General features: G+C 47.7%; 31 protein-coding genes and 16 pseudogenes. 27 read left to right on the forward strand and 20 right to left on the reverse strand.

Annotated features, from left to right (window positions below; all coding sequences use genetic code 11):
* Window positions 1–97: 97 nt before the first annotated feature.
* A pseudogene (locus tag DFO52_RS22040) lies at window positions 98–920 on the reverse strand (IS3 family transposase); the annotation flags it as partial.
* A gap of 841 nt (window positions 921–1,761) precedes the next feature.
* Between DFO52_RS22040 and DFO52_RS22045 the strand changes: the two are divergent.
* From DFO52_RS22045 to DFO52_RS22075, 7 genes are all read left to right on the forward strand, one after another.
* Window positions 1,762–2,292, forward strand: a complete 531-nt coding sequence (locus DFO52_RS22045) for a fimbrial protein (protein ID WP_133551190.1) — start codon at window positions 1,762–1,764, stop codon at window positions 2,290–2,292.
* A gap of 65 nt (window positions 2,293–2,357) precedes the next feature.
* Entirely contained in the window at window positions 2,358–2,909 is a 552-nt protein-coding gene (locus DFO52_RS22050) for a fimbrial protein (protein ID WP_133551191.1), read from the forward strand.
* A 60-nt stretch (window positions 2,910–2,969) separates the two neighbouring features.
* Window positions 2,970–5,444, forward strand: coding sequence for an outer membrane usher protein (locus DFO52_RS22055; RefSeq protein ID WP_133551192.1), 2,475 nt, complete (start codon window positions 2,970–2,972; stop codon window positions 5,442–5,444).
* A 79-nt stretch (window positions 5,445–5,523) separates the two neighbouring features.
* Window positions 5,524–6,267 (forward strand): fimbria/pilus periplasmic chaperone, encoded by a 744-nt coding sequence (locus tag DFO52_RS22060; RefSeq protein ID WP_243737955.1) that lies wholly within the window; start codon window positions 5,524–5,526, stop codon window positions 6,265–6,267.
* A gap of 42 nt (window positions 6,268–6,309) precedes the next feature.
* Window positions 6,310–6,930, forward strand: a complete 621-nt coding sequence (locus DFO52_RS22065; RefSeq protein ID WP_133551193.1) for a fimbrial protein — start codon at window positions 6,310–6,312, stop codon at window positions 6,928–6,930.
* On the forward strand, window positions 6,923–7,507 hold the full coding sequence (locus DFO52_RS22070; protein WP_243737951.1) for a fimbrial protein: 585 nt from the start codon (window positions 6,923–6,925) through the stop codon (window positions 7,505–7,507). Before DFO52_RS22065 ends, DFO52_RS22070 begins: the two co-directional genes overlap by 8 nt.
* 42 nt (window positions 7,508–7,549) lie before the next feature.
* Complete coding sequence (locus DFO52_RS22075) at window positions 7,550–8,533, forward strand: fimbrial protein (RefSeq protein WP_133551194.1); 984 nt, start codon at window positions 7,550–7,552, stop codon at window positions 8,531–8,533.
* Between the two features lie 411 nt (window positions 8,534–8,944).
* Here DFO52_RS22075 and DFO52_RS22080 read toward each other — a convergent pair.
* The 5 genes and pseudogenes from DFO52_RS22080 to DFO52_RS22100 form a co-directional block, all read right to left on the reverse strand.
* Window positions 8,945–9,571: pseudogene (locus tag DFO52_RS22080) on the reverse strand (transposase); the annotation flags it as partial.
* An 88-nt stretch (window positions 9,572–9,659) separates the two neighbouring features.
* Window positions 9,660–9,794: pseudogene (locus DFO52_RS22085) on the reverse strand (transposase); the annotation flags it as partial.
* Window positions 9,795–9,887: 93 nt separating this feature from the next.
* Window positions 9,888–10,050, reverse strand: a pseudogene (locus DFO52_RS23365) (hypothetical protein); the annotation flags it as partial.
* A gap of 432 nt (window positions 10,051–10,482) precedes the next feature.
* Window positions 10,483–10,974 (reverse strand): sigma-70 family RNA polymerase sigma factor, encoded by a 492-nt coding sequence (locus DFO52_RS22095; RefSeq protein WP_133551195.1) that lies wholly within the window; start codon window positions 10,972–10,974, stop codon window positions 10,483–10,485.
* 3 nt (window positions 10,975–10,977) lie between these two features.
* Window positions 10,978–11,220, reverse strand: coding sequence for a hypothetical protein (locus DFO52_RS22100; protein WP_133551196.1), 243 nt, complete (start codon window positions 11,218–11,220; stop codon window positions 10,978–10,980).
* 842 nt (window positions 11,221–12,062) lie between these two features.
* Between DFO52_RS22100 and DFO52_RS23370 the strand changes: the two are divergent.
* The 4 genes and pseudogenes from DFO52_RS23370 to DFO52_RS22120 form a co-directional block, all read left to right on the forward strand.
* Window positions 12,063–12,577: pseudogene (locus tag DFO52_RS23370) on the forward strand (DDE-type integrase/transposase/recombinase); the annotation flags it as partial.
* 1,336 nt (window positions 12,578–13,913) lie between these two features.
* Entirely contained in the window at window positions 13,914–14,705 is a 792-nt protein-coding gene (locus tag DFO52_RS22105; RefSeq protein WP_133551197.1) for a winged helix-turn-helix domain-containing protein, read from the forward strand.
* Window positions 14,672–15,175: a hypothetical protein gene (locus DFO52_RS22110; protein WP_133551198.1), complete on the forward strand. Its 504-nt coding sequence runs from the start codon at window positions 14,672–14,674 to the stop codon at window positions 15,173–15,175. Before DFO52_RS22105 ends, DFO52_RS22110 begins: the two co-directional genes overlap by 34 nt.
* 591 nt (window positions 15,176–15,766) lie before the next feature.
* Window positions 15,767–16,355, forward strand: a pseudogene (locus DFO52_RS22120) (recombinase family protein).
* A gap of 361 nt (window positions 16,356–16,716) precedes the next feature.
* Here DFO52_RS22120 and DFO52_RS22125 read toward each other — a convergent pair.
* Together DFO52_RS22125 and DFO52_RS22130 are read right to left on the reverse strand one after the other, a co-directional pair.
* The gene (locus tag DFO52_RS22125; protein WP_166642376.1) at window positions 16,717–17,364 is read right to left on the reverse strand and encodes an EAL domain-containing protein; all 648 of its coding nucleotides are present in this window, start codon (window positions 17,362–17,364) and stop codon (window positions 16,717–16,719) included.
* Between the two features lie 490 nt (window positions 17,365–17,854).
* Window positions 17,855–18,016: pseudogene (locus tag DFO52_RS22130) on the reverse strand (transposase); the annotation flags it as partial.
* Window positions 18,017–18,304: 288 nt separating this feature from the next.
* Between DFO52_RS22130 and DFO52_RS22135 the strand changes: the two are divergent.
* Both DFO52_RS22135 and DFO52_RS22140 read left to right on the forward strand, forming a co-directional pair.
* Window positions 18,305–19,651, forward strand: a complete 1,347-nt coding sequence (locus DFO52_RS22135; RefSeq protein WP_133551201.1) for an ISNCY family transposase — start codon at window positions 18,305–18,307, stop codon at window positions 19,649–19,651.
* Between the two features lie 30 nt (window positions 19,652–19,681).
* Window positions 19,682–20,107: a helix-turn-helix domain-containing protein gene (locus tag DFO52_RS22140; RefSeq protein ID WP_133551202.1), complete on the forward strand. Its 426-nt coding sequence runs from the start codon at window positions 19,682–19,684 to the stop codon at window positions 20,105–20,107.
* Between the two features lie 137 nt (window positions 20,108–20,244).
* Here the strand turns inward: DFO52_RS22140 and DFO52_RS22145 are convergent.
* Window positions 20,245–21,024, reverse strand: a pseudogene (locus tag DFO52_RS22145) (IS3 family transposase); the annotation flags it as partial.
* 19 nt (window positions 21,025–21,043) lie between these two features.
* On the opposite strand from DFO52_RS22145, the gene DFO52_RS22150 reads away from it, so the two are divergent.
* The 3 genes and pseudogenes from DFO52_RS22150 to DFO52_RS22160 all read left to right on the forward strand — a co-directional run.
* Window positions 21,044–21,505 (forward strand): transposase, encoded by a 462-nt coding sequence (locus DFO52_RS22150; RefSeq protein ID WP_208110483.1) that lies wholly within the window; start codon window positions 21,044–21,046, stop codon window positions 21,503–21,505.
* 510 nt (window positions 21,506–22,015) lie between these two features.
* Complete coding sequence (gene nhaC / locus DFO52_RS22155; protein ID WP_133551203.1) at window positions 22,016–23,455, forward strand: Na+/H+ antiporter NhaC; 1,440 nt, start codon at window positions 22,016–22,018, stop codon at window positions 23,453–23,455.
* Window positions 23,456–23,719: 264 nt separating this feature from the next.
* Window positions 23,720–24,701, forward strand: a pseudogene (locus tag DFO52_RS22160) (IS3 family transposase); the annotation flags it as partial.
* Window positions 24,702–25,029: 328 nt separating this feature from the next.
* Here the strand turns inward: DFO52_RS22160 and DFO52_RS22165 are convergent.
* Window positions 25,030–25,275, reverse strand: a complete 246-nt coding sequence (locus tag DFO52_RS22165; RefSeq protein ID WP_133551204.1) for a hypothetical protein — start codon at window positions 25,273–25,275, stop codon at window positions 25,030–25,032.
* A 6-nt stretch (window positions 25,276–25,281) separates the two neighbouring features.
* Between DFO52_RS22165 and DFO52_RS22170 the strand changes: the two are divergent.
* Window positions 25,282–25,865, forward strand: a pseudogene (locus tag DFO52_RS22170) (IS21 family transposase); the annotation flags it as partial.
* Window positions 25,862–26,381: pseudogene (locus DFO52_RS23195) on the forward strand (ATP-binding protein). The pseudogenes DFO52_RS22170 and DFO52_RS23195, both read left to right, overlap by 4 nt.
* A 338-nt stretch (window positions 26,382–26,719) precedes the next feature.
* Here DFO52_RS23195 and DFO52_RS22180 read toward each other — a convergent pair.
* From DFO52_RS22180 to DFO52_RS22195, 4 genes are all read right to left on the reverse strand, one after another.
* On the reverse strand, window positions 26,720–27,970 hold the full coding sequence (locus DFO52_RS22180; protein ID WP_243737953.1) for a hypothetical protein: 1,251 nt from the start codon (window positions 27,968–27,970) through the stop codon (window positions 26,720–26,722).
* Window positions 27,967–30,390, reverse strand: a complete 2,424-nt coding sequence (locus DFO52_RS22185; RefSeq protein WP_208110484.1) for a TcfC E-set like domain-containing protein — start codon at window positions 30,388–30,390, stop codon at window positions 27,967–27,969. Before DFO52_RS22185 ends, DFO52_RS22180 begins: the two co-directional genes overlap by 4 nt.
* 61 nt (window positions 30,391–30,451) lie before the next feature.
* A complete protein-coding gene (locus DFO52_RS22190; RefSeq protein ID WP_133551205.1) occupies window positions 30,452–30,979 on the reverse strand; it encodes a CS1 type fimbrial major subunit in 528 nt (175 codons plus the stop codon).
* Window positions 30,980–31,059: 80 nt separating this feature from the next.
* Complete coding sequence (locus DFO52_RS22195; protein WP_133551206.1) at window positions 31,060–31,818, reverse strand: hypothetical protein; 759 nt, start codon at window positions 31,816–31,818, stop codon at window positions 31,060–31,062.
* A 589-nt stretch (window positions 31,819–32,407) separates the two neighbouring features.
* Here DFO52_RS22195 and DFO52_RS22200 point away from each other — a divergent pair.
* From DFO52_RS22200 to DFO52_RS22210, 3 genes and pseudogenes are all read left to right on the forward strand, one after another.
* A pseudogene (locus DFO52_RS22200) lies at window positions 32,408–33,190 on the forward strand (carbonic anhydrase).
* 149 nt (window positions 33,191–33,339) lie between these two features.
* Window positions 33,340–33,885 carry a recombinase family protein gene (locus DFO52_RS22205; protein ID WP_133551220.1) on the forward strand — a complete coding sequence of 182 codons (546 nt, stop codon included), beginning with the start codon at window positions 33,340–33,342 and terminating at the stop codon, window positions 33,883–33,885.
* Window positions 33,869–35,071 (forward strand): annotated as a pseudogene (locus tag DFO52_RS22210) (IS481 family transposase); the annotation flags it as partial. The gene DFO52_RS22205 and the pseudogene DFO52_RS22210, both read left to right, overlap by 17 nt.
* Before the next feature lie 51 nt (window positions 35,072–35,122).
* Here DFO52_RS22210 and DFO52_RS22215 read toward each other — a convergent pair.
* Entirely contained in the window at window positions 35,123–36,739 is a 1,617-nt protein-coding gene (locus tag DFO52_RS22215; protein ID WP_133551207.1) for an ISL3 family transposase, read from the reverse strand.
* Window positions 36,740–36,865: 126 nt separating this feature from the next.
* Here DFO52_RS22215 and DFO52_RS22220 point away from each other — a divergent pair, with 126 nt between their 5' ends.
* The 3 genes from DFO52_RS22220 (at window position 36,866) to DFO52_RS22230 (ending at window position 38,504) form a co-directional block, all read left to right on the forward strand.
* Window positions 36,866–37,291 carry a hypothetical protein gene (locus DFO52_RS22220; protein WP_243737954.1) on the forward strand — a complete coding sequence of 142 codons (426 nt, stop codon included), beginning with the start codon at window positions 36,866–36,868 and terminating at the stop codon, window positions 37,289–37,291.
* An 83-nt stretch (window positions 37,292–37,374) separates the two neighbouring features.
* Complete coding sequence (locus tag DFO52_RS22225; RefSeq protein ID WP_133551208.1) at window positions 37,375–37,722, forward strand: hypothetical protein; 348 nt, start codon at window positions 37,375–37,377, stop codon at window positions 37,720–37,722.
* Window positions 37,719–38,504: a site-specific integrase gene (locus tag DFO52_RS22230; protein ID WP_133551209.1), complete on the forward strand. Its 786-nt coding sequence runs from the start codon at window positions 37,719–37,721 to the stop codon at window positions 38,502–38,504. Before DFO52_RS22225 ends, DFO52_RS22230 begins: the two co-directional genes overlap by 4 nt.
* A gap of 19 nt (window positions 38,505–38,523) precedes the next feature.
* On the opposite strand, the gene DFO52_RS22235 is transcribed toward DFO52_RS22230, so the two are convergent.
* A complete protein-coding gene (locus DFO52_RS22235; RefSeq protein ID WP_133551210.1) occupies window positions 38,524–39,219 on the reverse strand; it encodes a replication initiation protein in 696 nt (231 codons plus the stop codon).
* A 519-nt stretch (window positions 39,220–39,738) separates the two neighbouring features.
* Here DFO52_RS22235 and DFO52_RS23375 point away from each other — a divergent pair.
* A pseudogene (locus DFO52_RS23375) lies at window positions 39,739–39,984 on the forward strand (hypothetical protein); the annotation flags it as partial.
* Window positions 39,985–39,995: 11 nt separating this feature from the next.
* Here DFO52_RS23375 and DFO52_RS22245 read toward each other — a convergent pair.
* Complete coding sequence (locus tag DFO52_RS22245) at window positions 39,996–40,925, reverse strand: Rpn family recombination-promoting nuclease/putative transposase (protein ID WP_133551211.1); 930 nt, start codon at window positions 40,923–40,925, stop codon at window positions 39,996–39,998.
* Window positions 40,926–41,464: 539 nt separating this feature from the next.
* Here DFO52_RS22245 and DFO52_RS22250 point away from each other — a divergent pair.
* Window positions 41,465–42,670 (forward strand): AAA family ATPase, encoded by a 1,206-nt coding sequence (locus tag DFO52_RS22250; RefSeq protein WP_133551212.1) that lies wholly within the window; start codon window positions 41,465–41,467, stop codon window positions 42,668–42,670.
* Window positions 42,670–43,644: a ParB family protein gene (locus tag DFO52_RS22255; RefSeq protein WP_166642378.1), complete on the forward strand. Its 975-nt coding sequence runs from the start codon at window positions 42,670–42,672 to the stop codon at window positions 43,642–43,644. The genes DFO52_RS22250 and DFO52_RS22255 overlap by 1 nt, the downstream gene beginning before the upstream one ends.
* A gap of 81 nt (window positions 43,645–43,725) precedes the next feature.
* On the opposite strand, the pseudogene DFO52_RS22260 reads toward DFO52_RS22255, so the two are convergent.
* The 3 genes and pseudogenes from DFO52_RS22260 to DFO52_RS22270 form a co-directional block, all read right to left on the reverse strand.
* A pseudogene (locus DFO52_RS22260) lies at window positions 43,726–44,999 on the reverse strand (Y-family DNA polymerase).
* Window positions 44,999–45,421 carry a translesion error-prone DNA polymerase V autoproteolytic subunit gene (umuD, locus tag DFO52_RS22265; protein WP_133551214.1) on the reverse strand — a complete coding sequence of 141 codons (423 nt, stop codon included), beginning with the start codon at window positions 45,419–45,421 and terminating at the stop codon, window positions 44,999–45,001. Before umuD ends, DFO52_RS22260 begins: the two are co-directional and overlap by 1 nt.
* A 179-nt stretch (window positions 45,422–45,600) precedes the next feature.
* Window positions 45,601–45,954 (reverse strand): annotated as a pseudogene (locus DFO52_RS22270) (SOS response-associated peptidase family protein); the annotation flags it as partial.
* Window positions 45,955–46,320: the final 366 nt, after the last annotated feature.

Below are 46,320 nucleotides of genomic sequence, written 5' to 3' on the forward strand. Positions count from 1 at the left end.
TCAGGATGCGGGAAGGTCTTCACTGCATCAGTAATCACACCAATCTGGTTAAACGGCAAACTGAGTGATGATAAAAAATGACACCGGCATTATTATTATCGCTGTGTACGATAACCTCACCGTCCGGTTTTAGACGCCAGACGGCCATCATCAGCGCGTCGAGATCCAGTTCGTGAGAGAAAGTGGGCTTCATCGACCAGCCAACCACGTTACGGGCGAAGAGGTCGGATAACCACCGCCAGATACAGCCAGCCCTGTCAGGTGGGGATATAAGTGATGTCTGTAACCCAGACCTGATTGGCCAGGACAAAAGTAAACTGCCGCTGTACGCGATTAGGGGCAACCACTGAAGGTCGGCCGCCGATACGACGCGGCGCTTTATAGCCGCGTACGGCTTTGATCCGGTTCTGTTGCATAATACGACCCACCCGGTTTTTGCCGCAGGTTTCCCAGATTTCGTTGAGGTCGCCATGAACCCGCCGGTAACCGTATAAGCCTCCGCTCAGTGAATATGAGTCGCGGATAAGCATCAGCAGACGCTGGTTATTTTTATCAAGCGCCGAGACCGGGTTGCCGGGCGACATTCAGTAGCCGACACATCGTCATCACACCCCATACAGTGAGGTGTTCATTGATAAAGCGGTACTTCAGTCGGGCTCCTTTGCAAAGTACCGCGCGGCCTTTTTCAGGATATCCCGTTCTTCTTCGGTGTGTTTTAGCTGTGCCCGGAGTTTCAGGATCTCGCTTTTGGCTTCCAGTAAATCTCGGGCATGTTGTTCGCTGTTATCAGGTTTGACAGCCCGTAGCCACTTGTAGAGGCTATGTGCAGAAACGCCCAGATTGTCGGATACTTCGGCAACGGAATAACCGCGTTCTGTTATCTGACGTAAGGCTTCTTCCTTAAATTCAGGTGTGCCCATACGCTCCTCCTGTGCTCAAACTATAGGGCAGGATCGTCTACCGGGGCGGGGTCAGTCCACTGGAATAAGGTGAGAATAATATTTATAATTTTAATGTTCTGAATGTCGCAAGTTTTTATGACGAAAAATCACTGAATGATGGTATCAAAAAATTGTGAGCACTCTCGACCAAAAAGATGCCTGATAACTTCCCGATAACTGATTTTAATATCATTTTTCGCGCGCTATACCTCTCTAGCTATCATTTTAAAGCAATGTGAACTTTTTCCAATGAGGTTCGTTCAAATCAATCCTCAGACTTGAACACGCTACCTTAAATGCCTGAGTTTCACTCCAATTTATATCAATCAACTACGCATATATTTTATTTAAGATTAAAAGTATTAATAATTATTATCTTATTTTAGTGTTGGGGAATAATACTGTTTGATTACTATTGATCTACTTACTCAATAGGAGTTATATTTGTAATAGAAGGTTAAGGTTGTGTGAAAACAAGCACTCTTGTACTTTTGTTCTTCTTTGCTTAGTTAGTTAAAAGTAGCTTAGTTGGACAGTACTTTGACTTTAGGAGTTTTAATGTAATTGCTTTTTCTCTTATGTTTAATCGTGCTTCTGCATGTGTAATTTTAGTCAAAGCAAAGACACCAAAACGTAACCACCTAAAGAACCTGACCTTTTGAATCCTTATAACGTAAAGATAAGGAGGAGTATTGTATAAACCAAAACGACCTGCTTTTGTAAGTCATTACAGTCGGAAATGCGTTTAAAGCTGCTCAAAGAAAAATTCTTGTCAGATATTTTTTGATAAGTTGTTTAATTACAAGGAATAAAAAAACGTATGAATAAAATTATGATGGCGGTTGTGCTGTCCCTCTCAGGTGTACATGCAGTACATGCGAACTCGGGTAACATCACTTTCGAAGGATCTGTTATCGATGCACCGTGTTCAATCTCTGCAGACTCTGTGGATCAGACAATACAGATGGGTTTGATTTCAAATGCCGCGCTTGCAAAAAATAACAACAGCGGGGAATCAGTTCCGAGAGAAGTTACTATCCAGCTTGAGGAATGCACTGTTTCTAGTGCAGGAATAAAAGACAAAGTGACGGTAACATTCGATGGAGATGCTAGTACATATGACCGAGAAAGTTTTGGTGTTAATGGTGATGCATCAGGGGTTTATCTCGTTCTCAGCGGAGCTGATGGTGCGAAAGTAAAAATCAATACACCAACAGCTGCAAACGCCTTTACCGACGGTTCATCGCCGAGTCTTGTTTTCACTGCTCGGATCAAAGGCGGCGGTTCAGGAGCAACGATCGTTCCGGGTGCATTTTCTGCGCCGCTTACCTTCAAGCTAGCTTACCAATAAGATACAGCTTTTTGACCAAAGCCGTGGCAAAAGGTGCACGGCTTTCTGAGTTTTGGGAGTAGCTGATGAACTGGCATCTGAACATGAAAAATCATGTTTTCCCTTTCGTTTTGACAAGTTTAACCATCTTTCAGTCAAGTCAGGTACCAGCGAGTGAGGCAGGGAATGGCGTTGTCAACATGGAAGGGGTAATCGTCGAACGCCCCTGTGCAATTGATGTAGGTGATAGTGAACAGGTGCTTACTATGGATGCAGTACCAGTTAGCCAGATAGTACGCGACGGACGCGGCCCTCAAAAGAGCTTCACTATTCAACTGGTCGACTGTGTTTTGCAACGACTCGATCCTGACAAACCAGACTGGCAAACCTTTAGTGTGACTTTTAACGGCGAAAATGACCAAGGTTACTTTGGATTGTCCGGCGATGCTCGCGGAATTGCCCTCGCAATAACCGATGAAGCAGGAAATCTGGCTCGGCCAGGATATGTAATGTCTCCTGCAGCGATTATCCCTGACGAGATGCGACTTCGTTATAACGTAAATCTTGTGGGTAACCTGAAAACATTACAGGCCGGCGATTATCAGGCTGCAATACGTTTCACAATGGCTTACAACTAAGAGCTTGCTATGGTGCACTTTTTTCCCCGTTCCCTCACTGCTGTGATTTGCAAGATTGCTATGGGTTCAGCACTTTTTATTGTCGGGACTGTCTGTGTTCAAGCCGATGACATTGAGTTCAATAGCGACATCCTGGACGTGAAGGATCGCAGCAATATTGATCTGAGCCAGTTCTCACAAAAGGGATTCATTCTTCCCGGCACTTATAGTCTTGCAGTAAACCTTAATGCTCAGCTATTGCCAGAGGAGCCTGTTAGCTTCATTGTGCCACATAACAATCCTAAGGGTAGTCAAGTCTGCCTTACTCCTGAGCTGATTGACAAATTGAGCCTCACAGATAAAGCGCGAAATGAACTCACCTGGTGGCACAATGATCAGTGTCTTAACATTGAAAGCCTTTCCGGTATGCAGGTGAACACCGATCTGGGCACTTCAACGTTGTATCTGAACATACCACATGTCTATCTGGAATACAGTAACCCAGACTGGGATCCACCGGGTCGCTGGGAAAGTGGCATACCGGGAATACTTTTTGACTACAACCTTAATGTGCAGAATCAGCATCAGATGCGCGCAGATAGTGGTAGTGGTACATATGCAAGTGGTAATGGCACAACAGGGGCTAATCTCGGTTCTTGGCGTTTACGTGCAGACTGGCAGGCTCGTTATGATCGTCGCTCCGGAACGACTGAAGGGAAGGACATCAACTGGGAATGGAGTCGTTATTATGCCTATCGCGCATTACCGGAGTGGAACGCAAAACTCACTTTGGGTGAGGATTATCTTAACTCATCCATTTTTGACAGCTTCCGCTTCACCGGCGCAAGCCTTGTTTCAGATGACAACATGCTCCCACCCAATCTGCGGGGATATGCGCCGGAAGTTAGCGGTGTTGCACGTAGCAATGCTCGAGTCATTATAAGCCAGCAAGGTCGATTGATTAAGGAGATACAGGTTGCTGCAGGGCCGTTCCGTATTCAGGACCTGGACAGTTCAGTATCAGGTCAACTAGATGTTCGGGTAGAAGAACAGGACGGTGGTGTTCAGACTTTCCAAGTCGATACCGCCACAATACCTTATCTGACCAGACCCGGGCAGGTACGATTCAGAGCAGCCTCTGGGCGTGCTTCTGATAGTCAACACCATGTTAACGGCCCAGCCTTTAGCAGCGCTGAGTTTTCATGGGGTATCAGTAATGGTTGGTCATTGTACGGGGGAGGGCTTGCAGGAGGAAATTATGCAGCAGCTTCACTTGGGCTTGGTCGCGATCTTTTGTTTCTGGGAGCGCTATCTGCTGATGTCACACAGTCAAGGGCGCGTCCGCCGGGCGGGGAATATCTAACCGGAGAGTCATATCGCCTCAGTTACTCAAAACGTTTTGATGAGACCAATAGCAAGATGACGTTTGCCGGTTATCGTTTCTCTGACAGTACCTTTATGTCAATGAGTGATTACCTCGATGCGCGTCAAACGGGTATCAGGTATGGCCAAAATAAGGAGATGTATACCGTTTCCTTCAATCAGTATCTGGAATCATTAGATTTGAGTGCCTACCTCAATTACAGTCATCAATCCTATTGGGACAAATCGACGACGGAGCGGTATGACCTTACAACCTCAAAAAGTTTTGAGGTTGCCGGATTCAGAGGAGTCAATCTTTCTCTCACAGCGTACCGTAATCGCTTCAATAAAACCGATGACGATGGCATGTATCTGTCCCTTTCGCTCCCGTTTGGTCAGACGGGCCGTATTAGTTACAACGGTTTCTACACCTCTGCAGATACACGTAATTCTGTCAGTTATTACGACCGGTTGAAGAACGGTGATACTTATCAAGTGAGAGGTGGCACAGCGAGAGATGGGTCAGATGTAAGTGGCTATTATTCGCATCGTGGCTCAGCTGCTGATGTTCATGCATCAGCGAGCTATCGTGAAGGGCAATATAGTGCAGTAAGTGTCTCTGTAACCGGCGGTGCGACTTTAACACCTGAGGGGGGAGCATTACATCGTAGCAGTCTGACAGGAGGAACACGCATGTTGATTGATACCAGCGGAGTTGCGGATGTTCCGGTTGGAGGATACGGCAACGCAGTGAACAGCAACCGTTTTGGTAAAGCCGTGGTCACAGATATAACGAGTTATTACCGTAACAGTCTGAAAATTGACATTGATCGGCTTGCGGACAATGCAGAAGTCACGCGCTCCGTAGTTCAGGGCACGTTCACGGAAGGCGCGATTGGCTATCGCAAGTTTGATGTGATTTATGGTGAGAAGGCTATGGCCATCATTGTGATGGATGACGGTTCTGTTCCGCCATTCGGGGCATCGGTACTCAATCAGAAGAAACAAGAGTCAGGTATCGTGAACGACGACGGCCACGTTTATCTGAGCGGTATTCAACCGGAAGAGAAAATGTCTGTTAACTGGAGCGGGCGCGACCAGTGCTTCGTAACGATACCTCAGTCAATAGTCGCAAATAGCACTAACAGCCTGATACTACCATGCGTAAAAGCAGAGTCTTTAAACGATGAATAACCTTCTCCCCCTGTGAGGAAAAAAATCCAGTATGGCTATGATGAGCGGAAAAAAAATGAAAAAAATCTTACTTAATTGCATGATGTTAGTGGCAGTAACCCTTTTTCTGATACCCGCTGCAGCGCACTCAGCAATTTCTCTGGACAGGACCCGTGTTGTATTTCCGGGAAATGAAAAATCGGTGAGTCTGAATGTAAATAACCAGAACAGATCTTTGCCTTATCTGGCACAGGGATGGATTGAAGATGTGAACGGAAATAAGCTTGAGGCCGGTGGCCCATTGATCCTGCTGCCACCGGTACAGCGGATTGAACCCGGCGCTAAAAGTCAGGTAAAAATACAGGCAACGCCTGGGTTAAGTCTGTTGCCACAGGATAAAGAGACGCTCTTTTATCTGAACCTGCGCGAAATCCCCCCCAAGAGTAATAAGCAAAACATATTACAGATTGCACTGCAGACACGCATAAAACTGTTTTATCGTCCCGAAGCACTTGCACTTTTGGCAGCTGAACAGCAGTCAGCTCCTTTTCAGGAAAAATTAACGCTTACCAGAAACGGAGAAAGCTATACGGTCAATAACCCTACTCCATACTACATTACCCTTATTGGTGCAAGTTCAAAAGTTAAGGGGGATCCGGTAAAGGGCTTTGAAGCCATGATGGTTCCCCCAAAAAGTTCAGCAAAGATTGGTGGAAAGGCTTCAGAACTGGGGAGGGAGCCTGTACTGGTGTATGTGAATGATTATGGCGCAATGCCTTCCCTGACTTTTCGTTGCGACGGCACTGAGTGCAGGGTGGATCTAAAAAAAAGGGACAATAAATAACAGTCTGATGTTCTGACGCATTACAGAATAAGGAGAAAGAAAATGAACAGAATTATGAGTCTGGCGTTATTGTGCCTGAACCGAAGGAAAATATATATTATGCCGGGAATTGCACTGATTACCTTGTTAGCTCCGCAGGTGAATGCAGGCAAGACTTATGGACTGGTCGAGGGAGACAACGGAGTACTTCATGTGTCAGGAGTACTGACGGAAAGTGCATGTCGTCTCGAAATGTCATCCGAGGATCAGACAGTAGAGATGGGAAATATTTCAACGGGAGAGTTATCGGTAGTCGGCAGTCGTGGCTCTCCCGTTGCATTTCAGCTGCGCCTGCGAGACTGCATTCGTAGCGCATCGAACAATCCCGATATGCTGGGCAATGTTAGCTGGAGTAGCAACATGCCAGCCATGTCTCTGACCTTTTTCAGCGAGAATGACCAAACTAACCCGAAGCTGATTCGTGCCAGTGGAATCAACGGCGTAGGACTTCGATTCACGGACAGCGCAGACAGCGAGCTTGTACCAGGAGAGCAGGCTAAGCCGCAATTTCTGGCGCCCGGCAGTGATGTGCTAACGTATTACATCACGCCAGAACGTACAGCAGCACCTCTGAAACCGGGAGCCTATTTTGCCAGCGTCAATTTCAGGCTAAGTTATGAGTAAAGTAATGAATCGACAGAACTATAGACCATGGCAATTCGAAGTGCTGCAGCAGTGCTGGCTCATTATAGCTACGTTCGTTACTATTCCCTCTGCCATAGCTGCCCCACTTGAGGTGACGATGCAAGGAACGGTACTCGGTACCCCTTGCAAAATCCGAGCAGGTGACGAAGCTCTCACAGTTGATCTAGGTACGGTAGTTGACAAGTATCTGTATATCAATACACGTACCCCCGGTAAGCCATTCTACCTGCACCTTGACGACTGTGATACTACTCGGGCGAGCGCGGTCAGGCTGACCTTTAATGGTAAGGAAAACAGCTCTCTCCCTGGCTTGCTGGCGGTTAATGCAGGAAGTGGTGCGAGCGGAATTGCTGTGGGCATAGAAACGGGGGGAGCAAGCTCAACCCCGCTGCCTCTGAATGTCCGGGGGCCTGAAAACCTTTTGTCAACAACAAGCCGGACAACGATACTTAGCTTTAAAGCTTATGTTCAGGCTGAACCACAGGCTCTGGCGAGTAAGACTATTGGTCTGGGTGCTTTTAGCGCGAGTGCGACTTTTTTGCTAGACTATCAGTAGGTTATTAAATTATAGAAACCATATTTAAAAAGGAAAAATAATATGAAAACGCAAAAAAAAATAATGGTGCTTCTGCCTGCAATACTATGTATGTGTTCTTTTTCCGCTTATTCGGCCGAGTGTAAAGTTACTTCTGGTGGGACCCCATTTAATATTCAGAATGGAACGTCGAATAATGTTTATGTCGACCTTAAGCCTACATCAGATAGTTATTATACATATGGGGATTTAGATATATACTGTAGATATGGTGCTAATAGCTACTCTAATCCTGGTGAAAAAGACTTTTGGGCAACATTTTCTGCGGACTCTTTCACCTTACCGTTTAGCGGCTATACTGGTGGATTGTTTATTAACAATGTTCCATATAACATCCCTGTGCCGGGAAGCATTCGTATTGCAGAGATGCCATCATCATCTATTCAATTCGATCCATACGGCCCCTGGGTAAAATTAAACATTTCTCCATTTATCACCAAAAGCAATACGCCGAATTCCATACAAGTAGCGGCTAATCAATCATTAGGTAGAATCATTGTAAGGCAAACAGCTAACTTTAACCCCTCTAATAATATGGTCGTTCTTAATTTATTAGCCGCCAAGAATATTACATTATGGCCAAATACGTGCGCAATTAATGGGGGAGGAGTTCTTGATATAGATTTCGGCAGCGTGATTGACTCTAAAATCTCCACAGACCCCATATCTCCGGGTGAGTATACAAAACCAGTATCCTTAACCTATAGCTGCTCGGATACAAGAGTAACACAAGCGATTAGCATCACGTTGCAGGCAACTAAAACTGCACCGTTCAATAATCGTTTAATTGGTACCAGTAATAGTAATCTTGGAGTAGCTATGGTAAAGACCAGCAGCCTGGTTGGGGTAAACAGCAGTTACAATAGCCAAATGGTAAATGGTCAGGGAACTGACTCTATTAGCTTCAACCTTGTAAGAAACTCAGCACAGTTACCCGAGACGGGTGCTTTTAATGCTACAGCGGTCATCCAAATTGGATTGCCCTAATATTAAGCATAATTCGAGAACCAGAGACGTCGTAGGTGCTAAATCGGTAAGCACTTCTTTTAACCAATTATCTGATGAGTGTAAAATCGCACAACGTGCATTTTAAAAAAAGAATCAAGAGAAAAGGGCGGTCAGTAAGTATCTCCTCCTGTGATTTTGCTACAGGTAGAAGCAACGACCGCATAGTTTGAACACGGTAATGCTGCTCGTTTAAAGGCGCTTACGCCATAATTTTCTACAATATCGGAACCTGCTGGGAAGAAACATCATGCTATAATTTAGCCAGTGGTAAGCATGTGTTTGCTTTATATATTAAAGCTTTTTTGTCGCTAAAAATCAAAACCGCTTATAATGTACTCTCTTACACAAACGTAAGCGTACAGCGAGGGCCGTGTTGACGGTGATGTGTTATTAAGTTGGCAGTGCTATGCGCGAGGGGAGCAGTTCGCTGACCCTGTTGACCTGCCAGTCAACTCTGACGCCAAGCACATGGCAAAGTTAACTTTCTGGAGCAACGCCGTTCAGTTTGCACGTACCAACTCAGGCTGTACAGCAGTACTACCCGCTCCCCACCATGTTCAGAGCAGAAGAACAAGCCTAGACTGACCGTCCGCAAGGCAGTTTTCAGCGATATTATTCTCTGCTTTGGCCCACCCATCGTCCTCTTAGTACGTCAGTGCCGACCACTGGTTAAGTGCGTACGCGAACGCTTTCGCGAGCTCTGAGTGTCGCGACAGAGTTTCATGTTTAACGCAACCAGCTTTCCAGGCATTTCAACAGCGGTATCGTTTTTTGCCGACGTTAAGCAAGCCTATGCTACGCCGGCATTCCCCTTATATCCGCATCTATGGCGTACAACTGACCAAGCTTCAGGGCTTTTTCGGGCAGAGCTGACTGAATACGGACGTGCACATTGTGCATCTTTCGGCGGGCATGAGCCCAGCATGCGGCTTCCTTTATCGTAACATAGTGGTACAGCTCGTTGAACCTGGCGTACGGATCCGCCTGCAGCACACCGCTGAAGCCGGCAAGATGTGTAAGCACACCCGTTTTAGTTCCACGCAATTTTTGAGGTTTCCGGTTTTTCGGCCATCAGCCGGTACTCCTCCGGTGTCAGGTTATTCAGGATGACGTCTTTAAGTGCCCGGCAATCAAGGCTGAGATCAGCAAACATCTGTTTGAGGCGACGGTTTTCATCCTCTAAGTCTTTCATTTTTTTGATATCATAGGCTTCCATACCGCCAAACTTCGCTTTCCAGTTGTTGCTTTACGCATGGTGATCTCCTGACTGGACATAATCAGTATGTCGGAAGATCTCTAAAAGTGAATGGTTCGGTTTACGGGGATACTTACAATGAGCCTGCGGATGGATACCTTTTTTTCCGGGCTTCTGTTCGGGCTGTTGGCGAACCAGAGAACCGGTGCCAGCGTTGCACCGACTTTTCGGTCATCACGAACATAAGTCCTCAACCTACGGTCTTCGAATTCTTATTCCCCGGCAACAGCACCTGGACCGGGTCTCGAGCAGGCCAGAGGGCTCCTCCCACTCTGGGCGCTCAAATAACCGTACGTGAAGCTCTCAGCTCATACGACTCCTGTTATTCAACTTTATCTGATCATGAACTCATAAATGGTTATATGTATAACGCAAATAAACTTGACAACCATTAGGAAGAAACTTTTTAAAATTAAAAAAATATAATCCAAAGCTATGCATAATTCTTGAAATGTATACATTCTAAAACCATATGAACTTGCAAAAAAGGATTCTATGCACCTTATAATGGGTATATAAAAAAAAGGTTTCTGTGCGATATATGTATCTTAAGGTGTCCAACACCATAAATACATGAATATAAACCTTTAGTTTTTTATTAAAATAGTATTATCGCACTTAGACGACGTTTTTATCTTAGGTGTCTTTTATTTCATCAGAAATAAATCCACTTCTACATGGGGTTGAGATGAATAATAAAATAATTCTTGTTTTTAAAGTTCATGCCTTTGACGTAGTTATTGATAATGTAACTAACTCGGGTCTCAGTGATCTGCATTTTTTTTGCAATTTCTCTGTAAGTCATTTTATAAAATGCATAGTAATAAATTGCTTTTTTCTCCATCACAGTACTCTTAAAGTGAGATGGATAAGATTTTAATGGTTTTTCTTCATCCAATAACAAACAATCATTCAGTCGATCTTGTTTTAAATGAGTTGTATTAATTAAAGAGAAACACTTATCGTGAAAAATAACCGGAGTTATTTTACTAAACTGGTCGTCATAGAAAACAATTACTTCATCGTCCTCTGCTGCTGAACAGAGATTCAAAAACTTATTAATATCACTTTCATGAAAAAGTAAAATATTTGATTGACGAAGGTAATGCTCAAGACCGAGATACAGAAAGTTATTATGACTCAACAATATTGCGTATTTTTTCATTTATTACCGCACATCCCATAACTCTTTAATATAGAGGCCGATCTTTGATAATTGCGCTGGGTAAATTCTATTACCGTATTCATCAGCCTTACTGTTCTCCACATCGACATCCCATTCACCATACCCTTCATAAGGATAAAGAATGTTGAAGGTATAGTTTATCAATAAAAGCAATGTGTAGTGATTAACATCACCTTCCTTTTTTTCTCTCGTAAAACAGTTAATGATGATTTCCGAACGTCTCATGACACTTTTCCTAATATCGAAAATTAAAAATTATTAAATAATGATATGAAAACTATTATCCAGATGCTCTAACTAAAGGCAATATAATAAATAGTAATTTTTAAAAAATTCTTATAAATCATGGTTTTGAATTCGTGACGGCTATCTCTAAATTATTCATAATAAGCCTAAATATCAAAAACCTGACCACCCAGCCGTTTGATTGATAGGGCGTTTCAGGAAATATTAAGAAATACCAGCTAATATTAATAACTTAATTTTTTATATAACTCAGGAGCAGGTCGAGTCGCATATGCATTACCGACTTATGCATTCATAGAATTAAAACAGGTACGTGCCGAGCTATTCCAGTAAAAAAGAGTTGCCAGATGATTTTGCTGTTATTGGTCGACTCCAGAAAGAATTGAAATGAGTTACTGACGAATGGGGAATATTAGAAAGAAACATCAGCGCACTTCTCAAAGCTGTCCTACTTAGGTATACCCAACGATAGCGTGCTCCCGGCTGGCGCACTAGGCCGGAAGTGCCACGCTGAGCTTCCGCTACGACGACAACAAACACGGTCGAGCAGGCCACAGAGACTCTGACACAGCGGCCCTTTCCTAGCGCTTTCGTGTAAAATAATGCGTCAAACTTATCCCCTTTAGAGCCGCGAGAATCGACACTACTGCCTCAATTATTCGTGTTGCAAGGCCAGCACCTTCCTTACCAACCTTCATGCTTTCAGTCGCAATAAACAAGTCATCCATATTTGTTCCCTTATTGAAAAATCCCGCCGGTCATACTGACGCAGCGCTTTCACGGGACAGCTCAAAGGCCAGCAGGTCAGCCGACCCCGAAGTTACCGGTTTAACCTGAAAACCGTGGCATTAAGCCTGCGTCGTGAGGCGCTTCGAGCGAAAACTTCACGTAAGTTCAGCCATGTCAGTTACCGCGACTATGACCTGCCGGTATCGTTAAACAGGATTTTACGCCAGCTGCCTGAACCAGAAGTGGTCAGGAGCATTACCTACTTAGGTACGGATGAAAGCAGGTTGTACATAGCCATGATAATTGAACTATGGTCTCGGGCAGTTATTGGCTGGTCGATGTACTCCGGATGACAGAGCAACTGGCTTGCGATGGGATGCAGATGGCGTTGTGGCGGCCTAAACTGCTACAGGATGTCATCATCAACACAGGTAGTGGAGGGCAGTACTGCCCGGCAGATTATCAGACACTGGGCAGCATGAGTGCAAAAATGTGCTGTCATGATAACGCTTGTGCGTAAAGCTTATTCCACTTACCGAAAGTCGGATACATTCACAGTGGACGCTTTATCAGTATGGAAATAATGCGTACGATGGTATTTAATTATCGCAGGTGCGCTTAAACTCCCTGAGTTCGTCACAGTGTCTGTGGCGAACTCAGCCCGTAACACTCTGAAAAAAAGGATTTTTCTTAGATTCGTGTCCACATTACGTGTGGTAGTTTCAGTGAAACTACGCACACGGAATATGCTAAGTGCTCATTTACAGTTGTGAGGAGTTGGTCACGGTGTAGGGGATAAACACAACATACTGGAGAAATCACAGCTGACTGAGTAGCGAATCTTGTGTTTCTTCGCAGATAATCGTCCGATTTTTTAAAGCAGATCTGGTGCTGTACTACCTATACAAATCCATCTTAAATGCATATACTATGATGAATACTCCCGCGAAGTATCATAATGTGAGAAAAAATAATGAATAACTTTTCAATACTTGGCACTTATGCAAAAAGAGGGGAGTGTTTCGTAACTGATAATTTCTGAAGGTGGAAAGATGACATGCAGCGTATGGCGTATCTTCAATGAACTATCGAAAAAAGCAAAACTTATGCCAAGGTACAAACCTGCCATCAACTAGGCAGGAACCGGAAACGTATTAGTAACGGTGCTGCATCGAAACCATATTCTTGATTATCAGTATAGTTGACAGTGGAAATCCCTGAACGAGGCAAGTTTTTCATACCGCAAGTTAAAAGAATGGCGCCATACGAGAGACTTCGAGCGCTTCAAGCATAACAAGCGCGTATTTTCACAGGATTGACTGGTTCTCTGTGTGGATATTAGGAGACAATGTGGCATTTTGCATGTGGTTCTATTGTTTACACTAAAATTCTTCTGCGATAGAGTTTTAGTCTGAAATTCGATTCTGCGCCACAATACAAAATGTCCCCTACGTTATCAGTTGCTGGTTAACACAATCTACACTCGCTTCATTACCGAACTGTTTATTAACGACTTAGGGCTCTATGACATGAAAGATGATTAAAGCGTCGGGGTGACTAGTGTGAGGAGTCCTAGTGTGCTGATTACATGCTAATTCACTTCATGCTATTTTCCAACTTTCGGTGCTTGTGACGAGGATTATTGTATGTTTTCTGAAAAAAATATTGCTATTCCACGTTTTTTTGTCAATCAACTCTGGATTATATAAATTATTGATCTTATGAAACTTTTGATAGTTACGTTGGTGCGCAATCCTCAAAAAATGTTGTCCAATTATGTTCAGGTTAGTCAGAAAAAATGCCCTTACTGTGGATTGCTTCTTTAATCACATTTACTGAAATATAAAGTGAATTATTTTGCAATAACCATAGAATAAAAACCTTGCCCTCCTTTAAGCAAGGGTGATTTTTTATTAAAAATAGATATTTTATAGTGGGGTAAAATGAAATATTTAATTAATTTTGAAATATTATTTGATAGCGAAAAAAAGGAACTATCAGCCATTAAAAACCATAAAATAGCTGTTCCTTTAACAACAACAGCATCGCGACTGCTGGAGGAAATTATACAGCATCCCCAAAAAGTTTTGCCAAGAGCGCTGCTGCTGAAGAGAGTTTGGGAAGATAATGGTTACTCAGCTTCGGATGCAAGTTTAAATAACAACATAAGTTTATTAAGGAAGTATTTTTCAAGTTTAAGCAATGCTGAAATAGATTTAATGACAATACCTAAAATTGGATTCCAATTGAATGCTACTGTCGAGCTGCAAGACGAAGTGACAAAAAATGAGGATCAAGTTGACAAAAAAGAAAATATACGGCAAAAAGGTTGGAAAAAGTATTTTTTATTTTTGCGTTCACAACTGGAGAGCAAAGAATACATATCATACAGTTTGATAATATTATTTTTAATAACAATATCTTTTATCATTTTATACTTTATTTTTACGGACACAGAAGATATTGCCATTACAAAAAGGAAAACTCATAAAACAGGTGAAATTGAAAAGTGCGCTGTTTTTAATCTCTCAACCGACTCTACAACTGTTAAAAGTGTTCTAGAAGCCTATCCTATAATAACTGAACTGTGCAAAAATACTACGGGAAATGTTTATTATGATTTTTCATCACTGAGTAAGGAACGTTATCGATTGCTTTTTGTGTCTGTTTGTTTAAACAATGAGAAGGCCGGCTATATAAAATGCGAAAACTTAAAATCGTACTCAAAACTTTAATATTTTTATTAACTCTAGTGATGGCTGTTGTACTTTTTAAAGAATACAATCTTTTTAATAAAGATGTGGTTATACGCAAATGCGAAGCAGATGTTTTGTACGACGTATATGAAGGAAATGTAAAGTTAACTTTAGATGTACTATATGTGCTTGCTTTTGAACAAAAAAACAAAGGTTTTTTACATGTAAGTGGGGTTTTAAATAAAGATGGAGAAAAAATTGATCTCGACAGAACATATTATTTTAGCTTTGAAAATAATAAAAAAATAGGGTTTTACAGTATAAAAATTGATAGAGAGAAAATAAGTGCTTTTGACTTTGTTGATAGCAAGCTTTTATATGAAAAATTTCTTCCAAAACCAGGTGAAGATTATTATATAAAAGCAACCTCACCTAATAAAGAATTGTTATTTTTTGAGGGTTTAGTATTTCCTTTCTTTATATGCGCATCGAATTTATCGACTACCTAGGCGGCAGTCGTGGTGCTTATATTTGATTTTCAAAGTTTTGCATCAGAAGCTATACAATATTTTTTATAGTCATTAGCTGCCTACTCATATCTAATTTTAGACTGTTATCTTGAGTAGGCTCGGCTCATACAAAATATTTAGCCGCTAGATTGGGGGGCAAAAATCACTAACTTTATATATCTATTTTTCATTTCCCTGAGAAATATTTAAATGTCGCGTAATAATTTCCGTTAGAGAGGCATGTCCAGGTGGTTTAGACTATCGCTAGATTTTTCAAAAAATAGATTCCGGTAGCCATGAATGGTGAATAGCAGCTTGGCGGGGACTTATTATTACCTTTCTGGTTTTATCTCCGAGCGCTGCTGTAGTGAATTTGGCTGCTGAAGCCATGCGAGAAAACCACTTGAGGAAACAAAATTTAAATCGAAAAAGTAGATGAACAGATCTGAAACAAGTGTTGTCACGGGTAAAGGTATACCTGATTAATACCATGATAAAAAGGTCTCAATAGGGTTTGATTTAACTCTATTGAAAGCGAAACAACGTCATGTATCATATGGGTGTTTTTTAATATTTAAAAGAGAATTCATAATGAATGTCCGTATCTACTGCCGTGCATGTACTGAAGGCCAACATGCTGATCGTGCACTGATTAGCCTGTGCGAATTTGCGCGAAGCAAAAAATGGTCAGTTGTCGGAGAATACATTGAGAATGCAAGTGGTGCGAAGCTGGAGCGTGTTGAACTCATGCATCTACTTGCGGAATGAAAACCCGGCGATCTACTTCTTATTGAAGCGATTGACCGACTCAGTCGTCTTCAACATGAAGAATGGGCTGAACTCAAAGCCACAACTAAACAGTAAAAAACTGGTTATTGTATCAATGGATTTACCAACAAGCTGGCAGATGGTTGAAATGTCCGGTAATGATCTAACCAGCTGCATTCTTCGGGCAGTCAATGCTATGCTGATCGATATCCTTGCGACAATGGCACGACAAGATTATGAAACTCGACGTAAACGTCAGGCACAGGGGATCGAGAGAGCAAAAAAGGCAGGTTTGTATATGGGGAAAGAAAAAGATATGGAAGCCCGTGAGACTGTTCGAGAAATGCTGGCACAGAACGTTAAGCCAGCCCACATAATGAAAGCAGCAGATATCAGCCGTGCCACCTTTTAGCGAATCAAGAAAGAGTTAGTAAGCTAATTGTTTTTACATGCTACCGGAAAACTTCCAAACACAAGTTTTGTCTATTTTTTTTAAAGTCAAAATATGTGATTTCGACGACAGTAGAATCAATTCTGACAATCCGTTCAAGAATTCCGAAAAAATGGTCATATTTATCCAGAATATATCATAATTTGCGTTCGGATTGAATCGAAAAGAACGCTCAGATTAAACCGTAATAAATTATCAGTTTGGGTTTAAATATGTAAATACATATGATTAATAAAACCCTTTTTTTTACATTCTCAGAGATACCAAATAGTCAGTAAATATTAAACTGCTGGGGTTGATTATTCTATAGCCTGTGGTTTATTCATCTATACTCAATAGCTGGCCAGTAATATCCCTGTCCTAAACATACGCCTTTTTCTTTGAGATAATGAATATGTTCAGCGGTTTCAACCCCCTCAACAATAAGCTTTTTATCGACGTAGTGAGTGAATACAGAAAGATTTTCCTGCGACTGATACATTGACCAGAATGTGTATTTATCAATCTTTAAACCTGGGCCAGTAGGGTCATTAAGGATTGTCCCTCCAGTGGCATCCACATCATCGATCCAGATCCTTAACCGATCTGAGAGAAGGGTCTTAAGGAAATCCAACACCTCCGACGTAAGGGTGACAGGATCATACTGTATCTCCAGATTTAGATCTGTAACTGGCAGGTATTCCTGTAGCGTCAGTAGAAACTGTTCCCGTAAAAGCAGATGGAGTGGCAAATTTATAAAAAGATTTTTTACACGTTCCGGGTCGAGCTTACATTGTGTAGTAAAAAAAGATAACTGCTCGTAAAAAATAGTTTCGAGTATTTCAGATGATTGTGATAAAAAAAAGGCTTCAGTATTGAAAGTCTTATCGTACGGTTTAGATAAGATTTCATAACCCATTACTTCCTGTGAAAAAATATTAATTATTGGTTCGAGTTTGAATGTGAATTTTACCCCATTTAAATTTATCAATTTACATCTCCTGTGTAATGTAATACTAACAGTGTTCTAAATCACGAGGAAAATATTTATCATACCTGTGCATTAATACTCCCCTAGGTTGTAATACAAAATTCAGTTACAAAAGCGCTTGCTAAGTAACATATTCTCCAGCTAAGCCTTTATCGCTGTGAGTATGAGACATCATCCACATGCCATCTTTTAAGAATAAAATTCAGACTACCTCTGAAGCTGGTATGACCAAAAAAGTCGACAATGATCACAGCCAGCTTTTTGCATGCTACGGACTAAATGCCATCAGGAGCAGTCCAAATTTCCAAGTCACCTCTAGACTAAACGCTATATGAGATAAGAGTGTAACTAAAATATAGATTGTAACATAAATAGCCGCTACACTATTTATACAAAATAACAAGATTATCCGGCGAATGCGCAAAAAACCGCACATTAAGTGCGCATAATGCCTTGAGGGCAACGGCAATAAAGTGAGGCTGCCTTCCTAGTATTGTTTCTTCCACTTGAACAGCAGGCTGGGCTGGATACCATGCAGACGAGAGACGTGGGAGACATTCATTCCTGGCTCTATCGTCTGCTGGATAATAGCGATTTTCTCCTGAGGAGTCTTACGTTTGCGGGCTTCTTGCCCTAACAGGATCCCGGTCATCTCAAAATTGGCGTTAGTGTTAGACATATATTCAAGCCTATCTCTTATCTGGAGATACAGCTACTGTCTGGTGTTTCAGGGGGCTACATCAGATAACAGAAGAATAACTGCATGTATATCAATCCGTAGCAATGCTCATCACATCTCTTTAATTTAACATAAGATAGATTACACGAACTAAATGTGTCAGCACAAAGCGTTATTGTCGTCTCAGCACAATTCACTCGCGTCGTGTACGCTAAGCCTTCATTTTGCTCAGCACAGGACCGCGATCTTATGTTGGTGACTATGACAGACAGAGAACTTTACCGGCTTGGCATCATTCAGCGAGTATTCGACCGGGCTTTGCTTCAGCGTGACGCTGCGGACATTCTTGAACTCAGTGTTCGCCAGGTACAGCGTCTGGTACGCCTGTACCGGACAGATGGCGCAACCGCGTTTGCATCCTCCCGCCGTGGCCGTCCTGCAAATAACCGTATCGATGAAGAGATCCGCTGCAAAGCCCTGGATTTGATCCGGTGTCACTATGCGGACTTTGGTCCGACGCTCGCCACGGAAAAACTGGCTGAACGCCACCATATTCATCTTTCCGTTGAAACCGTCCGTAACTGGATGACAGCCGACGGCCTCTGGCGTCCTCATTCCCGCCGGCGAGCCCGGGTTTATCAGCCACGCTATCGTCGCGACTGTCTTGGCGAACTGGTTCAGATCGATGGCTCGTACCATGACTGGTTCGAGGGCCGCGCCCCGAAATGCTGCCTTCTGGTCTTTATGGATGATGCCACCGGTCGCCTGATGCACCTGCGATTTTGTGACTCAGAAAACGCGTTTGACTACATGATGGCTACACGCCAATACATTGATAAACATGGTAAACCAGTTGCTTTTTACAGTGACAAGCATGCCGTATTCCGGGTCAGCGGACCGGAAAGCCGGCGTACCGGCACAACCCAGTTCGGACGGGCTCTCCGGGAACTGGCGATCGAACTGATTTGCGCCAACAGCAGCCAGGCCAAAGGCCGCGTGGAACGGGTCAATAAAACCCTGCAGGATCGCCTGATTAAAGAGATGCGCCTGCAGAATATCAGCTCGATTACCCAGGCCAATCAGTGGCTTGAGTACTTCATGTCCGATTTTAACCGCCGGTTCTCCCGGCCGGCAAAATACCCCAAAGACCTGCACCGTCCGGTCACCCAGAGTCCACAGGAACTCAATGATATCTTCGCCTGGCAGGAGCTGCGAACCTTATCGAAAGCACTGACGTTTCAGTACGATAAGATAATGTATATCGTTGATCCCACCGAAGAAAATACCCGAATAGCAGGTGAAAAAATTACCGTTTTTGATTACCCTGACGGCAGCATTGCTTTCCGTCACCGGCACCGGCCGCTGGATTATCAGGTTTTCGATACACTGGCCTGCGTTGATCAGGGTGCGGTTGTCGACAACAAACGGCTGGGCGCCGTTCTGAGACTGGCACAGCAGAAGCAGGACGATCTGGAGGCGGAAGGAAAGCGAATGCGCAGTAAAAAAATGCCCCGCAGGCGTGCTCAGGAGCGCGTACTGGAAGAGCTCAGGGCGATTAATCCGGTGCTGGCCAGTCCGCAGGATTTTAGCCCCAGTCTGAAACGATGAGCCTTTCCCTCACCTGCGGAACAGATTTGGATGCTGGCAGATGAGGGCGAAATGAACGGCCACTATACCGCATGGCAGATACTGCAGGCCGCGCTGCGCCTGGATCTTATTGAAGCGTACATTGCGCGGGAGATCACGCTGGCGGAGCTGGCACAATCCGCAGAACTCTCCCCCCGCCAGTGCATCCGTCTGGTTAAGCGTTACCGCGAATCAGGGCCGACAGGGCTGCTCAGCCGCCGTCAGGGAAAGCCGGGCAATCATCAGTTAAAGGCGGATATCAGAGCTCAGGCTCTGCAGCTCATCCGCTCACGCGGCCGGGGGATGAACCCGTCTGCAATCTGGCGAATACTGACCACAGAATATGGTATTCAGATTTCAAAAGAGACCGTGCGGAAACTGATGATTGCCGAGAAAACCTGGCATCCTCGCCCGTCCTCAAAACCTGAATCAGACTGAAGAAGGCATTGCCCGGACTCACCACAGAGGTCACTTCAGCCTGGTTTTAAATACGACATTTGAACATTGGCTAGACAAAATTTGTAGTGGCTAAATTGAGATGTCCGTCTGGGGGATGCGGATGTTTTCCTAGACTGTTATGTTGTGATCCCAAGATGCTGCCGGTACTTCGCCGGACTCATTGCACCTAATGATAGCTTGATACGCTTTTCGTTATACCACCGTATGTACTTGTCCAGGAAGCTGATAAATTTTTCCAGCGTGATACCCGCCCAGTTTCTGCCATAGAACATTTCGTTTTTGATACGCCCGAAGAAGCCTTCACACGCAGCATTATCCGACGAGCATCCTTTGCGCGACATGGACCTTATAAGTCCGGATGTGTTGACACGATCGAGCCAGCCTGGCCATCGGTAATGGCCACCACGATCGCTGTGTATCACCGGTTGGTCATTTTCGTTGAGCGTATCGAGTGCGTCATCGAGCATCGTATTCACGAGCGTCGCGTCCGGGCGTGTTCCTATCGACCAGCTCACAACCTGGCCATCAAAGCAGTCGATAACTGGCGACAGATAGACTTTTCCAGCCGGAAGCTGGAACTCCGTTATATCGGTCAGCCACTTTTCATTTGGCCTGCAGGAACTAAAATCCCGGGCGAGCAGATTTTCCGGTGCCGGGCCGATTTCTCCACAGTAAGAGTTGTATCGTCGTCGCCTGGTGCGCTTAACAACGAGCTGCTCTTCTGCCATCAGTCTGCGGACGACCTTCTCAGAGATAATTTTGTTATTGCCGCGAAGCATCGCGTGAAGACGCCAGTAGCCGTAGCAACGGTAGTTTTCCTCAAAGATCTCAGCCATGATCAAGCGTATTTCCGCATATTTATCACACAAGCGCTGGCTGGCTTTGTGGTAAAAATAGTACGGGCGCAGCTGGAAGGTGCAATTCGCGAAGAAGACCCGGGGCGCCTGGCGGAGCGTCAAATATCTCGGGCGGTACATGAAGCGCCCTCCGGTGTCGGCGGCGAAGCTCAGGCACTACAGCGGCGGCGCGGTGCTGCACCACTATTACGACCACCGGACGCAGCGGTACCGCCAGCAGATCCTTCCCCAGGAAGAGATGATCGGACGCTATATCAGCCACGTACCGGCGAAGCATTTTAAGATGGTGAGCTACTACGGCTTTTTGTTCAGCCGGAAACTGGGCGAGCTGCTGCAGAAGTTATACGATGCCCTGCAGATGGAAGCGCGGAAAAAAACGGAGCAGTCGGGCCTCGCCGCGCTGATGAAGGGGTTCCTGCGCACGGATCCATACAAATATCCTGTGCGGCAACCGGCTGTGCTTCAGCGGCCCAGAGGCTGTCAGACACGCCACGGAGTTAGTGGCGGAAAGGCTGCATAACATCGACCGGAAACGATGGCTTCTGGCACAGGCCGCGGGATAATTTCGCCTTAAAAACGGTTTTCAGGTTAAAAACTCACCGAAAACCGCATTTTATCATCATAAGTGCCTCAACCACCCGCAACCATTACGCTCCCGACGATAACATCCATGGTCAGGATATTTCTAAAACGATGATTCATTTTCCTAACCATCAAGCCGCAACTCCGCTATCAGCAATACCGGTCTCAGCATTAGGTTGACCTGAGAGCCTCTACAGATTTCAGGGGGCCGATAGACAAAAATTTTATAGTTTAAGTCCCGGCAGCTAAGAACAGAGTAGTATTATCGTTTTGAGCAATTTACCGATGTGCGTATTATAGTGAGTAAGAACGATTGTTCGAATCTCTCAGCGGTAGTACAACGATAATGCCTCCACATCGTGTGAGCGTTCGGCAGGATGCCAAACTGTGATCTTTTCGACGCTATTTTGTACTTGCAAGAACATTTCTCTAATATTCATGGATAGTTATGTCTTCAGAACAAACGAAATCAGCATCAACAAACCAGCCTGGTAAAACCGCAGCTTACTCCATACTCGTTTCGATTATCACAACACTGTCGCTTGGCATGCCTTATCAGGTAGACATCAAGATTCTGCTGCTTCTGTCGTTAACACTCACAGTAATTATTGCTCTGGCGGATGGCTGGCGCTTTACGCTGATAATAGAGAGTATGTGCAGCGGCATTATAAGGGCTTTCCCCTCGCTTTGTATTTTTATCCTAATTGGTGCGCTTATCGGGAGCTGGATCCAGAGCGGGATTATCCAGACCCTTATTTTCTATGGGCTACAGATTTTAAGCCCGGAGTTTTTTTTGCCGGCAGGTTTACTGGTTTGTAGCGTCGTGTCACTGGCGACCGGTACATCGTGGGGTACTGCCGGTACGATGGGGGTAGCCTTTATGGCTATGGGACAAGTCTTCGGGGTCCCTGCTCCACTCACTGCGGGGATGGTGATTTCAGGCGCCATTTTTGGCGATAAATTATCCGTTCTGTCTGATACCACTAATCTTGCGGCTGCCACAACCGGTTCTGATTTGTTCGCACACGTCCGTTCTCTGTTACTTACTACTGCGCCATCGTATTTGCTGAGTCTGGGAGCATTTTATGTCGCAGGGAGACATTACCATCTGACCCAAAGCACAGACGTAAATGAGGTCAGTGGACTGCTGCAGTTGCTTCAACAGAACTTTGTCATTAGCCCATGGTTGCTGTTACCGATTTTGGCAGTACTGCTGATGAGTGTGCTGCGGGTGCCAGCACTGATTGCACTAATGAGTGGTGCATTACTTGGGGTTTTGTGCAGTGTTATTGTTCAGGGGGACTCTGTCGCCAGCGCTCTGAATGCGATGAATATCGGATACGTCAGCTACAGCGGTGTTGCAATGCTTGATACTCTGCTTAACCGCGGGGGTATTGTGAATATGATGGGAACCTTTGCGCTGTCATTTATGGCGCTGTGTCTGGGGGCGTTAATTAACGAGCTCGGTTATTTGCGTCTGGTAATGCAGGGGCTATTGCAGCAGGTTAAACGGCTGGGTTCCCTGGTAGCCCTTGTCATTGGCGCCTGTTTCATGACTAATGGTCTGATGGGGGAAGTCTATCTGTCGATCATCGTTAACGGTAATTTATTTCGGCAGGAGTTTGCCCGTCGTGGTTTGCAGCCAGCAATGCTCAGTCGTACCCTGGAAGAGGGTGCTACGCTGACAGGCCCTTTGATTCCCTGGACTACGGCCGGTGCATTTATGGGAGGAGTGCTTGGTGTCAATGCAATTGATTATGCACCGTATTCTTTCTTTAACCTTATTAATCCGTTGGTTGCCATTGCTTTTGCTTCTGCCGGGATAGCTGTGCTGCGTACTAAACCGTCGACAGCGGCACCGCATTCCGCAAGCCGCCACCACCGGTGACGGACTTTGCTCGCTGTGACAGCTCGCTTTTACAAAAAAAGTTTCGGAATTTTTCTGGTTGCTTCAGCACAGTGTTATCAGCGATTCAAAACTGGGGCTTTCGCAGCCCCGGAGGATTAAAAATGATGAAACTTACGTTTTAACAAGAAGCCGGGAGTTTTTAAGTTATGGAGAAAATAAACTGGTCTGACTCAAAACACTCTACAGCTAACACGCGGGTGAGAAACCTGCTGACAAATTACTGGTTCTGATGGAATAACTCTCTCAGAGCTCACTGCTGCGCTGAAGCAGGTCCGGGAGCTCCAGCGCCTTCTGGGCAAAAAGACGATGTAAGTTGATCTCCTGAAAGAAGCCTTGGAGTACGGTCAGTCGCGAAAATGGATAGCGCACGCGCCCTTGTTGCCAAAGGACGGGGAATAGCCCTGGTCAGTCGCACCATGGGTGTGTCGCGTGCGCAAGTGTCACTGCGGCCGACTGGCAGGACGGGCGTTGTAACCGGCGTAATGACGAAGCAGACGCTGAAATACTGTCGGCTATCCTCAACATTATCAGCGATATGCCGAGTTATGATTATCGACGCGTGTGGGGCATCCTGCGCAAGCAACGTCGCTCAGAGGGACAGCCACCTGTGAATGCCAAACGTCTATACAGGATAATGAGCGAGCATAACCTGTTGTTGTTGCATGACAAACCAGAGCGCCCGAAGCGTGAACATAAGGGTAAAATCGCAGTTGCAGAAAGCAATATGCGCTGGTGTTCAGATGGCTTCGAGTTCGGCTGTGACAACGGCGAAAAACTGCGTGTAACGTTCGCGCTGGACTGCTGCGACCGCGAGGCCATAGACTGGGCAGCAAGCACGGGAGGCTATGACAGTTCGACTGTGCAGGATGTGATACTAAGGTCGGTGGAAAAACGCTTCGGCGACAGGTTGCCCGACACACCGGTGCAGTGGCTGACGGATAACGGTTCAGCGTATAGCGCGCATGAAACGCGGAGGTTCGCCAGAGAGCTGAATCTGAAACCCTGCACAACCGCAGTGAGCAGCCCACTGAGTAATGGCATGGCAGAGCGGTTCGTGAAGACGATGAAGGAAGACTATATCGCGTTCATGCCAAAACCGGATGTGAGAACAGCCCTGCAAAACCTTGCAGCAGCGTTCACGCATTACAATGAAAACCACCCGCGCAGCGCGCTGGGATATCACTCCCCAAGGGAATACAGGCGGCAGCGGGCATCGTTAACTTAAGATACAAAAGTTGTCCGGAGATGGCGGGTCAAGATCACTATAATAGATACTTGAAAATGGGTAATTAATTTTTGCGATGTATTTATAACAATTTACCGTAACATATCCATTCTGACTCTATTTTAAAACTACCGGCCATCCCGCAGGTCCAAACAACACCGGTTCAGAAGAAAAGCAAGATGACCGGCTGACTTACTTTAAAGGAAGTTCACCTTTCGCACCACCTTTGAACAATATAAAGAGTGCCATTTTAACATAAGCTCTTGTTGACTTAGTCTCTTAAAATTCCCATAATAAGAAGTTAATTTTTATGAATAAAATATATTCTTTAAAAAAACCGAAGTGAAACAGGATTCATTTTTTGTTCAAGAATATAATCCCCCTCTTGTCCTCTCGGAAATATACTTACTGTTTCTGAACGAGTAAGCCAGACCACAGTCGAATCAGGGCGGTAAGCCAGAATGGTATTAAAAGCAACCCAAATACCATGAAGTAGCATAAGGCAATCAACGACAAGAGTAATATTTTTTGTATTCTCAAGCTGTTTCAATACTCTGCTTTCTTGAAAGCTCATAAGTATATGCAGGGCCTACACAATAATGCCGGCCATGGCCACAAAAATGAGTAGCGTACCATTAACGTCAAACTTGTCGTCTACAGCGTGCCTTCCCGGCTTGTTGGCCAGCTGTTACGGGTTCGGGCGTAGGATGATCGTCTGAGTTGTTAAATTGGTAGCAACGAGGTTATGAGCTGCCCTCGTGTCAGACCAGAAAAGGGTAAAAGACGAGCCAGACTGATCGACTTCCGGCATGTGATCGACAGCCTGGCGAAAAAGCCGGGGGCCTTCAGCCATGCGGCGCTGAGAAATGACATCCAGCCGGACCATGAATGGCGAAGACTGTGGCGCCGTCTGTGTAATCATCTCAAGCCTGAGATAGCAGGTCGTCTGATGGTACACGTACTGAAACAGGCTGCGTGCTATGACGATATTTCTATCGTGGCGCGGGGGATGGAACAGATGCTGAATATCCTGGGTGAGCTGAATCTGCACAGCCTGATGCGGTTACTGGGGATAAAGGAAAAGGAACTACCGGCGGTCAGTGTAGTTCACACAACCTCAGCAGTTATGAGCAGTTGCTGCGCGGAAAAGGAGGTCTGCAGTGAGCAATATCCACCTACTTGAGCGTAGTCAGCGCAAACTGCGTCTCACCCGCGTCAGTGCGGAATGGCATGCACTGGAGAAACGTGCGCTGGCTGAGGGCTGGACCCCGTCACGCTATCTGCTGACGCTGTGCAATGAAGAACTCCTGTGGCGCGAGAGCGAAAAGCTACGCCGCTATAAAAGGAAGCCAGGTTGCCAGTGCGAAAACGCTGGGTAAGTATGACTTCAGCCAAGTGCTGGAACTAAATAACGCTCAGTTCCGGCAACTCTGTGAAACGACAGACTGGGTCGATGCCGGAGAAAATCTCCTGCTGTTCGAGCTGATCGCACATCGTTATGAGCGTGGCAGTCTGGTCATCACAAGCAATCATCCGTTCAGCACGTCGGGCGGCATCTTCGTGGATGAAACGATGGCGGTGGCAGCAGCCGACCGGCTGAGCCATCACGGATATATGTTCGAACTGAAGGGAGAAAGTTACAGTAAAAAGGCAGCGAAGGCAGTAACCAAGGTGGCGTAAAACCCCGCTCAATGGATGCGGCTAGAGTAGTTGGCGCCAGTCGGCAAAACTAGTTGACGTTTGATACATTAGGTTTATTTATATCTCGGGGTGATGTTGTTCCACACCAGGTTAATAATTTTGTCATGCAACACCTCATTTATGAATTAAAATACAAGTAACTATAAACCAGCCCGCGCCATCAGTTTACTTACCACTGTACTTACCTTTATCCTCTCCGGCCTGCATTCCATTGCGCCGGAATTACATTAACTGCAAATCAAATACATCATACCGGCATGCCCACCTCCGGTATCCCCTGCAACTACCGGTAGAGGATATCAGGTCCTGGCAGCATTTCAGTAAATTTTCGGGTCAAAAATGACGGTTACCGCCCCGCGATAGGTATCCGGACGTGTAGCCAGCATGGTATCAACATCTTTCTGGCCGACAAGAAAATCAATACTTCCGGCCCTGTTCTGACCAAACGTCTTTGTCACAAAAACGTTCTTAGTCAAATCACGCCCGGCTTCAAGCCTGCGTTTTGACACGGTTGAGCCGGTGACGTTATCGACGATGTTATCGGGTAAGGTCAGGAGCGTGCTGACCGGGACCGTCTGTGAGGGCATTTTATCGCTTCTGAGGGCGCAGTCCGGGCCGCTCTGCTGTTCGCATTCCAGATAAACCGTAAAAGCGCCTGAGGTGGACAAACTGAAGTTACTCCTGCCTGTCAGTTGCGGAGTGGCACGCGACACCATCCAGCGCTCCCAATTGGCCTGTCCCTCATCAGCAGTGCAGACCCGCCCTGAAGCACAGGGCTGCAGCGACACGGCCTGGTCATCTGCGGTAGTGGTGAGTTTAAATTCATGGTTTACCGAAAGCGTAAAATTGATGGTCAGTTCCGTGTCTGACGCCTGATAGTTGTCCCCGAAATCGATATCGCCTCCCGGGCCAACACTCAGCGTTAATGACCCAGTGTATATTCCGGCCTCCATTTTGAGCGGGTCAGGAGTTTGTAGTTCATAGCCAATACTGTTGTCGTTGAATACAGGGTAACCACTTCGTGAGATAGTTGATATTTTATAACATGCAGAATCCCCTGTATTGTACCGCCATAAAAACTCGTAATAAATATCTGAGTAGAAAGCTAAACCTGTAGAAATGCAAGGTCTTGGTGCAGAAATAAAGCCCCCGCCAACCCAATTATCCATGGTTCCTATTGTGCCAAAAGGATACCTGGCAATAAAGCCGATAGTTGATACCCGGAACTGTACCTGCGCTTGCGCACCTGTTTCACTGGTAACTGTCAGGCTTCTGAATGTGGATGGCATTTTTATATACAATCCGTCTCTGGGAGATGAATTAGCTTCTATTGTCCTGGACGGCGATGCTCTTAGAGGAAGATCAGCACTAACTCTGTTCCCGCTGCAATACTCTGGCCTGCGGACACAATACCCGCTCTGCGGCGTGGTGTTCGTGAAGGTATTGTTTTCAGGCCTGTCCATCGACGGTGAAAACGACGCCGTGATGTCCATGGTCGCCGCCATACCCGCTGTACTTACCGCAAGCAGCGCCATGCACGCCAGCGCACGTAATACTGAGTAACTCATCGTTTTTCTCCTGCACCGTCTGCGCGGCACGTCACTGTGCTGACAAACTGCACTGTCCTGTCTTTTTCCATCTCCGCCGGCAGCGTGCACTGCATCCCCGGCTGCCGGTTTTCTGCCCTGACCGTCAGCTTCCGGTTTGCAGTACCGGAATCCAGGGTCAGCACCCCCTCAGCGTTTATCACTCCGCCGGAGACGTCGCTGCTCACGTAGCGGTTCTTCAGTACGTTTCCGTTTTCGTCCTGCAGCATCCCCACCACCGTGAAGGTTTTCACCGCCTTCACGCTGATGTATTTCACGCTGCCGCGTTGCATCTGTACGCTACTGGCGGGTGGGAACACCTGCACACTTTCTCCTCCGCGGGCTGTGAACTGTACGGTCTCTTTTTTCCACAGCCCGGCCGGAATGATATTGCGTCCTGCTTTCAGCGGTGTCTCGGCCATCCGGCCGGAAGCCAGTACATTCGCGGCTTCATCATCAGAATCTACATCCACAATCAGCGCTGACTCCATGCTGCGGCTGGCGTTGCCGTTTACGGAGGCCACCCTGCCACCGCCCATCACCAGCACCTGGCTCAGGTTACCCCCTGCCGTGTTCGTGCCCCCGCGGGTGTTATGCTGCACATAACCATCCCCGCTGATGTACGTGGTATCCACTGAGGCATTACCGCTGATAACCGTATTCTGCGGACTGTAGGAGACTCCCCCGCCCAGAGAGCGGATGCTGCTGTCATCCCCCGGCTGCCACTGATAGTTCAGACTGGAATAACCCTGATTCTGGTTCATGCCCGTTTCTGCCGACAGGGTGTGCCTTGCCGCCGGGGCTAGCGAGATGCTGATGCCAAATGCGACCCCGTGGTCGCGACGGCGGTCATTAAAGCCAGGGCGGTCATATGCGCTCACGCGGAAGTTCATATCGCGCCCCGACAGGGTGGCCAGCGTAGTCACCGACATATCGGCACCAACCCCACTGCGCCAGGCCGTATCCATATACTGCCCGTTGACGATAAGCGACGTTGACCCTTGAAGTCGCAGCGCCAGGGAGCTGCCCCAGGTATCACCCTGCTGACGGGATGCGGTTCTGTGCCCGTAGACGTCCGTCGTGGTTGAGCGCCAGAACAGGCTGGCTGAGCCACCACCGGGAATATTGCGGTAGAAACGGATGTCGGTATTCTGATTTAACTGATATGCGGTGTTACCCAGCGTGTACTGGGCAAACAGGGCGTCATCCGGTGAAAGCGTGATGTTTGCACGCGTCCTGATCTGGTGCTCTTTTTCCGTTGCCGCCCCGCTGAGCCCCAGAACAGCTCGCGGATGGGCCAGGACATCAACCCCCCCACCAATGGAGAAGGGATTATCCTCACGCCCCTGCCCTTCACCTGTGGCCAGCGTCCTGTGCTGACCGCCCCACAGGTTCATGCGCCAGCGCCGGTTCGGGTCAGACCACCCCTGTGGTTTGTAAATCTGCGCCTGCTGCGTGTCGACGGTCTGACCATTTTCAATAATCCTGATGGTGATGTCATAAATGCCGCCGGGTAACGGCCGCGTGTCCAGGGCCTGCACACCCGCTTGTAACTGCTGGGTATGAACGAGGCGGCCGTCGCGCCAGACTTCTGCAATGGACTGAGTGTATCCGGTCACATAAACCGGCCAAGCGCTGACGCTGTCCATACTGACCCGAAGCGCATCAGAGGTACCCCACATCGCTCCCGCCACGGTGTCGTAACCGAAACCGGCTGTCTGCACATTACCGGTATCACTGTCAGGGGTAAAAAAACCCAGCCGGACGAAACTGCCCTGAAGCTCTTTTTGGGTGTAAAGTTCGTACAGGCTGGCGCTGCTGTAATGATAGTCCCCATCCGTTCCTGACGACTGGAAGGACGCTCTCTGGCTCCAGCCTGCCAGCGACGACGTCAGGGATGAATTTATACCCCAGCTGCGCGTGGACGCCGTGTTTGTTACGGATGCATCGTTGTACATAATGACACCACCCGGCGTATCTGCCGACATGGCAATATAGGTGCTCTGGGTCCGTGCGGTCTCATAGCTTGTGGTATAAAGCTTCAGCACGGAGTTGTCGAGCCTGTACTGAACCGCCATCAGCCCGGAAGGACAGTCTTTCGCACATTGTCCAGCCGATACACCCTTCTTCAGCACACCACTCCAGAGGGCCAGGGTTTCCGGGTCTGCATCCTCTGCATAATCAAGGGTTCGTATCAGACGGATGTCTCCGTTCTCTTTCAGGACAACGGCAGCATCAAACAGCCGTGTGTCATTCAGGTAAACCTGAACAATAAGCTCTGAGTCATAAAAATACCGGCGGAAGTCTTCCGGCAGCCCCCGCATATTGGCCGCCAGCGTCATATCCGCCGCCGGCGCAGTCAGGGGGATCAGGGTAAGGATGAGCAGGCTTTTTTTCTTCATAAAAAAAAGCCGCAGCAGTCGCCTGCCGCGGCCTCCATATCACATGAAAGGACAGGCGTTGTTATTGCGTCGCCACTACCGGCTCGAAAATCATCGACACGCTGCCGGTAAATGACCCGTTCACGGTCAGCGCCTTATCGTCAGCCTGAGAGATTTTCAGTGTGGTACGCCCACCGGCTTTTGCCGCTGCGGCTTCCACCACGGTGGTGGCCGTTTTGCTGAGCGCAACGTTGTTAAAACTCACCGCCAGGGGGATTACATCGGTGCCGTTTGAGAGCTGGGGTTTGCCATCGCTGCTCAGGTTGCCGGTCAGGGTTGCCTGAATACCACTGGTGGTATTTTTGTACTGGAACGGCTTTTCAAACACCTTCAGTTTGCTGGTCGCGATGTCGTAGCCCATATCCTGGGTCTGATCAATCCAGCCCGCGTCTACTGGGATAACCTGAAAAGAGTCTGAGGGGACGCTGGCGGTCAGGTTAATGGTATATCTCTGGCTGTTTTCAGCGTGCGCGGCAACGCCGCCGAAAACTGCACAGGAAAACAGAGCGGCAGCGAGGGATTTATTCGGAACAGAAAAATTACGTTTCATATTACTATATTCACTAAGGTTTGAAGTTAATCCACAAACGGTCAGACGGATTTGCATGACCAGCACTGGTATTCCGGGTGTTAATAACTCAACGCCCGCTTGCTATTCCCCTCGATAAGAGTGAAATTCGTTTTATATCCGGCTTTTTTGCCTACGGTATGGGCTCTACCGGGGAGAATAAATTCGCGAGTGACTGCACCGCAGTCGGTATTCGCTGTTCTGCACTGGCGGATATTATCAAGCGACACCGTGGCATTGCCGTTATTTTTTATAGTGATACCTTCCGCGCCGGCACTGTCGATGGCTGTGTTAAACTGCGGTTTTTCGGGCTGGACAATCACTATCGTGCCGTAGCCCGTAAGCACATTAAGTCCCGCATGCAGGGTGTCTTTGCGATACTCATTCACCGCCTTTTTATCGAGCCCAAAGCTGTCATCAGCCTCAGGCATGACCGGGGTGAACCTGACGCGAAAATACCGTTCGCTTTCCCGCTCTCCCGGCCACAGAATACGCACAGACTGAAAACCTGCCGGCGGAATAATAAGCCGCTGGGGCGTGACAATAAGACGGTTACGCTCCGGAGTTGTCCCGGATAACTCTTTTTGCGGCATTTCCTCTTCCCCTTTTTTACTTCCGGGGATTATTTCAAGCAGTTCAACGCGCACAAAGGCAGTCGAGTCACCGGTGTTATAAATCCGCTTGGTCATACTCTGCATATCCGGCGTCAGTACGTCGTACATACTGCCAATGCCAATTACTGGTGTGGCATACGCGGGTGACAGTGCTGACAGCCCTGAAATAAAACAACAGGTAAGAAAAAATATTTTAAAGTAACTCATCGTATCACCTTATAACAGGGCCTCCCTTAAGGGGAGCGAATAACGCAGGGGGGGGGGATTATCCCGCAAGCTGCATGCATACTGGTAAGTTTCATCACCCGGTTTAAAGAACGCTTTTACACTGTCATAGATGTTTTTGTTTTCCCATCTATGAAAGCGCCTTTCTGTAAAGCGAGATGCTGTTAAACAAACCGTAAACTTTTAAGGCAAGTTGGCTTCGTGGTGTGCGATGCGAAAATTAAACTAGCTCTATTATGCATAAATGAAATTGATCGTCAATGGCGATCAGATGCCTGCTCATTGATTTACTTGATCTATCGATGATAAGAATATGAACGTTCCCACCGCTCATTAACTTTGGTTAATCATCAGGTGAAAATATAATAATTTCAAATTTTTAAGTGAGCAAATCAAGAAAAATAACAAATATGAAAAAATTCTTAAAAAAAGGATGGAACATAAACTGCAATAAAATAAAAAAATAAATTAACACCATCTGTTTAGGTTTTGTTTAGACTCCGATTAAAGGTTGATAATAATCATTCCTGCAAAATGCCTAGCTTAGATTTAAATTTATGTAAAGTTATTGATGTTTAGTAAATTTCAGGTAAAGAATAATCAACCAGCTTCCCCCTCGCGCCGCGCAATTCTGAAAAAACTTTTGTTGTGTCAGCCCTTTCCTCCACAGGACTGGTAGCCCTGTCGATGCCCTCAGTGTCTTTTGCGGCATCACTAAGCAAAGAAGAGCGGGATGCGATGACCCCGGATGCTGTAATTGAACGTTTTAAGCAGGACAATCTGCGCTTCCGGGAGAATGCAGGATTACCTGGCACAGAAACGCAACAGTATTGCAGGACAGTATCCTGCAGCGGTGATCCTTAGCTGTATTGACTCACGTGTATCGGCTGAAATTGTACTGGATGCAGGGATCAGCGAAACGTTTAATACCCGTGTTGCAGGAAACATAAGCAATCGCGATATGCTGGGAAGCATGGAGTTTGCCTGTGCAATTGCTGGCGCTAAGGTGGTGCTTGTTATGGGGCATACACGTTGTGGCGCTGTACGTGGAGCCATTGACAATGCAGGCCTGGGAGACCTGACAGGTCTGCTGAATGAAATTAAACCTGCAATTGACAAAACCGAGTACTAGGGAGAACGTAAAGGCAGTTATTATGCCTTCGTCGATGCCGTCGCCCGTAAAAATGTTGAGTTAACCATTGAAAAAATCCGGAAGGACAGCCCTGTACTTAAGCAACTGGAAGACCAGAAGAAAATTAAGATCGTTGGCAGCATGTATAGCCTTGCTGGCGGCAAGGTTGATTTTTTCAAGTATAAAGACAACCATAAACTGTCGCGTAATATTTCCCCATGAAAAATTATGCAGATAATGAATTTTGTGCACTACGATAATTGCACTTTTGAGGTAGACCCAAAACAAACAATTCAGTGAGACAGTTTTTCTGTCTCATGCCGGTGTTACGTTTTCATCATCTAGAGTTAAACAAGACAGTTTTCATTATTATGGCACTTTATGGCTACGCCCGTGTTTCAACGAGCGACCAGGATCTTACCCTGCAGACACAAACTCTCAGCGCTGCCGGTTGTGAAATAATTCGTGCAGAAAAAGACAGCGGAAGGAGCGAGTTGCAGCTGTTGCTGGAATTCTTACGCCCCGGAGATACATTGATGGTGACCCGCGTGGATCGCCTGGCCCGCAGCATTAAGGATCTGCAGCATATCGTGTATGCCCTGAATCAGCAGGGCGTAACGCTCAGGGCAACAGAACAGCCAGTGGACACGCGCTCGGCAGCAGGTAAAGCCTTCTTCGATATGCTGGGCGTTTTCGCTGAGTTTGAGACCAATTTGCGACGCGAGCGCCAGATGGAAGGGATTGCCGCAGCGAAAGCGCGGGGGGTGTACCGGGGAAGAAAGCCCTCAATAGACCCTGCTGAGGTCTGGCGGTTGTACACCACGGAGAAGATGGGAGCCACGGCCATTGCCCGCCAACTCGGGATTGTGAGGGCATCAGTTTACCGGGCGCTGGAAAACTATGAGCAGCCGGCGTAGCTCTATCCCGGCTGACTCCCTGTTACAACTGGTGCAACGGCTTGATCGCCTGCCGCCAAAAAGTCCTGAACGGGCCACCTAGATTGCCGCTGCTGCTCAGTTGTATGGTATTTCAGTCACGACGGTCTATCGCGCCCTTCGTCTGGTTCTCAGACCACGCACAGCTCACCGCCGCGATCATGGTCTGCCCCGCGTACTTCCCCCGTCTGAACTGGAACATTACTGTGAACTGATTGCCGCGCTAAAACTGCAAACCACGAATAAATCCGGTCGTCACCTGTCAACCAGCCGGGCAATACAGTTGCTGGAAGATCACAGTGTCGAGACTATTCAGGGACTGATAAAAAGTCCCAAAGGCTTGCTTAATAAACAGACCGTTAATCGCTGGCTTTCCCGCTGGCGTCTCGACCAGCCCCGTCTGTTACGGGAGCAGCCGGCGGTAAGATTTCAGGCTGAAAGCAGCAATGACTGCTGGCAGTTTGATATGTCACCGTCAGATCTCAAACATATTGAACGGCCTGACTGTGTTGACCCTGCACGAGGCGAGCCCACGCTTATGCTGTTCAGCGTGGTGGATGAACGGAGCGGTGTTGCTTACCAGGAATACCGGTGTGTGTACGGTGAGGATGCGGAATCAGCGCTGCGTTTTCTCTTTAACGTCATGGCACCAAAGACCAAGTCTGATTTTCCTTTCAAGGGCCGCCCGAAAATGCTGTGCCTCGATAACGGACCGGTGGCCAAAAGCCATGTCTTCCAGAATGTGATGCAGTCCCTGAAAGTTGACTGGCTGACGCACACACCGGCTGGCAAGGATGATACCCGGACGACAGCACGGTTCAAAGGTAAAGTCGAACGTCCTTTCCGGACCGTCAAGGAGGAGCATGAAACCCTGTACCATTACCATAAACCGGAGACGGAACTGCAAGCCAACGAATGTCTCTGGAACTATCTGAGTCGTTACAATCCACAGCGCCACCGCAGTGAGAAACATTACCGACTTGAGGACTGGCTGGCAAATATCCCCTGGGACGGCGTGAGAGGTATGTGAAACTGGGAACAATACTGTCGGGAGCCGGAATCCCGCAAAGTGGGTGTTGATGCGCGGCTAACGATAGACCGCACCGCATGGGAGGTTGAACCGGATATGGCAGGTGAAACCGTTATTCAGCTGTGGGGGATGTTTGACGATGTCAACAACGAGTAAAGAGTGGGTCTTCCGCAACTTGGGTGGAACCTTTCAGGCCAGAGGACTCATCACACGTCGCCTCAGTAACTCGAACCCTGCACGCCCGTACATCTGCCGCTTCAGCATTTTCAGGCGATTTACATGCCCTTCGACTACACCGTTACTCCATCGGCTGGTAATCGCTTCATATATTGCTGCATCAGCTTCCATCCCGGCAGCAACACGCTGAAGCTCAACCGGGCCGCTTCCGCTGACATAACTGAACCACCTGCTAAGTTGTTGCTTGTTTTTGGTTTTCAGGATCCGGTAGAAGTCCAGCGCCAGTTGTTGTGCTATTTTCAGCTGCGGTTCTTTTTCACACATCAGCCCGATGAAGCGGGAGGCATAAGTTTCTTCACCCCTGATTATTCGCCAGGGCATCAGCCAGCGGCTTACACGGGAAGTGGAAGGAAGTCGGGTGGTAGCAGCAACCGGTGGGAGCCAGCCTTTACGCCATCTGGCAACGGCATCCCTGACGATGGTTTCACTGCCTGTAAACCCCTTCATCACCATTTCCCGCCATATCTGGCTGGCATTATAATTACCACTTTCACGTTGCTCTTCCATCCACTTTCGCCATGGGGCAAGAAGGCCTCGCTTTGGAGGCCGGGTCGATATTTCAGGGAATGCCCCTGACTGCACCCAGTGACTGACTGTTACGCGTGATAAGCCTGTGATGCGGGATATTTCCCTGACCCCACACCCCTTATTATGCAGAGCCATAACCTCTGTCCAAAGCTGATGTCGTTTATTTCGGGTCTGCTGTTTAAGTAGTTCCGGACGACAGAGCGTTGGTGCCGGCACAGAGGGTTCTGGCTCAGGTGATTTCTTTGGTGACAACTCGCTGGCAACCAGCCGTATCAGAGGCATATTCCTGTACAACATTTGTTCAAGCGCATCGCCAATATTTTTTAACAGGTGCCATCTATCGGCCACCTGTCTGGCCTGAGGTGCTCCTTCCCGGGCAGCTATGGAGTAAATACCACCTCGATCGCGTGAAACGACCTGTATCTCCGGGTATTTTTTAAACCATGCAGTCAGAGTGCGCTGCTCCCGACCGGGCAGTAGTACCAGAGGGCGATGCGTATCGAGGTTAACAATCAGCGTGCCGTACCTGTGGCCCCTATGCCATGACCACTCGTCAATACCGACATGCCGGGTCCTGTTCTCCGTCTGCTCTGGAGCCTGAACGACCCTACGCAGCAACGTATCCGGGCTGATCTGTATTCCTGAGGCTACCGCAGCACGTCTTCCAGCCTCTCCGCCGGCAATGAGTCCCAGTTGATGCTGTAGATTTTGAAGTAACGCTGAAGACTGCTGCTGTGGACCAGCAAAAGGAGCCAGCGATTCCGCAAAGATTTTTCGTGAACAGGACGGGTTACGGCAGTACAAGTGTCGGACAACAAAGATTAACCAGAGTGTCCGGCCGGAGCATGGGAGGTGTTGTATCCGTCGTCGACGATAACTATGAACAGAGCGGCTGCGTTTTAGACATTCAGGGCATTGCGCTGTTTTACGCGTGGCGCGGAGATGTAGGGTGATCCCATCAGAGCCAGTAATTTGTCGGCTGGATTGCCATCCACAAGGTAGCTGCAAAAGTGTTTTAAGTGAGGTCATCTCGTCATCCATAACTTAAAACAGCTTAGATCTTTGTTAACTAAAAAGTTTCATTGATTTTCTTCCACCCAAGTTGCGGAAGACCCACTTTTTACCCGTTGTTGACAGCGGATGATTAATGCCAGCCAGAAACCCGGGATGGTTGCTATCTGTAAGCGGACCACGGAAATTCCGCAAAAAGGTGAGCCCCCTGTTCGTATTGATAGTCTCCTTACGGGGGTGGTGCTGCAGAACGACGGCGATCGCCTAGTGTTTGATGTGACGTATACACAGCGTAACGCTGCACAGCAGGGTCCATTTCGGACGGAAAAATACCGGCTGACCACAGAGCTGGAAGCCACCCGCCAGAAGATGATGATCGATCCTGAGACGATCCAACTTTCGCTACCGTATGCCCGTGGTCTCGAAGAAACTTTTCTCACCGGAATGAAAGCCAGTACGGTGTCGTATGGCGACTACAGCAGTTACCGGGTCATATCTGCCACTGACTATCAGATCCTGCCGGGTCCAGATTCCCCGGATGCGCCAGTGATGCACTGCACGGTCCGCCCGGGAACCGCCTGAGCCACCGCTACGGTGAGTTTTGTGCTTCATGTATGAGAAATACGTGGTTACCCACGCGACTCTGAAATGATTAAGGATAACCAGTGAAACCAAATTACCTTAACGATCTGCATGCAAACGAAGCCGCTGATAACATTATTGGCCTACTGAAACTGTGTCAGCAGCTGCAGTCGGAAAAGGACGGCAGGGAACGGCCGGAGCCCGGGGCATATTCCCGCGATGAGGACGCGTTTGCCGATCGTATCCGCACGGCGTGTGGACATGCTCTGCAGCTGCGCCAGCTGCTGCCAGCGATGGCTACCCTGAGCGCCATAGGGGCTGAGATGGAACGACGAGGGGAGATCACTCTTCTCCCGGGGGAAGATTACGCGCAGAAGGCGCTGGTAAGGTTCGCAGAGCAATACTTGGGCACGAAGGAATACAAACCATGATGCCGGCATTACCAGGCCAGATCGGCTCCTTTTCTTCTCCTCAGTTGCCGGTGGCCATCGATTACCCGGCTGCGCTGGCACTTCGCCAGCTGGCACTCTCGCATGATGAACTGCCAAAATACATGCTGGCGCCGGAGGTGAGTGCCCTGCTCCACTATATTCCAGACCTGTACCGCAAGACCCTGGTCGCCACCCTGTGGAATTCCGGCGCACGTGTCAACGAAGCCGTGGCACTGGGCCGGACTGATTTCTTGCTGCAGAAGCCCTACCCGTTCGTGAAGCTGGCCACGCTCAAACAGCGGACCGAAAAAGCCGCCAGAACGGCCGGTCGTTCGCCTGCCGGCAGTCAGGTTCACCGTCTGGTACCGCTTTCCGATCCGCAGTATGTCAGCCAGCTGGAGATGATGGTGGCCACACTGAAGATACCCCTGGAACGAAAAAACAAGAAGACAGGCAGAATGGAAAAGGCTCGCATCTGGAATATTACCGATCGTACCGTACGCACCTGGCTCAGAGAAGCCGTGGAGGCTGCAGCAGCCGACGGAGTGACGTTCTCCGTGCCGGTAACTCCACACACGTTCCGGCACAGTTACGCGATGCATATGCTTTATGCCGGTATACCGCTGAAGGTGTTGCAGAGCCTCATGGGACATAAGTCAATCAGCTCGACAGAAGTCTATACGAAAGTTTTTGCTCTCGATGTTGCGGCGCGCCACCGTGTTCAGTTTGCTATGCAGGAATCAGATGCGGTTGCGTTGATGAAACAACTGAACCGAGGATGATTATGGGAAATACCCCAAGTTAGCTTTTTGAATCCAGGATAGTGAATACTAGTCGGCCGTCGTCATTCTGTGTCATCGCGGCTTTAAGAGGCGTATTGGCGTTGATTTTCTTCAGGGCTGGATTGATGAAGGTGCGTTTCATCTCAGCAAAGTTACTGCGTTGTGATTCCGGGAGCATGAAACGTTCAGACAGCCAATCCTGAGTAGTGATCCAAACGCCGCTTGAACGGTACTGGCAAAGGCTTTCATAGAGGCGGATAACCCGTACACTGTTAATTTTTCCACAGTCGTACAAGGAGTATGTTGTGAACTGGCTAGTCAGTCCCATCAGGTACGGCATTACCTTGTAGTTGAACTCTATTTGCCATTTCCCTCGCCCTTTTTTCAGGCCTGCTTCAGCCAGCCAGGGGCGTTTCACCTCTTCAAACTCCCCTTCTTTAGGGTAAAAAACCACGCTACTGTCCGCCAGTGCGGTCACACCTTTTTTAACGTCAGTAGAGGCAGTATCCACGCTGACTTTAAAAAACTTCTGATAATCCGCCACAGTAACGGTGAATATCGGAGAGACAGAATCGGGATCATCCTTCATCGGGTAGCACTGCATCAGGCAAAGCCACAGCACACGTTTTGCCTGCAGAGGCAAATAGTAAGCGGCCTCAGTCAGCTCATTGGACTGACTGATATTGACAGGTTTTTTAAGGGTTGCCGTGGTCATTGCCTTCACCGTGTGGGTGTTTTTGAATCCCCCACATACTGGCATGAGGCACCGAAAGTCACAAGAAGAATTAGTAAGTTATCAACAGGTATATGAACTGCAGATAAACTAGGGGTATTTCCCATAGTAACCCGTGGTGTTTCCCATACTTTGTTGAGGTGTTCCCCATAGCTACTTGGGGTGTTCCCCACAATAACCCGGGGTGTTTCCCAGAAGAACTTTAGGCGTTTCCCATACTGGTACCTTGAGAAGTGCGGCTGGCGTGGTCTGGCGGGTTTCTAAAAGGGATAAAATGGATAAAAGGAATTAAAAAGAGTAAAAATGCTTTTAAAAATATCCGGTGGATAACTGGATAACTGGATAACTCCAAACTAGGGGTATTTCCCATAATTGTCTAAGTGTTCAGTTCCTGCGCGTAATTGCCTTCTGTAACACCCTCGCTCTTGCGCTTCCTCGCCAGTTCGCTCGCGTTGCTCGGTCACATGGCTGCGGCGAGCACTACTTACTTTTTGGCTGCACATTGCCTAGTGGAAATGGTCCGGCCGGAATGCCCTGCCGCTCAGTGCAGGCGTCAATGGCATTTATCTCTCACGGGCCAACCTTGATGTCACTTTTGACGGCAGCGGCCGACAGATAAGTCCCCTGACTGCGGGGAACCTAGCGGAGGTAATGAAGCTGTTTAATCGCTGTGGTTGGCAGGCTGAGCCTGAGTCTGGTGCCTCCCTGCCCCACCAGTATTCGCTAATGGTCGGACAGGGAGTGTGAGGAGAGGGGGATTAATGACGAATCTGGGCTAGATCGTTTTCAGTAAGACCGGTCATTTTCATGACGGTATTGCGGTCAATGCCGTTCTGCAGCATGGTACGGGCAATTTTAAGGGTGGCTTCGCGCTCGCCTTTTTCAATGCCGCGTTGTTCACCGAGCTGAATCCCCTTCTCGATGCCTTTTTGTTCAAGCTGATGTGCGATGGTCATAAGTGCGTCTCCGTGTTGCGGCACACGCTGTGCCAGTTCGCGTACAAAGGCTTCGGCGTCCGATGTTTCGCCTGCCTGCACTATATAGTGTACCAGCGATATTACCTGTGATGAAGACAGATATCCGGCCAGCAAGATGGGCGCCAGCCGGTCAACCAGTTCTGCCAGGTCCCGCTGGTGAATATGCTTTTGCAGTAAAGTTAGTGCGGCCATACTGCGATGGTCAGCGATTTCATCATCCGGAATGACCGTAACGTCTACCAGCGGGAAAGCGCTGCTGTAGAGTTTGCCTGCCAGCGCCGGATCGTCAAACTCATCCAGCCAGCAGGTGGAGTACGGATACGGGCTGCGCTTACCCGTATAGAACAGCACCGGTATCACCAGTGGCAGTTTTTTATGCCCTGCCTCCAGGTGTCGCTGCATGGCGGCAACCGCATAGCGTATCAGGCGGAAAGCCATATGTTTGTCCGGCGTTGACTGGTGTTCCACGAGGACATGTATGTACCCGTCACCTGCTGTAGTTTTCAGGCTGTAGAGAACGTCGCTGAAATACTGCCGGAGATCATCCTCAACGAACGAGCCTGATTCCAGTTTCAGCGTGCTCAGATCGCAGATGGCACGCAGCTCTGTCGGCAGATGCAGTTCCATAAAATCCCTAGCAATGTCTGGTTGTGACAGAAACTGGCGGAATGTCGCATCGTGGGGAGTTGGCGTAGTATTTTTCTTTTTCATCAGTCCATGCTCTGAAAAATGACCCGGTCATAGTATCACAGGCAAAAATGCTAACATTGGTGGAGAATGGAATTGCAATTCCTTCAGGGGCAGTTCCGGGGGGGGGGTCTGTCCCCTCCTTTCTTTTTAATCTTCAGTTAGATGGCCCTGATATATCTGCGCCAAGACACTGGTACTACAGCTATAACGAAATGACGAGATGTTCTGGTGACATTTAAGTGGTTATGCATTTGAAGGTATCTCTTATCTGGTCACAACTGGTGGGAAGAGTAGACGGAAGTCGGTACTGCTGGAGCATACCCAAATGTGACAGACTGACGCGCCCGCCGGGCTTGTCCAACCCCTCGCCTGCTCAGATGCAAGCTCTGAACAGACTCACGGTTTGCGCTGTGGGTCAACAAAATGATTGTGGACGTAGTGCCCTCTTCTCCATTTAATCTTCGGAGCCTCCTGTGAGAGCAAAATCAAAATATTATGAATTACTTCTTGCAAAATGATTCTTTTTGTTCAAAATGACAAAAAACGTCATGAGGTGATAAATGGAAAATATTGAGCAGTTACGGAAAGTCGCCACACGTGCAGGTAAACTTCTGACATCCTTGAGCGAAAGTATCCGCCAGCAAAAAGAGGAATTGAAGCTTACCGAGTTCTATCAGGAATACAGCAAAGCCGCCCTATATAAGCTGCCTAAGCTCAGCAAAGGGAGTGTTGAGTATGCTGTGGCCGAAATGGAAGCCAGTGGCTACATTTTTAAAAAGAAACCTTCCGGCAATACGATGAAGTACGCGATGACGATTCAGAACGTCATCGATCTGTATTTCCATCGTAAAGTACCCAGGTACAGAGATCGCTTCGATAAAGCCTTCACTATTTTTGTATGTAACCTTAAAGGTGGCGGTTCCAAGACAGTTTCTACCGCTTCATTATCCCATGCTTTTCGGGCTCATCCTCAGCTTCTGTTCGAAGACCTTCGTATTCTGGCCATCGATTTCGATCCGCAGGCATCTCTGACAATGTTCCTGAGCCATGAGAATTCAGTGGGCCTGGTTGAAAATACGGCTGCTCAGGCCATGCTCCAGAACGTGTCTCGTGAAGAATTACTGTCCGATTTCATCGTGCCGTCAATTATCCCGGGCGTTGATGTTATTCCCGCTTCCATTGACGATGCATTCCTTGCTGAAGGCTGGAAGGGATTGTGTGAGGAACATCTGCCAGGGCAAAATATTCATGCAGTGCTTAAAGAGAACATCATCGACAAGCTCAGGTATGACTACGACTTTATCTTCCTTGATAGTGGTCCTCACCTCGATGCGTTCCTGAAAAACTGCATCGGTGCGGCAGACCTGATGTTGACCCCTCTTCCACCGGCAACGGTTGATTTTCATTCTTCCCTGAAGTTTGTAGCCAGCCTTCCTGCGCTTATTGATTCTATCGAACAGGATGGACACACCTGCAATCTCATCGGAAATGTCGGTTTTATGTCTAAAATCCTGAACAAGTCTGATCACAAAATTTGCCATAGTCAGGCCAAAGAGGTATTTGGTGCCGATATGCTCGACATGGTTCTGCCGCGGCTGGATGGCTTCGAGCGCTGCGGGGAGACTTTTGACACAGTTATTTCCGCAAATCCAGCAACCTATGATGGAAGCACCGAGGCGCTTAAAAGCGCAAAATCAGCAGCGGAAGACTTTGCGAAGGCCGTATTTGATCGCATTGAGTTCATTCGTACTAACGGAGGTATGTGATGTCGAATGAGAAAAGAAAAACCATTGGCAGACAGTTAAATACCCAAGCGTCAATGGTCGAGATGACTGACACCCAAAGAAGTCAGGTATTTACCCTAAAAACCGGCAGGAAGATAACGTTCAGGTTTGTTCGGGTACCTGCATCGGATGTTGAAAGTAAGACATTCGTAAACCAGGAAACCAACGGAAGAGATCAACTTGCTCTGACCAGGGAGTCCCTGAAATCTATTATCCAGACGATTAAGTTTCAGCAGTTCTTCCCCTGTATTGGTATTCAGCAAGGTGAAAGGATTGAGATACTGGATGGTTCAAGACGGCGAGCCTCAGCGATTTATATCCGTACAGGCCTTGATGTAATGGTTACCGATGAACTTTTATCAGCTGATGAAGCTCGCCAGCTGGCTAAAGATATCCAGACAGCTAAAGAGCATAACCTTCGGGAGATCGGCTTAAGATTGATGGCTCTGAAAGAGTCTGGATTCAATCAAAAGGAAATTGCTGAACTGGAGGGGTTATCCCAGGCTAAGGTCACCAGGGCACTGCAGGCGGCAGCCGTACCGCAAGAATTGATTTCTCTGTTCCCGGTTCAGTCTGAGCTGTCGTTTAGTGACTATAAAATTCTGTTAGAGGTTAATGAAAAACTCAGTGAAAAGGGCTTAACGTCTGAAGGGCTCATTCAGTCTGTCTCAGATCAGCATGATGCAATTTTGAGTGACTACGAGCGACCAGAAGACGAACAGAAAGCCAGTATACTGAAATTGATTTCTCAGGCCTCTCAGGCATTGATAGCTCCGCCTCCTAAGGAAAAGTCAGTAATTTCCGCACTCTGGACCTTTGAAGAAAAGGACAAGTTCGCGCGCAAGCGTGTGAAAGGGCGTACGCTGACTTATGAGTTTAGCCGTATGTCAAAAGTGGTTCAGGATGAACTGGACAAAGCTATCAACGAGGTCCTTGATAGAAATTTGAGTCAATAATTTCGCCACGGCGATTTCATATCTAACTTATTGTAATAAAGTTATTTATGTTGAGAATTTCAAGGTGAAATCGCCAAAATTTCAAGTCAATTTCGCTGCAGGAATATCTGCCCAGCGTGTCGTATAAGCTGGCGAAAGTAGTTCTCTTTTCATCTGCCACTCGGGGGCAATCCCCCGTCCGGCGAACCATATTTTCCCCTTGCCCGAATGGTTAATACCGTCCATTACTTTCATCAGCTGATTGCTGTTGCTTCGGGGCTGAGTATCATCGAAGAGGTTCAGCTGCGAAACCCCGTCAGGATTGAAATCATTGAGCATGCAACCCGCTTTTGCATATCGATGCCCATTCACCCAGATCCTATCCAGTGCTTTCACCGCTGCGGCTATAATGTCCCTGGTATCCTGCGTGGGAGTCATCAGCTTTTCACTGGCCACATTCCCGTAATACGGTTCGTTCAACGCGAACGGTGACGTTTTCACAAATACAGCAATATGCCTGCAAAACTGACGCTCGCCGCGCAGCTTCTCAGCTGCACGCTCTGCGTACTGACAGACTGCCTGCCGCATTGCTTCATACGTCGTGACACGCTCCCCAAAGGACCGGCTGCAGACAATCTGCTGTTTCGGCGGAGGCGCTTCTTCAAGCGAAATACAGCTTTCTCCGTTGAGTTCCCGGACGGTTCTCTCCAGCACAACGTTGAAATTTTTCCTGATAAATACAGGGTTCGCGCGCGCCAGCTGTAGTGCCGTAGTGATGCCCATCGTATTAAGCTTTTTTGAGATCCTGCGACCTACTCCCCAGATTTCTTCCACCGGCTGTAGTGAGAGCAGTTTCTCCGTTAACTACATATGCTACTGGCACAAGTTTGAGAGGCTACAGTATCATGGCCATTTAAAAATTATTGATCACTGTATAAAGCCAGCTTTTTGGTCGGCCCCATCCCGACGCCGATTGTCAGCCCCGTACCGGAGCGCACGTGCTCGCGCAGCTGCCGGCCGAAGTCCTCATAATCGATGCAGCTGTCTATACCGCGGATATCCAGAAACATCTCGTCAATGCTGTACTGCTCCACGCGCGGTGCCAGCTCCTCGAGATGAGACATAACCCTGTTCGACAGCGATGCATAAAGCTCGTAATTGCTCGAGAACGTGATGACCGGCTCCGGGAATTGTGCCGTCCTCAGCTGGAACCAGGGGACGCCCATTTTAATACCCAGCCGTTTCGCTTCAGCACTGCGCGCGATAACGCAGCCATCGTTGTTGCTGAGTACCACAACGGGCCTGTTACGCAGGTCCGGACGGAACACTTTTTCACAGCTCGCATAGAACGAATTCACATCAGCGAGCGCAAACATTAGTTTCTACCCCGCGTCTTATGTATGAATGCTATCACCACGCCGAATATCTGTAGTTCCTCCGGGTAGAGGGTGGGGTAGGCGGGATTCATCGGCAGCAGGGCGATTCGGGGTTTAAGCTGCAGGCGTTTAACGGTGAACTCGCCATCTGTTTCTGCGATGACAATATCTCCCTGCATGGGTTTTTCGGCTTTATCGACAACCATCAGGTCGCCGGAGTGCAGGCCCATGTCTTTCATCGAATCGCCAATGGCCCGGACAAAGTAGGTCGCGCTGGGGCGACGGATACAGTAGGCGTTCAGATCCAGTTCGTCTTCGGTATAGTCCGCGGCCGGTGAAGGAAAACCTGCTGGACAGCGCTCTGTGAAAAGTGGTGCGGTGAACAGTGCTGGCTCAGATGCGGGAGAGACAAAAAGGATCATGGCATACCTCTTAAAATGCCTGTTTTTATATACAGTATTATTTAAGATATTTTCCGTCCTGCAAGGAGAATTTTACCGGCTCCTGCCAGGTCATTGTTCTGGCGGATAAAACAGGCTCAGGGTTATCCACAGAAACGGTGCATAACCCTGTGAGTGGATGTCGGGTATCTCATCGTCTGCTAAGCCAGTGGCTCTATAAGTCCCCGGCCCTGGTTCCGGGGATTGCCAACAGCCCGACTGACGGGGTGCCATGTGAAATCTTCGGCGGAAATACTGCCCTCTCGGGCAATGTCTTCCGCCTCTTTACCGGTTGTGTTTTCGCTGAGCCATTTACGTGCAGCAGCCGGTGAGTACACGAGCGGTCGCCGATCGTGAATGTCCAGCAGTCCCTCATCCGCAGCTGCTGTGACGATCAGGAATCCTTCCTGGTCATTGCCGTTCTCAAAAGGTGGTTTCCCGATGGCAGCGAGCAGGAGTGGATTTCCGTCCTTACGGTAAATGAAAAACGGCTGTTTCACGCCGTTTTGCTGTTTGTCGAGTAGGGCGCCGAAGTTACCTTCGACGCCCCCTCTAAGAACCGTGCGTGAGAGTTTCCAGCTCACACGGCTCAAGCCTTATCAAACACCACTGTGAAATGATGCGGCAGGTGAAGTCAGATGTGTGGTTCTGGATCGGATATAATCTGTCCAATCCGTGTCATATGGATTAAGTGCAGAGGCGACGAGTCTGTGACGGACAATCTTGACGCTCTGAGCGTGGACCAGCCTCAGTATTGTAACCTTCCCCGTATCAGTGTCCCGATAATGTCAGCGCCAGTGATATAAGACGGTAATTCACCATTTGAATTGTCCGCTCCACCCAACATGTTGTTTCCTTGAGGTTCCCACACCAGAAAGGAC

This window comes from Enterobacter sp. AG326 (genome assembly GCF_004362415.1).
GTDB classification, from domain to species: Bacteria; Pseudomonadota; Gammaproteobacteria; order Enterobacterales; family Enterobacteriaceae; genus Enterobacter; species Enterobacter asburiae.

Bases quoted from the DNA above. Each gene is read 5' to 3' on its own strand.
- DFO52_RS22045 (WP_133551190.1), top strand. From the start codon at position 1,762: ATGAATAAAATTATGATGGCGGTTGTGCTGTCCCTCTCAGGTGTACAT.
- DFO52_RS22050 (WP_133551191.1), top strand. From the start codon at position 2,358: ATGAACTGGCATCTGAACATGAAAAATCATGTTTTCCCTTTCGTTTTG.
- DFO52_RS22055 (WP_133551192.1), top strand. From the start codon at position 2,970: ATGGGTTCAGCACTTTTTATTGTCGGGACTGTCTGTGTTCAAGCCGAT.
- DFO52_RS22060 (WP_243737955.1), top strand. From the start codon at position 5,524: ATGATGTTAGTGGCAGTAACCCTTTTTCTGATACCCGCTGCAGCGCAC.
- DFO52_RS22065 (WP_133551193.1), top strand. From the start codon at position 6,310: ATGAACAGAATTATGAGTCTGGCGTTATTGTGCCTGAACCGAAGGAAA.
- DFO52_RS22070 (WP_243737951.1), top strand. From the start codon at position 6,923: ATGAGTAAAGTAATGAATCGACAGAACTATAGACCATGGCAATTCGAA.
- DFO52_RS22075 (WP_133551194.1), top strand. From the start codon at position 7,550: ATGAAAACGCAAAAAAAAATAATGGTGCTTCTGCCTGCAATACTATGT.
- DFO52_RS22095 (WP_133551195.1), bottom strand. From the start codon at position 10,974: ATGAAAAAATACGCAATATTGTTGAGTCATAATAACTTTCTGTATCTC.
- DFO52_RS22100 (WP_133551196.1), bottom strand. From the start codon at position 11,220: ATGAGACGTTCGGAAATCATCATTAACTGTTTTACGAGAGAAAAAAAG.
- DFO52_RS22105 (WP_133551197.1), top strand. From the start codon at position 13,914: ATGAAATATTTAATTAATTTTGAAATATTATTTGATAGCGAAAAAAAG.
- DFO52_RS22110 (WP_133551198.1), top strand. From the start codon at position 14,672: ATGCGAAAACTTAAAATCGTACTCAAAACTTTAATATTTTTATTAACT.
- DFO52_RS22135 (WP_133551201.1), top strand. From the start codon at position 18,305: ATGACAGACAGAGAACTTTACCGGCTTGGCATCATTCAGCGAGTATTC.
- DFO52_RS22140 (WP_133551202.1), top strand. From the start codon at position 19,682: ATGCTGGCAGATGAGGGCGAAATGAACGGCCACTATACCGCATGGCAG.
- nhaC (WP_133551203.1), top strand. From the start codon at position 22,016: ATGTCTTCAGAACAAACGAAATCAGCATCAACAAACCAGCCTGGTAAA.
- DFO52_RS22165 (WP_133551204.1), bottom strand. From the start codon at position 25,275: ATGAGCTTTCAAGAAAGCAGAGTATTGAAACAGCTTGAGAATACAAAA.
- DFO52_RS22180 (WP_243737953.1), bottom strand. From the start codon at position 27,970: ATGAGTTACTCAGTATTACGTGCGCTGGCGTGCATGGCGCTGCTTGCG.
- DFO52_RS22185 (WP_208110484.1), bottom strand. From the start codon at position 30,390: ATGAAGAAAAAAAGCCTGCTCATCCTTACCCTGATCCCCCTGACTGCG.
- DFO52_RS22190 (WP_133551205.1), bottom strand. From the start codon at position 30,979: ATGAAACGTAATTTTTCTGTTCCGAATAAATCCCTCGCTGCCGCTCTG.
- DFO52_RS22195 (WP_133551206.1), bottom strand. From the start codon at position 31,818: ATGAGTTACTTTAAAATATTTTTTCTTACCTGTTGTTTTATTTCAGGG.
- DFO52_RS22205 (WP_133551220.1), top strand. From the start codon at position 33,340: ATGGCACTTTATGGCTACGCCCGTGTTTCAACGAGCGACCAGGATCTT.
- DFO52_RS22215 (WP_133551207.1), bottom strand. From the start codon at position 36,739: ATGGATGACGAGATGACCTCACTTAAAACACTTTTGCAGCTACCTTGT.
- DFO52_RS22220 (WP_243737954.1), top strand. From the start codon at position 36,866: ATGGTTGCTATCTGTAAGCGGACCACGGAAATTCCGCAAAAAGGTGAG.
- DFO52_RS22230 (WP_133551209.1), top strand. From the start codon at position 37,719: ATGATGCCGGCATTACCAGGCCAGATCGGCTCCTTTTCTTCTCCTCAG.
- DFO52_RS22235 (WP_133551210.1), bottom strand. From the start codon at position 39,219: ATGACCACGGCAACCCTTAAAAAACCTGTCAATATCAGTCAGTCCAAT.
- DFO52_RS22245 (WP_133551211.1), bottom strand. From the start codon at position 40,925: ATGAAAAAGAAAAATACTACGCCAACTCCCCACGATGCGACATTCCGC.
- DFO52_RS22250 (WP_133551212.1), top strand. From the start codon at position 41,465: ATGGAAAATATTGAGCAGTTACGGAAAGTCGCCACACGTGCAGGTAAA.
- DFO52_RS22255 (WP_166642378.1), top strand. From the start codon at position 42,670: ATGTCGAATGAGAAAAGAAAAACCATTGGCAGACAGTTAAATACCCAA.
- umuD (WP_133551214.1), bottom strand. From the start codon at position 45,421: ATGATCCTTTTTGTCTCTCCCGCATCTGAGCCAGCACTGTTCACCGCA.